Annotated in this window: 48 protein-coding genes (2 of these 48 cut by a window edge); 21 read left to right on the top strand and 27 right to left on the bottom strand. The window is 59.5% G+C overall.

Annotated elements, in window-relative coordinates:
- The 6 genes from mrdA to A3224_RS04255 all read right to left on the bottom strand — a co-directional run.
- Window positions 1-1,572 carry the 5' portion of a penicillin-binding protein 2 gene (gene mrdA, locus A3224_RS04280; protein ID WP_067151948.1) on the bottom strand. It extends 327 nt beyond the left edge of the window, so the window shows 1,572 of its 1,899 coding nt (coding positions 1-1,572); its start codon is at window positions 1,570-1,572; the stop codon falls past the left edge of the window.
- A 112-nt stretch (window positions 1,573-1,684) separates the two neighbouring features.
- A complete protein-coding gene (gene rlmH, locus A3224_RS04275) occupies window positions 1,685-2,161 on the bottom strand; it encodes a 23S rRNA (pseudouridine(1915)-N(3))-methyltransferase RlmH (RefSeq protein WP_067151945.1) in 477 nt (158 codons plus the stop codon).
- A 6-nt stretch (window positions 2,162-2,167) separates the two neighbouring features.
- Window positions 2,168-2,530, bottom strand: coding sequence for a ribosome silencing factor (gene rsfS / locus A3224_RS04270; protein ID WP_067151942.1), 363 nt, complete (start codon window positions 2,528-2,530; stop codon window positions 2,168-2,170).
- Between the two features lie 12 nt (window positions 2,531-2,542).
- A complete protein-coding gene (gene nadD, locus A3224_RS04265; RefSeq protein WP_067151939.1) occupies window positions 2,543-3,223 on the bottom strand; it encodes a nicotinate-nucleotide adenylyltransferase in 681 nt (226 codons plus the stop codon).
- Window positions 3,224-3,274: 51 nt separating this feature from the next.
- Window positions 3,275-4,555: a glutamate-5-semialdehyde dehydrogenase gene (locus tag A3224_RS04260; protein ID WP_067151936.1), complete on the bottom strand. Its 1,281-nt coding sequence runs from the start codon at window positions 4,553-4,555 to the stop codon at window positions 3,275-3,277.
- 142 nt (window positions 4,556-4,697) lie between these two features.
- On the bottom strand, window positions 4,698-5,273 hold the full coding sequence (locus A3224_RS04255) for an LON peptidase substrate-binding domain-containing protein (protein WP_067151932.1): 576 nt from the start codon (window positions 5,271-5,273) through the stop codon (window positions 4,698-4,700).
- A 616-nt stretch (window positions 5,274-5,889) separates the two neighbouring features.
- Here A3224_RS04255 and ypfJ point away from each other — a divergent pair.
- Window positions 5,890-6,762, top strand: a complete 873-nt coding sequence (ypfJ, locus tag A3224_RS04250; RefSeq protein ID WP_067151929.1) for a KPN_02809 family neutral zinc metallopeptidase — start codon at window positions 5,890-5,892, stop codon at window positions 6,760-6,762.
- On the opposite strand, the gene A3224_RS04245 is transcribed toward ypfJ, so the two are convergent.
- The 4 genes from A3224_RS04245 to mpl all read right to left on the bottom strand — a co-directional run bounded on the left by A3224_RS04245 (window position 6,759) and on the right by mpl (window position 11,771).
- Window positions 6,759-9,341: an efflux RND transporter permease subunit gene (locus tag A3224_RS04245; protein ID WP_082817377.1), complete on the bottom strand. Its 2,583-nt coding sequence runs from the start codon at window positions 9,339-9,341 to the stop codon at window positions 6,759-6,761. The two genes, ypfJ and A3224_RS04245, sit on opposite strands and share 4 nt — an antisense overlap.
- Before the next feature lie 116 nt (window positions 9,342-9,457).
- Window positions 9,458-9,736 (bottom strand): SelT/SelW/SelH family protein, encoded by a 279-nt coding sequence (locus tag A3224_RS04240; protein ID WP_067151923.1) that lies wholly within the window; start codon window positions 9,734-9,736, stop codon window positions 9,458-9,460.
- A gap of 8 nt (window positions 9,737-9,744) precedes the next feature.
- A complete protein-coding gene (locus tag A3224_RS04235) occupies window positions 9,745-10,323 on the bottom strand; it encodes a flavin prenyltransferase UbiX (protein WP_067157423.1) in 579 nt (192 codons plus the stop codon).
- Window positions 10,324-10,382: 59 nt separating this feature from the next.
- Window positions 10,383-11,771 carry a UDP-N-acetylmuramate:L-alanyl-gamma-D-glutamyl-meso-diaminopimelate ligase gene (mpl, locus tag A3224_RS04230; protein ID WP_067151921.1) on the bottom strand — a complete coding sequence of 463 codons (1,389 nt, stop codon included), beginning with the start codon at window positions 11,769-11,771 and terminating at the stop codon, window positions 10,383-10,385.
- Between the two features lie 155 nt (window positions 11,772-11,926).
- On the opposite strand from mpl, the gene A3224_RS04225 reads away from it, so the two are divergent.
- Window positions 11,927-13,189, top strand: a complete 1,263-nt coding sequence (locus tag A3224_RS04225; RefSeq protein ID WP_082817376.1) for a 6-phosphofructokinase — start codon at window positions 11,927-11,929, stop codon at window positions 13,187-13,189.
- A gap of 141 nt (window positions 13,190-13,330) precedes the next feature.
- On the opposite strand, the gene A3224_RS04220 is transcribed toward A3224_RS04225, so the two are convergent.
- Together A3224_RS04220 and msrA are read right to left on the bottom strand one after the other, a co-directional pair.
- Window positions 13,331-16,159, bottom strand: a complete 2,829-nt coding sequence (locus A3224_RS04220; RefSeq protein WP_067151916.1) for an ExeM/NucH family extracellular endonuclease — start codon at window positions 16,157-16,159, stop codon at window positions 13,331-13,333.
- A 217-nt stretch (window positions 16,160-16,376) separates the two neighbouring features.
- Window positions 16,377-16,970 (bottom strand): peptide-methionine (S)-S-oxide reductase MsrA, encoded by a 594-nt coding sequence (gene msrA, locus A3224_RS04215; RefSeq protein WP_067151913.1) that lies wholly within the window; start codon window positions 16,968-16,970, stop codon window positions 16,377-16,379.
- A gap of 142 nt (window positions 16,971-17,112) precedes the next feature.
- Between msrA and ppa the strand changes: the two genes are divergently transcribed.
- Window positions 17,113-17,649: an inorganic diphosphatase gene (gene ppa, locus A3224_RS04210; RefSeq protein ID WP_067151909.1), complete on the top strand. Its 537-nt coding sequence runs from the start codon at window positions 17,113-17,115 to the stop codon at window positions 17,647-17,649.
- A gap of 87 nt (window positions 17,650-17,736) precedes the next feature.
- Here ppa and A3224_RS04205 read toward each other — a convergent pair whose 3' ends face one another.
- From A3224_RS04205 to A3224_RS04195, 3 genes are all read right to left on the bottom strand, one after another.
- Window positions 17,737-18,240, bottom strand: coding sequence for a hypothetical protein (locus tag A3224_RS04205; protein WP_067151906.1), 504 nt, complete (start codon window positions 18,238-18,240; stop codon window positions 17,737-17,739).
- Between the two features lie 18 nt (window positions 18,241-18,258).
- Complete coding sequence (cysE, locus tag A3224_RS04200; RefSeq protein ID WP_067157420.1) at window positions 18,259-19,017, bottom strand: serine O-acetyltransferase; 759 nt, start codon at window positions 19,015-19,017, stop codon at window positions 18,259-18,261.
- 86 nt (window positions 19,018-19,103) lie between these two features.
- Window positions 19,104-19,811, bottom strand: coding sequence for a M15 family metallopeptidase (locus A3224_RS04195; protein WP_074900402.1), 708 nt, complete (start codon window positions 19,809-19,811; stop codon window positions 19,104-19,106).
- A 333-nt stretch (window positions 19,812-20,144) separates the two neighbouring features.
- On the opposite strand from A3224_RS04195, the gene A3224_RS04190 reads away from it, so the two are divergent.
- The 4 genes from A3224_RS04190 to A3224_RS04175 all read left to right on the top strand — a co-directional run bounded on the left by A3224_RS04190 (window position 20,145) and on the right by A3224_RS04175 (window position 22,933).
- Complete coding sequence (locus tag A3224_RS04190; RefSeq protein WP_067151899.1) at window positions 20,145-20,429, top strand: TfoX/Sxy family protein; 285 nt, start codon at window positions 20,145-20,147, stop codon at window positions 20,427-20,429.
- Window positions 20,430-20,526: 97 nt separating this feature from the next.
- Window positions 20,527-21,411, top strand: a complete 885-nt coding sequence (gene htpX / locus A3224_RS04185; protein ID WP_067157417.1) for a protease HtpX — start codon at window positions 20,527-20,529, stop codon at window positions 21,409-21,411.
- 75 nt (window positions 21,412-21,486) lie between these two features.
- Window positions 21,487-22,539 (top strand): S1C family serine protease, encoded by a 1,053-nt coding sequence (locus A3224_RS04180; protein WP_067151896.1) that lies wholly within the window; start codon window positions 21,487-21,489, stop codon window positions 22,537-22,539.
- Between the two features lie 49 nt (window positions 22,540-22,588).
- The gene (locus A3224_RS04175; RefSeq protein WP_067151893.1) at window positions 22,589-22,933 is read left to right on the top strand and encodes a Rieske (2Fe-2S) protein; all 345 of its coding nucleotides are present in this window, start codon (window positions 22,589-22,591) and stop codon (window positions 22,931-22,933) included.
- A 125-nt stretch (window positions 22,934-23,058) separates the two neighbouring features.
- Here the strand turns inward: A3224_RS04175 and sfsA are convergent, their stop codons facing one another.
- Complete coding sequence (gene sfsA / locus A3224_RS04170; RefSeq protein ID WP_067157414.1) at window positions 23,059-23,760, bottom strand: DNA/RNA nuclease SfsA; 702 nt, start codon at window positions 23,758-23,760, stop codon at window positions 23,059-23,061.
- A gap of 279 nt (window positions 23,761-24,039) precedes the next feature.
- Between sfsA and dksA the strand changes: the two genes are divergently transcribed.
- From dksA to panB, 9 genes are all read left to right on the top strand, one after another.
- Window positions 24,040-24,477, top strand: coding sequence for an RNA polymerase-binding protein DksA (dksA, locus tag A3224_RS04165; protein WP_067151890.1), 438 nt, complete (start codon window positions 24,040-24,042; stop codon window positions 24,475-24,477).
- Window positions 24,478-24,591: 114 nt separating this feature from the next.
- On the top strand, window positions 24,592-25,488 hold the full coding sequence (gluQRS, locus tag A3224_RS04160; protein WP_067151888.1) for a tRNA glutamyl-Q(34) synthetase GluQRS: 897 nt from the start codon (window positions 24,592-24,594) through the stop codon (window positions 25,486-25,488).
- Between the two features lie 199 nt (window positions 25,489-25,687).
- Window positions 25,688-25,864: a hypothetical protein gene (locus A3224_RS17075; protein WP_175487722.1), complete on the top strand. Its 177-nt coding sequence runs from the start codon at window positions 25,688-25,690 to the stop codon at window positions 25,862-25,864.
- Window positions 25,854-28,853, top strand: a complete 3,000-nt coding sequence (locus A3224_RS04155; protein ID WP_067151885.1) for an ATP-binding protein — start codon at window positions 25,854-25,856, stop codon at window positions 28,851-28,853. Before A3224_RS17075 ends, A3224_RS04155 begins: the two co-directional genes overlap by 11 nt.
- 123 nt (window positions 28,854-28,976) lie before the next feature.
- A complete protein-coding gene (locus A3224_RS04150; RefSeq protein ID WP_067151882.1) occupies window positions 28,977-30,371 on the top strand; it encodes a sigma-54-dependent transcriptional regulator in 1,395 nt (464 codons plus the stop codon).
- Between the two features lie 765 nt (window positions 30,372-31,136).
- Window positions 31,137-32,483 carry a polynucleotide adenylyltransferase PcnB gene (gene pcnB / locus A3224_RS04145; RefSeq protein WP_067157411.1) on the top strand — a complete coding sequence of 449 codons (1,347 nt, stop codon included), beginning with the start codon at window positions 31,137-31,139 and terminating at the stop codon, window positions 32,481-32,483.
- A complete protein-coding gene (gene folK, locus A3224_RS04140; protein WP_067151879.1) occupies window positions 32,484-32,960 on the top strand; it encodes a 2-amino-4-hydroxy-6-hydroxymethyldihydropteridine diphosphokinase in 477 nt (158 codons plus the stop codon). It begins immediately after the preceding gene.
- Between the two features lie 129 nt (window positions 32,961-33,089).
- Window positions 33,090-33,776, top strand: coding sequence for a deoxynucleoside kinase (locus A3224_RS04135; protein WP_067157408.1), 687 nt, complete (start codon window positions 33,090-33,092; stop codon window positions 33,774-33,776).
- Between the two features lies 1 nt (window position 33,777).
- Window positions 33,778-34,590: a 3-methyl-2-oxobutanoate hydroxymethyltransferase gene (gene panB / locus A3224_RS04130; protein ID WP_067151876.1), complete on the top strand. Its 813-nt coding sequence runs from the start codon at window positions 33,778-33,780 to the stop codon at window positions 34,588-34,590.
- A gap of 81 nt (window positions 34,591-34,671) precedes the next feature.
- Here panB and A3224_RS04125 read toward each other — a convergent pair whose 3' ends face one another.
- From A3224_RS04125 to A3224_RS04115, 3 genes are all read right to left on the bottom strand, one after another.
- Window positions 34,672-35,544, bottom strand: coding sequence for a D-hexose-6-phosphate mutarotase (locus tag A3224_RS04125; protein WP_067151874.1), 873 nt, complete (start codon window positions 35,542-35,544; stop codon window positions 34,672-34,674).
- Window positions 35,537-36,187: a hypothetical protein gene (locus A3224_RS16765; RefSeq protein ID WP_156481420.1), complete on the bottom strand. Its 651-nt coding sequence runs from the start codon at window positions 36,185-36,187 to the stop codon at window positions 35,537-35,539. Before A3224_RS16765 ends, A3224_RS04125 begins: the two co-directional genes overlap by 8 nt.
- Window positions 36,188-36,420: 233 nt before the next feature.
- Entirely contained in the window at window positions 36,421-37,266 is an 846-nt protein-coding gene (locus A3224_RS04115) for an SIS domain-containing protein (RefSeq protein WP_067157405.1), read from the bottom strand.
- Between the two features lie 190 nt (window positions 37,267-37,456).
- On the opposite strand from A3224_RS04115, the gene A3224_RS04110 reads away from it, so the two are divergent.
- The 3 genes from A3224_RS04110 to murQ all read left to right on the top strand — a co-directional run bounded on the left by A3224_RS04110 (window position 37,457) and on the right by murQ (window position 40,910).
- A complete protein-coding gene (locus tag A3224_RS04110; protein WP_067151868.1) occupies window positions 37,457-39,031 on the top strand; it encodes a sodium:solute symporter in 1,575 nt (524 codons plus the stop codon).
- A complete protein-coding gene (locus tag A3224_RS04105) occupies window positions 39,028-39,897 on the top strand; it encodes a BadF/BadG/BcrA/BcrD ATPase family protein (protein WP_067151864.1) in 870 nt (289 codons plus the stop codon). The genes A3224_RS04110 and A3224_RS04105 overlap by 4 nt, the downstream gene beginning before the upstream one ends.
- Before the next feature lie 68 nt (window positions 39,898-39,965).
- Window positions 39,966-40,910: an N-acetylmuramic acid 6-phosphate etherase gene (gene murQ / locus A3224_RS04100; RefSeq protein ID WP_067157402.1), complete on the top strand. Its 945-nt coding sequence runs from the start codon at window positions 39,966-39,968 to the stop codon at window positions 40,908-40,910.
- Between the two features lie 65 nt (window positions 40,911-40,975).
- On the opposite strand, the gene A3224_RS04095 is transcribed toward murQ, so the two are convergent.
- On the bottom strand, window positions 40,976-42,148 hold the full coding sequence (locus tag A3224_RS04095; protein ID WP_067151860.1) for an exo-beta-N-acetylmuramidase NamZ family protein: 1,173 nt from the start codon (window positions 42,146-42,148) through the stop codon (window positions 40,976-40,978).
- Window positions 42,149-42,438: 290 nt separating this feature from the next.
- Here A3224_RS04095 and A3224_RS04090 point away from each other — a divergent pair, with 290 nt between their 5' ends.
- Window positions 42,439-43,389: an N-acetylmuramoyl-L-alanine amidase gene (locus tag A3224_RS04090; RefSeq protein WP_067151857.1), complete on the top strand. Its 951-nt coding sequence runs from the start codon at window positions 42,439-42,441 to the stop codon at window positions 43,387-43,389.
- Window positions 43,390-43,461: 72 nt separating this feature from the next.
- Window positions 43,462-44,823 (top strand): penicillin binding protein PBP4B, encoded by a 1,362-nt coding sequence (pbp4b, locus tag A3224_RS04085; protein WP_067151854.1) that lies wholly within the window; start codon window positions 43,462-43,464, stop codon window positions 44,821-44,823.
- A 125-nt stretch (window positions 44,824-44,948) separates the two neighbouring features.
- Here the strand turns inward: pbp4b and A3224_RS04080 are convergent, their stop codons facing one another.
- From A3224_RS04080 to infB, 7 genes are all read right to left on the bottom strand, one after another.
- Window positions 44,949-46,847, bottom strand: a complete 1,899-nt coding sequence (locus tag A3224_RS04080) for a glycoside hydrolase family 3 protein (protein ID WP_175487721.1) — start codon at window positions 46,845-46,847, stop codon at window positions 44,949-44,951.
- A 186-nt stretch (window positions 46,848-47,033) separates the two neighbouring features.
- A complete protein-coding gene (locus A3224_RS04075) occupies window positions 47,034-50,018 on the bottom strand; it encodes a carboxypeptidase regulatory-like domain-containing protein (protein WP_067151848.1) in 2,985 nt (994 codons plus the stop codon).
- Between the two features lie 917 nt (window positions 50,019-50,935).
- Window positions 50,936-53,062 (bottom strand): polyribonucleotide nucleotidyltransferase, encoded by a 2,127-nt coding sequence (gene pnp / locus A3224_RS04070; protein WP_067151847.1) that lies wholly within the window; start codon window positions 53,060-53,062, stop codon window positions 50,936-50,938.
- A 188-nt stretch (window positions 53,063-53,250) separates the two neighbouring features.
- Complete coding sequence (rpsO, locus tag A3224_RS04065) at window positions 53,251-53,520, bottom strand: 30S ribosomal protein S15 (protein WP_067151846.1); 270 nt, start codon at window positions 53,518-53,520, stop codon at window positions 53,251-53,253.
- A 134-nt stretch (window positions 53,521-53,654) separates the two neighbouring features.
- Window positions 53,655-54,596: a tRNA pseudouridine(55) synthase TruB gene (gene truB, locus A3224_RS04060; RefSeq protein WP_067151844.1), complete on the bottom strand. Its 942-nt coding sequence runs from the start codon at window positions 54,594-54,596 to the stop codon at window positions 53,655-53,657.
- 3 nt (window positions 54,597-54,599) lie between these two features.
- A complete protein-coding gene (gene rbfA / locus A3224_RS04055) occupies window positions 54,600-55,034 on the bottom strand; it encodes a 30S ribosome-binding factor RbfA (protein ID WP_067151842.1) in 435 nt (144 codons plus the stop codon).
- A 148-nt stretch (window positions 55,035-55,182) separates the two neighbouring features.
- A protein-coding gene (gene infB, locus A3224_RS04050) for a translation initiation factor IF-2 (protein WP_067151840.1) crosses the window boundary here: on the bottom strand, window positions 55,183-57,671 show its 3' portion. Its footprint extends 340 nt past the window's final position; only the last 2,489 of its 2,829 coding nucleotides appear in the window; its start codon lies off the right edge, out of view; it ends in the stop codon at window positions 55,183-55,185.

The raw sequence follows: 57,671 nt of genomic DNA, 5'->3' as shown, positions 1-57,671 counted from the left end.
GGTACCTCTGACGCTGTATACCACCGCCTCCATACCTTTGAAGACCAGATCCCAATGCTCCGGGCGCGCCTCCACGTGGTGCAAGACTTCCGGCGGCAGTACAACACCATCCACCGCCTTCACCATCTGCGGCCGATAGTGGGTGCCGCGACTGGCGATGGTAGCGGTCATCACCGCCAGTTGCAGTGGAGTAGCCAACACAAACCCCTGCCCCAGTACCGCGTTGAGACTGTCGCCGGGGAACCAGGGCAGACCGCGGGCGCCGCGTTTCCATTCACGCGATGGAAAGAGACCGGCGCGCTCCACCGGCAAGTCGATCCCCGTCTTCTCACCCAGGCCGAAACGGGCGGCAATGTCATGCATGCCATCGATATTCCAGCGGTAGGCCATATCCCAAAAGTAGACGTCACAGCTTTCCGCCAGCGCCTGAACCAGATCCACCTTGTCACCGTGGCCCCAGCGTTTCCAGTCCCGGTAGATGCGCGGATCGTTAGGCAAACGGTAAAAGCCCGGGTCCTTGATGCGGGTCTCGGCATTGATTATGCCCGCCGCCAAGCCCCCCAATCCCATCATGGGTTTCAAGGTGGAACCCGGCGGATACTGGCCCTGTAAGGCGCGGTTGAACAAGGGTACGTCCAGGGAATCGGAAAGCGCCCGGTAGTCGTTGAAACTAATGCCGGTTACAAACAGGTTGGGGTCGAAGGAGGGCTTGCTGACAAAGGCCAGCACACCGCCGGTTTTGACATCTATGGCCACCACGGCGCCACGTCTGTCCCCCAGGGCGTCGGAGGCCACCTTTTGCAGGCGCGAGTCCAAGTGCAGCGTCAGGGCGGCGCCGGGCTTGGGATCCTGGCGCTCCAACACCCGCAATACACGACCGCGGGCATTGGTCTCCACATTTTCGTAACCCACTTCGCCCAGCAGCAGATCCTCGTAGGAACGTTCGAGGCCCACCTTACCGATACTTTGCGTGCCCCGATAGCGGCGCACATCCTCCTCTGAGAAGTTGGCCAGCTCCCGGTCGCTGATACGGCCCACGTAGCCAACGCTGTGGGCGAAAAGGTCGGTGCGCGGATAATAGCGCACCAATTCCGCCTCCACCGACACTCCGGGAAGGCGGAATTCATTGACACTGATACGCGCTATCTCATCCTCGCTGAGACGGAAGCGCAGTGGCACTGGCTCGAAGGGCCGACGCCGCTGCATGCGCTGGCGGAATTTTTCCACGTCACTGTCATCAAGGCGTACCAAGCGGCCGATCAGTTCCAGGGTGGCGTCCAGATCCCGCACCCGTTCGCGCACGATCGCCAGCGTGTAGCTGGGACGGTTGTCCGCCAGCAGCTCACCGTTGCGGTCATAGATAAGTCCGCGGGTCGGCGCAACTGGGCGCACCTGGATGCGGTTTTTGTCCGACTGGGTGCGGTAGCTGTCGTAGTTGACCACCTGCAGATGATAAAAACGCGCCACCAGTACCCCCAACATCAGCACCACTACAGCGATCGCCACCAACATGCGGTTGCGAAACAGCCGCTGCTCGGTCATTGGATCTTTTAGGTGGAGGTCGTGGGCCATGGGATTTATGTGAGACTGGCGCGTAAACTGGCCATCGAGTGTACAGGTTTAGCACTGAATGATGAATGCGCGATTTGGCATTTCACCATAGGTCAAAGCGCAGGTATTCCTTTTACTTGTGATATGGGTGTCCCACCAACAGTGTCCAGGCGCGGTAAATCTGTTCCGCCAGCAACACCCGAACCAAAGGGTGCGGCAGTGTCAGGGGGGACAGGGACCAGCGCTGCCGGGCCCGAGCCAGGCACTCGGGAGAGAGGCCGTCCGGTCCACCAATCAGCAAGCTGACACGCTCGCCCTGCATCTGCCAATCCGCCAGTTGCCGCGACAACTGCTCCGTGCTCCAGGGTTTGCCCCGGACATCCAAGGCGACAACATGGTCCCTGGGAGCGAGTGCCGCCAGCATGGCCTCCCCCTCCTGCCGGCGCGCTTTTTCAATCAGCGCCGGCGAGGCTTTCTGGCCGCGATTGCCCAACGGGATCTCCACTATTTCCAGCGCCAGCTCGCGCGGCAGCCGCTTCGCATACTCGCCGTAGCCGTCCTGCACCCAGGCGGGCATCTTCCCACCGGCGGCAATGATTCGGATCTTCACCGTGGCTCAGTCCCGCTGGGGATCGTTGCCATCGGCACTATCGCGGGTGTTCGGCGTCATGCTCCACAGCTTCTCCAAGTCGTAAAAGCTGCGCACTTCCGCCCGCATCACATGCACAACCAGATCGCCGTAGTCCACCAGCACCCAATCCCCCTGCTCCATTCCTTCGACACCGATCGGGCGCACACCGGCTTTCTTGCCCTCTTCCACCACATTGTCGGCGAGGGATTTCACTTGGCGGTTGGACGTGCCGGTACAGATTACCAGGCTATCCATGACATCGGAGAGCGCGGAGACATCCAGGGAAACAATGTCCTGCCCCTTGAGATCTTCCAGTGCCGCCAGGGCGATTTCTTTGATATTCGTCATAACACCTTTTTGTCAGTCATCGTTCGAGTCACCGCGCAGCGCGGCTTGTCGATAGAGTTGATGGTCGTCTATGTATTGCAGCACCGCAGCCGGCAGCAGGTAGCGCGGGGACTGACCGCTCGCAATCAACTGGCGGATATTGGTGGCGGAAATCGGCAACAGTGTCTGTTCGCGCACCACAAGACGGCCGCGTGACTCTGTGTGCAGATCCCGGATCTCGCCACTGTGGCGGCGCAGAATATCGGCCACCTCACCATCCGAGGGCAACTGCCAGCCGGGGCGGATCACCACCACCAGGTGCGCCAGTTGCAGCAGGCGGTCCCACCGGTGCCAGCTCGGCAGCGTCAGCAGTGAGTCGAGCCCCATGCAAAAGCTAATGGAGGCCTCCTCTCCCAATTCACCGCGCAATTCCTCCAGCGTATCCACCGTGTAAGTGGGACCGGAGCGTTTCAGCTCCCGCTCATCCAGCTGCAGCTCAGCGCAGCCCTCCAGTGCCAGCCCCAGCATATTGCGGCGGTGAACGGCGGAGACCCCCGGCCTGTTCCTGTGCCCGGGCTGATGGCTTGGTAGCAGGCGCATTTCATCAAACCCCAGCGCCTGGCGCAGTTCCAATGCCATGCGCAGATGGCCGAAGTGCACTGGATCGAAAGTGCCGCCGAATAGGGCGATGGCGCGCCTGTTACTATTCATCATATCGACCCTTAAACAGCGCGGTCTTCCTCTTTAAGCCGAGCGAGGCAGCGCCTAGCGGCGGATATGCCCGTCGCCGAGCACTATCCACTTCTGCGAGGTGAGGCCTTCCAGCCCAACTGGGCCGCGGGCATGAATCTTGTCAGTACTAATACCAATCTCCGCGCCCAGACCGTATTCGAAACCATCCGCAAACCGGGTGGAAGCGTTTACCATCACTGAACTCGAATCCACTTCCGCCAGGAAGCGACGCGCACGGCCGTAGTCCTCGGTGACAATGGATTCGGTGTGGCCGGAGCCGTAGCGGGCGATATGATCCATGGCGTCATCCAGGTGATCGACCACCCGAATCGCCAGTACCGGCGCCAGGTATTCCTCGCTCCAATCGCTCTCGCTGGCCGGAGTGCAATCAGTCAGAACCTTGCGCGTGCGCTCGCAACCGCGCAGCTCTACCCCCTTCTCCCGGTAGGCCTCCGCCAGGCGCGGCAGCAGGCGGGACGCCATGCCATCCGCCACCAGTAGTGTCTCCATGGCATTGCAGACACCGTAGCGGTGTGTCTTGGCATTGAGGGCGATATCGAAGGCTTTTTCCACATCGGCGCGGTCGTCGATATAGACGTGACATACGCCGTGCAGATGCTTGATCACTGGCACCCTGGCTTCGCGGCTGATCCGCTGTATCAGTCCGGTGCCTCCGCGGGGCACAATGACGTCCACATACTCCGGCATGGAAACCATGGCGCCAACGGCGGCGCGGTCCCGGGTATCCACCACTTGCACAGCCGTCTCCGGCAGCCCGGCTTCCCGCAGCCCGGCGGCAATACAGGCGGCGATGGCGCCGTTGCTGTGCAGCGCCTCGCTGCCGCCGCGCAGAATCGTTGCGTTGCCGGACTTCAGGCACAGGCTGGCAGCGTCAATCGTCACATTGGGACGGGATTCGTAGATAATCCCCACCACTCCCAGAGGCACGCGCATCCGCCCCACCTGAATCCCGCTGGGGCGGTATTTCAAATCCTCTATCTCTCCCACCGGATCCGGCAGCTTGGCAATCTGATGCAGCCCCTCGATCATCGCATCCACGCGCGCATCATTCAGCGCCAGGCGGTCCAACAGGGCCGCATCCAGGCCATTGTCGCGCCCGGCCTGCATGTCCACCTCATTGGCCCGCAGTATTTCGTCACGCTGCGCATCCAGGCGCGCCGCAATTGCGGCCAGTGCGCGGTTCTTGGCCGCCGTATCGGCGCGGGCCATCTGCCGCGCCGCCGCGCGCGCCGCGCGCCCCATCTCTTCCAGTTTGCTGTGGGTATTTTGCTGGTCGGCTGAAGAATTCGTCATTTTGGCTCTCCGTGCGGCGCTCGATGGGCCGCGCAGTATAACTCAGGGCGGTGCGGGATAAAGGCGCGATTTACCTTGGAGAACCTCTGATTAATTCGCGCAAGAGCTGTAGTCGGCTTCGGGGTACTCAGGCAATGGCGTTTTATTCCTTCGCCCACCGATCCAGGTTCGCGGCGATGTCCGCCAGGCGTGCCAGCGGATCATCTGTCGCCAGCAGCTCCACCCGCACCCGATCCTCCAGAGGCAACAGCTGCGCCAGCTGCCAGGAAAGCGCGTCGGCGGAGTCCACCGGGCCAAATCGCAACGGGAGCATGGCGGCATGCTGCTTCAGTTCATCTAACACGCTCAACAGGCCGTCGCACTCTTCCGGCACTGGTTTGGATTCCGCTTGCGGCAGCCATTCCACATTCCCCAACAGCAGCCCGTCCTCGGCCCAGTCAGTACTGCGGATACGGAAGCGCTGTTGACCGGCTACCTGGATATGCAGCAGCCCCTCTTCTCCCTGACTCCAATCAACGATCCTTACATAGAGACCGTAAGGCCACACGTCGGCGCGTCCCACCTCGCCTCCGGAACGGATCGGTACCACGCCAAAACCCCGATCCGATTTCAGGGTTTCACTGACCAGGCGCAAATAGCGTTGCTCAAAGATACGCAGCGGTAAGGCCACACCGGGAAACAGGGTCAAATGCAGTGGAAACAGCGGGATTTGAGGCACGGCTAACTCTCAGGTCTGGATTTCGGAAACCTCTGACTCTCGCGCCCCTGACTAAATAGGATTCCGCACCCGGAAACTATCACGGTGCAACTTTAAAGATACCATCCACACCGGCTGCCGGCAGAAACGATTTTCGTGCGGGCACAGGCAAGGCCCCCTGATTCATCCCCTTCCGGCGGTTAAGGCTCTTCGCTCCCCGGTGAATAGTGCATTGCGTGAGCACCGCGACTTTAACGGCAGCACTCGCGCGAATTCATCAGAGGTCACTAAGGGAACCCCTAATTAATTCGCTACCTGACGGTAAAGGTTCTTCTGTGTTGGATGAGAAGCTCAGGTGATGGAATGGATATTTCGAAACCGTCGGATACAGGGATGTATCCGACGGAGCTACAGGGACCTACTCGTGCGCTTTCGAAATGTCCACCCCATTGCCTGAGCGCCTCGAAACCAGCTACCGCGCTCAAGCGAATGAATCAGGGGTTTCCTTAGGCGAATTTATCAGAGGTTCCCTAAACTGCTTGAAAACAGAATCTTTTGCAAATGGTGCCGGGTTGCTGCTCGAAGCGGACCTCCCGCCAACCAACACGATGCCGAAATTGCTACGGGAGATGGTTCTATGCGGTGGCGCCACGGCCGCAGAAGCAGCAATATCGAGGACCACCGCCAGTCGCGCGCCACCGGCACAGGGAACCTCAGCAGCTTGCTGGCACTGGTACCCCTACTGGTGCGCAGTAAGACCGGCTGGCTGATTCTGGCTGCACTGGCAGCGCTCTACTTCTTTGGCGGCAACCGACTGTTCGAGGCACCGGGGACGCCACCGGACACGTCTCAGGCGCGGGAGCAATCGGCACCGGAGGATAGGGTGGCCGACTTCGTGTCCGTCGTTCTGGCGGATACCGAGGATACCTGGACACAGTTGTTCAGGGCTGCCGGTACCCGCTATGTACCGCCCAAACTGGTGCTATACAGGGACGTGGTGCGCTCCGCCTGCGGTCTGAGCTCCGCCGCAGTGGGACCCTTCTACTGCCCGATGGATAACAAGGTATACCTGGACCTCAGTTTCCTCGGCGAACTCCAGCGCCTCGGCGCGCCGGGGGACTTTGCCTTCGCCTATGTGATCGCCCATGAAGTGGGCCACCATGTGCAGAATCTTTTGGGAATCTCGCGAAAGGTGCAGGAGACACGCGCACAATCCAGCAGAGCCACCGCCAACCGACTGTCGGTTATGCTGGAGCTGCAGGCGGACTGTTTCGCCGGCGTCTGGGCCTTCTACGCCCACCGCGATCGACAGATGTTGGAACCCGGTGATCTGGAGGAAGGCTTGTCCGCCGCCGCCGCGGTGGGCGACGACCGCCTGCAAAGACGCGCCGGGCGCGCCGTTTCTCCAGACTCCTTCACCCACGGCAGCGCCAAACAGCGGGCCTACTGGTTCAATCGCGGATTTACCAGTGGCGATGTGAACCAGTGCAACACCTTTGCCGCCCCTTAACGGGCCGCCGGGTCAACCGCAAGGCTCTCCTCGGTCTCCGAAGACTCTTCCGGTTTCTCTGCAGACCGCAGCGGCTTGAACAACAACAGCAACAGTGGCAGCAAGGTCAGCGATCCCAGCAGCGCTGCGGACATGGCCAGCGCAGTGAGCAGGCCAAAGTAGATAGACGGCACAAACTTGGACAGCGCCAATATCGAGAAGCCGGCGATGATCGTGATGGCCGTATAGAACATGGCGCGGCCGATGGTGGCATGGCTGCGGTGCATGGTGGCCAGGTAGTCGCCGTCTTTCGCAAACTCATCGCGGAAGCGGTAGAGATAGTGAATAGCGTGGTCCACACCAATCCCCACGGTGATGGCAGCAATGGTGATGGTCATCATATCCAGCGGGATACCGACCAGACCCATTCCGCCCAGCACGATACTGGCGGCGAGCAGATTGGGAACCAGAGCGATAAGGGCCAGCCACAGGGAGCGGAAGAGCACCAGGAACATCAGCAGTATGCCCACAAACACCGCACCCAATGTCAGTATCTGCGACTTAAACAGGCTCTGCAGCATATTGTTGTAGAGCACCAGCAGCCCGGTCAGATGGATGTCTTCCTCCGCCATTCCCATTTCTGTGTAGGCGTAGTTGTAGACCCGCTGGATCAATTCGTCGCGGCGCAGATCCGGGTCCGTCTCCATTACCCTCAGAGTGATACGCGCCTGGTCGTGTTCGACCGAGAGATAGGGGGCAACCAACACATCATTGATTTCTTGCGGCAGGCTGTTTTGCGCCACCGCCAGCTCAAAATCATTGAGGGGGCCGCCGTTGAGATCCCTGGCCACTTTGTACAAGGTGGCGAGGGATTGCACCTTGCCAATTTCCGGCTGCCGCTCCAGGAAATCGTGCAGCTGCTCTATCTTCGCCAGGCCGGCCACGGTAAACCAGTAGCTCTGCTCTGCTTCCCCCTCGCCGCCGAAGGGGTCATCGGAAGCAAAGGGGTCATCCTCCGCGTAGGCATCGCCGCCCGCATCCGCCGCAAAGGGATCCTCCTCCCCCTCGAACGCCGGGGTCTCCTCCGCTGGTTTGTCGAGAATAATATCCAGGGTGATTGTGCCGCCGAGGCGGCGGTCGATCACCAGCATACCCTGGTAGATTTCGGTGGAATCGTCGAAATAGTCGATAAAGCGGTTTTCCACCTTCAACTGCGATATACCCACCGCGCCGGCAATTGCCGCCACCAGGGCCACACCCAGTACCAGACCGCGGTAGCGCTCGGTAAAGCGGGCAAAGCGCAGCGTAAAGGCGTGGGAGTTGTCCTCGCTCACGCCACCGGTGCGCTTCGGCAGGATCATCAGCAGCGCGGGAATCATCAGGAAGGACAACACCAGAGCCAAGGTCACACCGATGGTCATCATCCACCCGAAGTCGATCACCGGTCGTATGCCGCTCACAACCAGGGACACAAAGGCAACGATGGTCGTCAGCGCCGTGTACAGACAGGGCTTGGCCATAAAGCGCACTGTCGCCAGCGCCAGATGCTCACGATCCCACTCTGGGTGCTGGGCGATATACTCCCGATAACGTACCGCCAGGTGAATGGTTATGGCCAGGGTAATGATCAGCAGCAGAGCGACAAAATTGGCCGAGATCACCGTCAGGCGCCAATCCAGCCAGCTCAACAGCCCCAGCATGATCACCGCGGTAGTTACGCAGGTGGCCAGCGGTATCAAAACCCAGCGGGCCTGGCGGAAAATAATCAACAGGGTGGCGATGATAAACAGCAATATGCCCACACCGAACACCACCAGATCGCTCTTGATAAAGGCGATCATATCAGCGCTGATCATGGACACGCCGCCGAGAAACAGCTCCGCCTCACCCTTGTAACGGTCGATGATGCCGCGCACTTCTTCCACGCGGGCGCGGGAACGCTGCTCCTGTTCCGTGCGGTGCTTGAGGTAGATTTCGGACACCTCATCCAATCGCGCAGCCTCCGCTTCTGTCAGCCCCTCTGCATTGCGCTTGCGGCGCAGCGCATCCCGCTCCCGCACCAGCTCAATACCGCGCTCGTCCAGCGCGAGACTGGCCAGTAGCGCCGTGGTCTGGCCGTCCGGGCTCAGGATCAGATCGCGGTAGATGGGGCTGGACAGAAATTCCTGACGCGCGAGATCCTTGTCGGTACCGGGTGTGGAGAGCGTGCGCAGCCCGTCACTGATTTCAGATATGGACATCTTGGGGCTGTAGAGCAGCGGCACATCGAGAATAGTCTGCACACCGGTGACGCCATCCACCTGTGCCAGCTCGTCGCGCAGACGCCTCAGGGTGGTCAGGGAATCGGCATCAAACAAATCGCCGTTGCGGTAGCGGTAGGTGACGACCAGAAAATCCCCACTGGCGTAGCGTTTGGAAATCTCGCGAAAGTAATCCAGAGCCTGGTCGGTCTCCAGGGTCAGCGCGTCCGCCGAGGCGTCCAGTTTGAACCGCGGCAGGCCCAGGGCGGCAGCCACCACAAGAATGAGTACTGCCAGCAACACCGTTTTCGGCCGGCGGATTACCAGATTTTCATAGCAGTTTTTTAATGCTGACAGCATATAGTTTCACTTAATAAAAACAGTTAATCGTAAAGTGCGTGCCTGTACACACCAAAGTCAAAGCCGGGCAAGAACAGACACAACACCCGTCCGCGGACACAAATCCAGGATGATTTTCAGGGCTTGTCGATATGCCCCAGATCCCGCTCCGGGAACAACAGATCCCGGACTCTTTGCTTCAGTTCCCTGGGACCGGGAAAACCGCCATCGCGTTTGCGCTCCCAGACCAGCACATCCCCTGCGCGTATTTCAAACACGCCGCCGCTGCCCGGTTTAAGCGCCACCTGCTCTATGTCATCGGCAAAGGTGTAGAGCAGCTCCTGAGCCATCCAGGTGGCGCGCAGCATCCAGTTGCACTGCACGCAATAGTGGATGGTGATAATTGGTTTCGCCATAACCCCCGTTACCCGCCCCACTCGGGCAGCAAATTCTGCTCCACACCCAGGTGATCCAGCAGACGCGCGACAATGAAATCCACCAGATCCTCCACTGAGCGGGGTTGCTGATAAAAACCGGGACTCGCGGGCAGTATCACCGCCCCCATCCGGGTCAGCTTGAGCATGTTTTCCAGATGGATCTCCGAGTAAGGGGTCTCCCGCGGTACCAAAAGCAGCTGGCGGCGCTCCTTCAGAGCCACGTCCGCAGCGCGCTCGATCAGGTTGTTGGATGCACCGCAAGCAATGGCCGACAAGGTGCCTCCACTGGCGGGACAGATCACCATGCTCGCCGGCGCGCCACTTCCCGAGGCCACCGGTGAAAACCAGTCGCGTTTGCCGAACAGCTTCAATTGCCCCTCCCGGGCTCCGAAACGCGCGGCGAAAAAAGCCTCCTGTTCCGACTCGTCCTCGGGCAGGTGCAATTCGGTCTCGGTATTGATCACCACCCGCGCGGCGTCGGACAGCAACAGCCAGACGCGCACCCGCGCTGCCAGCAGACACTGCAGTAAGCGCAGGCCGTACTGGGCACCGGAAGCGCCAGTCATCGCCAGGGTGACAGTTTTGCTGAAAGCAGGTTGGCCCAATGCAGATTCCGTGTGATTGATTAAGACGCGTGCCCGCGCTTATTTTCCAGTTCGGCGATCAGGCGCTGATGGATTCCGCCGAAGCCACCGTTGCTCATGACCACGATATGGGTCCCGGGCCCCGCAAGGTTGACCGCGGATTCTACCCCAGCCTCGATATTGTCGAAAATCTTCGCCGGCACCGGAGAGTGCTGCACCACCTCGGCCAGAGACCAGTCCATGCCCTCGGGCTGATACCAGAGCACCAGATCGGCGCCGGCACAGGACTGGGCCAACTTGTTCCGGTGCACCCCCATACGCATGGTGTTGGAGCGGGGTTCAATCAAAGCGATGATTCTGTCCTCCCCCACCCGGGCACGCAGCCCCTTCAATGTGGATTCAATCGCCGTGGGGTGGTGGGCGAAGTCGTCGTAGACGTGGACCCCCCCCACCTCGGCGAGGCATTCCATGCGCCGCTTGACGCCTTTAAAACTGTTCAGGGCACGGGCGCTCAGCTCTGGAGTCACCCCCACGTGGCGCGCCGCGGCCATAGCGGCGAGACCGTTGCGCACATTGTGCAGTCCGGTCAGCGTCCACTCGACCCGCGCCACCTGGGCACCGCGGAAACTGATACCGAAGCTGCTGCCGTCAGCGGCGACATCCACCGCGCACCAATCTCCCAGGCGCACACCATTTTCGGACTCGGTGGCGAAACGCTGCACCTCGCTCCAACACCCCTGCCGCAACACTTCCTCCACCGTATCTTCGGTGGACGACACAATCAGGCCGTTGCCCGGCACAGTGCGCACCAAATGATGAAACTGGCGCTGTATGGCAGCGAGGTTGTCAAAAATATCCGCGTGATCGAACTCCAGGTTATTGATGATCAATGTGCGGGGACGATAGTGGACAAACTTGGAGCGCTTGTCGAAGAAGGCGGTATCGTATTCGTCCGCCTCCACGACAAAAAACGGGCTCTCTCCCAGGCGCGCGGACACACCAAAATTCGCCGGCACACCGCCGATCAAAAAGCCCGGCTGCATGCCCGCCTGTTCCAAAATCCAGGCCAGCATGCTCGATGTGGTGGTCTTGCCATGAGTGCCTGACACCGCCAGCACCCAGCGCCCGCCGAGAAAGTGGTCGCAAAGCCACTGGGCGCCGGATGTGTAGGGCAGCCCCTTCTCCAGCACGGCCTCCACCGCCGCATTGCCGCGGGACAGCGCATTGCCGATGATCACCAAATCCGGCGCCGGCTCCAACTGGGCCGGGTCATAGCCCTCGATAAGCTGGATGCCCGCCCGCTGCAACTGCGTGCTCATTGGTGGGTAGACATTGGCGTCACAGCCAGTTACCCGGTGCCCCTCGGCCACCGCCAGTTGGGCCAGGCTGCCCATAAAAGTGCCACAGATGCCTAAAATATGGATATGCATGGCGAAAATTTGTACTCAGAAAAACTGCGGCGCAAGCTTAACACGGCGTTTGGCTACCGCAATTGCCAAATCCCCCACATTCTGTGCAATTCCCCCGCGATTCCATTAGACTCCGCCCCCAAATTTGCCCATCTCAACCCCCCTGTAGGATGACCATGTCAAAAAAGAACGCTTTTTATGCGCAATCGGGTGGCGTTACCGCCGTGATTAATGCCTCGGCTTGTGGAGTGATTGAAGCTGCGCGTGAATACCAAGACCACATAGGTACTGTATACGCGGGGTTGAACGGCATCCTCGGCGCCCTGCGCGAAGAGCTGATCGATGTGAGTCTGGAGAGCGAAGAGGCCATCGCCGCCCTGCGCCACACGCCGTCCGGCGCATTCGGTTCCTGCCGCTACAAACTCAAAAGCCTCGAGGAGAACCGCGCGGAGTACGAGCGCCTGATCGAGGTGTTCAAGGCGCACGATATCGGTTATTTCTTCTACAATGGTGGCGGCGACTCCGCGGACACCTGCCTGAAAGTGTCCCAGCTGTCCGAAAAAATGGGGTATCCCATCCAAGCCATCCATATTCCCAAAACCGTCGACAACGACCTGCCTATCACCGACAACTGCCCCGGATTCGGCTCTGTGGCCAAGTATGTGGCCGTATCCACCAAAGAGGCATCCCTGGACGTAGCCTCCATGTGCGCCACCTCCACCAAGGTGTTTATCCTCGAAGTGATGGGGCGCCACGCAGGCTGGATTGCCGCCGCCGGAGCCCTGGCGCAGAAAAATGAAGGCGACGCCCCCCACATCATCCTCTTTCCCGAGGTGGCCTTCGACAAAGAAAAATTCCTGGCCAAGGTTCAAAAGACTGTGGAAGAGAAGGGCTACTGCGTTATCGTGGCCTCCGAAGGCGCTCAATATGAAGACGGCACCTTCCTCGCCGACGCCGGCACCACCGACGCTTTCGGCCACAAGCAACTGGGCGGCGTGGCGCCGACCCTGGCCCGCATGATCAAGGATGAACTGGGCCTCAAGTACCACTGGGCCCTGGCGGATTACCTGCAGCGCGCCGCGCGCCATATCGCCTCCGCCACAGACGTGGCCCAGGCCTACGCGGTGGGCCGCGCCGCGGTGGAAATGGCCGTGGCCGGCAAGAATGCGATTATGCCCACCATTGTTCGCGACGCCGGCCCCGAGTACGGGTGGTCCGTGGGCGAAGCCCCCCTGTCTGAGGTGGCCAATGTCGAAAAAATGATGCCGCGTGAGTACATCAGCGAAGACGGCTTCGGCATCACCCGGGCGGGCCGCGACTATCTGTTACCCCTGATCCAAGGCGAAGACTACCCGCCCTATGAAAACGGCATCCCCCAGTACGCGCAACTGAAAAAACAGCTGGTGGAGAAGAAACTGAAGGATAGTTTCAACGTTTAAACGACTGTCTGAGCCCGTGAAAACCCGCCCGTTAGCGCTCACTAACCGGCGGGTTTTCACTATCCCCATCCCATCGTGTAAGCACCCCGCACCAGGAATTAGAGCCACTCCCGAAGCGCCTTATCCGGGATGCCCGAGCTGTCAGAACGGCCACCACCATGGCCTGCGGATAAAAATTTTCCGGGTCGCACTACCTTTGCGACCCGCGCTGTCGCGGACCGTCAGCGTAATTTCGTAACTTCCACTCCGCTCGTAACGGTGCCAGACGTGCGTACCCCTCGCTGTCGAGCCATCGCCGAAGTCCCAGTGATAGTTGAAGTTACCTTCTCCGCCGCTGTGGTCCCGCACGCGGACCCAGTTGAGAAAGTGCCTCATGGTGAACTGTGCCTGGAGTTCGGCCGCGCTGCCCCATACCCGCACCCCCCGCTGGGCGCTCGCCCGCGCACCGCTGTTGTCCTCCACATTCAGAGTCACCGTATAGCTGCCCGGCTCGCGATAGCGGTGGCTGGGATTCTGCTCTGAGCTGGTTTCACCATCGCCGAAGTCCCAATGCCAGCCGACAATGTGACCGTCACTGTCGCTGCTGCGGTCGGTAAATTGAGCCTGTCGGCCTTCTACCTCGGCGCTAAAATCCGCACTGGGCGCCGCGTTGTCGGCGCGCAGATCCAGCTCTATTACCAGGGGATCGTGATCAGAGGCCCGGTAGGGATCGGCGCTGTAGAGGGAATCCCGTTGCGCCTCACTTTTTTGCTCGGTGTTGTAGTCCAGTGCGGACGGCTCGTCGGCATTGATATGCCAAACCTCCGCGCCAGTTACCAACGGCGTCAATTCGGTATCGGCCAGCGCGTAGTCCAGATAACCGGCCTGAGACTTGTATACATAGGAGTGAGCGGCGCCGCCGTGGAACGCCGCCAGCAGATCGGTGTAACCGGCATCCCGCAGCGCGGTAATAGGATGCTCCTGCGCATAGCTGTTGAGATCGCCGAGAATCAGCACTCCAGCAACATCTGCGCCGATGGGATCGCTCGCCAGCCAGTCGGCCAGCGCAGTGGCTGCCTCGGTACGAATCTGATTCCAGCATCCCTGCCCGTCGTTCTGGTCGTCGTTCAAACTGCCGTCGTCCGGGCAACTCCCCTTGGATTTGAAGTGATTGACGACCACCGCAACGGATTGATCGCTGGCCAGCTCGGTGAAGGCCTGCAGCAGCGGCTGGCGATTCAGGTTGTCGAAGGGATAGCTATCCAGGGTGAGGGCGGCACCGAGCGGCTGTACCCTGTCCGCCCGATAGACAATACCGACCGCAATTTCATCCGCTCCCAAACGCTCCAGTCCCGGGTCCACAAAGGCGTAGCGTTGCCCGCCGGAAGCGGTGTTGAGCCCGTCGACAAGGTCTTGTATCGCGCTCCGGGCACCATATCCGTCATTCTCGATTTCCATCAGACCAATGATGTCGGCACCAGTGCCGAGAATGGCGGAGATAATTTTGTCCCGCTGACGCTGGAATTCTTCTGGGGTATCGGCACCACGCGAAGTCGGGAAGCCACCGCCCATGCCGTCGCCATTGAAGTAATTGAGTACATTCATGCTGGCCACCCTCAGGCTGCCAGTCCCGGACAGCGCCGGGGCGGATGTGCGCGGATTGGCAGTGACAAATTGCGGGGCTTCCAGCGGTTGCAGCCGGTAGGCATCGAAACCGTAGCTGAGCACGCCTTTCAGGCCAGTGACAGTACTGCCCGCGCGCAAGCTGTTGTCGGCACTGAGCCCCGGGTCCGGATAGGGAACCGGTTCCGGGTTCTGTGTGGTGGAACCGTCGTCGAGTACGATGCGGTTGCGCGCGTTCGCCGCCTGCTGCGCCAGCGCCACGGCGCCCGGCTCTGCGCTGTGGGTGGGGATGTACAGGCGGCCGGCGGACAGCTCCAGTTCGCCGTAACGGGCCAGATTTTCGTTGCCGCTGACTGTCAGTGTCTGCTGGAACTCGACCAGCATGCCCTCATAGCGCTCCGGGTAGTCGACACTGGCAAACGGCAGACTGATCTGGGCGGCAGTGACGCTGTGGCCGCTGCCACAAACTCTGACGCCGTCGATCGTGTCCAGCTCGGTCAGACCGTAATACTCGCTTACCCGGCCGCCGACACGCACCAGATCGCCCACTTGCACATCGACGCCGAAGCCGCTGTCGTAGACAAACAAGCCCTCGGAGGTGGCATCCAGACCGTCCTGGTCTCCATCCTCTTCCTGCAGGAAAAAGCCGCGCAGGCCACTCGCGGTATCCTGGAAATCACCGACAACGACGGCCTCTACCTCGTGCCGTTCGCCAGCGAGCGGGCTGGCAGCAGCCGAGCCCTGAATCTGACTGATATACGTCGCGGGGTCGCCGCATTGCCCCAAATTCACTGCACCGGAGCCACCTGTGTGCTGCCCCAGGTTGACGAAGTTATCCAGGCCGGCACTGTCCCACTCCAGAGCCGGATCGAATGGCCCACTGCCATCACTGCGGCCAACCAGGCGGTCGGGCTTGCGCAACAGCGTTTGATTCTGAGTGCCGACGCCGCTGTCTCCCCACTGGCTGCCGGGGTCCTGCCCTATCTGGCCGATCACGTCGACAAAGCCGTCGGGACCGACGAGCGCCACAGCGTCATCGCCATTGAACAGGCCGCCACTGTAGGTCTGGTCCGCCTCGGCCAGCACCGCCGCATCCGCTTCCGAATGCGCGAGCACAAACACCTCTCCATCGGCGAGGCTGCCGCCCAGAGCAATACTCGCACCGGCTGATGTGGCGCCATTGAAGTAGACCCGAACGGAATAGTCCTCAAGCGCCACAGAGGTGCCAGTACCGTTGTAGATTTCCAGCGCCTTGTTGTTGCCGCTGCCCTCGATATATTCGGAAATAATCAGCCCGTTACCCTGGGCTCCGCCCGCCAGCAGCGACATCCACAGCGCCACCAGCAGCGAGATTTTGCATTTTTTCATTGTTCTTTCCCTGTCGGTGTCCAATACCGTAATTGGCGGGACGGATTCTGGACGGGGATTCCTAAGAAGATATGTCAGCGGGGTGAAAGATAGTGGTCTGTTTTGTTGCCGCGGCAACGGAGCGGCGATAGCGGCCACAGGTGCAAGCAGGTCACCCGCCACCGCTGTCCTCCTGCGGCCTGACACCGCCATTGCGGCCCTCTGGCGTCCCTCTCAATCAATCGGTCGCGGCCTTGTCCCAGAGCGCGCGCAGGCGCTGATCGCGCCCACAGCGAAAACGATAGTACTTATAGCGGACGGGATTGCGCTGATAGTAATTCTGGTGATAGCGCTCGGCGGGGTAGAAAGCAGCGGCACGAGTGATTTCGGTGACGACCGGCGCGCCCAACTGCGCTTCCACCTGTCGCTTGCTGGCCTCTGCCAGTTTTTTCTCCTCCTCGTTTGCGTAGAAGATGGCACTGCGGTACTGGTCGCCGCGGTCGCAGAATTGACCGCCAGCATCCAGCGGATCCACGTTGCGCCAGAAGACCCGCAGCAAGTCAGCATAACCGATCTTGTTTGCGTCGTATGTCACCTGCACCACCTCCGCGTGCCCTGTACCACCGGCGGAGACCTGGTCGTAGCTGGGATTTTTTACATTGCCGCCGCTGTATCCAGAGGTCGTCTCCAGCACGCCATCCAGCTGGTCATAAGGCGGCTCCATGCACCAAAAACAGCCGCCGGCAAATACAGCGGTGCGGATATCCGGCGATTCCTGGGCGCCACAGGATATCGCTACCAAAAGCAAAAATACGGTTATCAGTATGCGCACGTCCCTTCCTCATATCAGTTGATACTGCCTATCTGTCGGCCGGCGGGTCAATCTGTTACAAGGCGCCGCTTTCAGCCCGCAGGTTCAGGGGCTATAATCCGCGCTCCCCAAATTTCCGATCACATTTTAGTCAGGACCAGCAATGAGTTTCGACAAGATCCCCGCAGGCAAAGACCTGCCCAACGACATCAATGTAATCATCGAGATCCCCGCCAACCACGATCCGATCAAGTACGAGGTGGACAAGGACGCGGACGCGGTGTTTGTAGACCGTTTCGTGGCCACTCCGATGTTCTACCCGGCCAACTACGGCTATGTACCGCAAACTCTGTCCGAAGACGGTGATCCCCTGGACGTGCTGGTTGTGGCGCCCTACCCCGTTATGGTCGGTTCCGTTATCCGTTCCCGCGTGATCGGCGTACTGAAAATGACCGATGAATCCGGCGTGGACGCAAAGCTGCTGGCGGTGCCCCACACCAAGCTGACCAAGTTGTACGACCATGTTCAGGAGATCTCTGATCTTCCGGAACTACTGATCAAACAGATCGAACACTACTTCGAGAATTACAAGAAGCTGGAAGCCGGCAAATGGGTGAAAGTGGAAGGCTGGGCCGATGCCGAAGCCGCACGCGCCGAGGTGCTGGCCTCCCGCGAACGCTACCTGAAAGAGCAAGGCTGAACCTCCAGCCTTTCTGGAAAAGCCGGCCTTGGCCGGCTTTTTTTGTACCCGCTTCGCGACAACCCCAACCCGGGGATCACCGCCAGCTCATTGAGTATCGATCTGCCAGTCCGGAACATTCACGGCCACCGGCTGTTGGCGGCGGCGCTCGCTGTCCTCAATCAGATTGCCCTGCGCCGGTTTCAAACTCAGGTGATCCACGGAAACCTGCACCGCGGCTTTTTTCTCCCGCTCGTGCTCCTTAATCAAATTGCCTTCCATCGGCGCAATACTCCACTCCGGACCGGGCGCGGGTTGCGGCTGCGTCTCCTCCCGTGGTGCCGGCGCTGCCGGTGTCTCGCCGCCACCTTCCGCTTTGAGCGCGGTCTGAGCGCCCACCTTGGCCAGGGTGGCCTGCAATTGCTCTGCCTGCGCCTTGGACAACCCTTTCTTGATAGCGACCGGGCGGCCGCTGAAAAGTTTTTCCACTGCGCCCGGGCCCGCCTTGAACAGGCGCGCGAAGTTGGCTTTGACATCGGCAACGGTGAAGCCCGGCACCAGATCACCGCGGAAAATCAAGCTGAAAGTGGACTGTTCTGATTGTTGCGGCATGGGCTACCTCTTTTTCTGTTACTCGTCGGCGTCCAGCGTCTGGTCCATGGTATAGGCCGGTGCGGCCACTGTCCTGCCACCGACCCGGCGCGCGGGCACTCCCGCTACCGTGGTGTGTTCCGGCACATCGGCCAACACCAGACTGCCGGCGGCGATCTTCACGCCCTCGCCGATTCGGACTGGGCCGAGAATCTTGGCCCCCGCACCAATCATCACACCGCGGCCAATTTTCGGATGGCGGTCGCCGCCGCCACTGCCACTGCCGCCCAGCGTCACGGAGTGCAATATGGAGACATCGTCTTCAACCACACTGGTTTCCCCAACCACCAGGCCGGTGGCGTGGTCGATCATAATGCCGCAGCCGAATCTGGCCGCCGGGTGTATATCCACCGCGAATTGCTCCGACACCCGGCTCTGGAAGTAGAGCGCCAGCGTGTGGCGCCCCTGCCCCCACAACCAATGTGCCACCCGGTGGGATTGTAAGGCGTGAAAGCCCTTGAAGTAGAGGAACGGGGTCAAGTATTGGTCGCAAGCCGGGTCGCGCTCGTACCAAGCACTGATATCCGCGCGCATACAGCGGGAAATCCCGGGGTCCGCTTGCAGCGCCGCGGCGATCACTTCCTGTAGCGCAGTGGCGGTCAGCGCATTGTGGTCCAACACGGAAGCCAGCTGATAAGCGAGCGCGTCATCGAGAGATTTATGGCGCAGCACTGTGTTGTGGAAATAACTCGCCAGCACCGGCTCATCGGCTGCGGCCTCAGAAGCCTCGGTGCGCATCTGCGCCCAGATATCCCGGTTTTCCGATAAATTTTTGATTTCGCTGTCCTCTGTCTGTTTCCGCCGCGGCCAGTGGCCGCAAAAGATCAAAAGCCCGGATAGCAGCTGTCCGGAACCAGCACGAAGCGCGCAAAAATGTCTTCCAGCAAAGCGCACACACTGTCGCACAACTCCAGCTCATCGCTTCGCACCAGTTCACTCAACCGCTCCACCGTCAGTAACTGCTGCAACTCGCGCGCGCGGGGCGCGTAGCTGAGGTGCCAAGGCTCCGGCGCCACGCCACCGCGATCCTCCGCGTAGGGCCGGAACAGACCGTGGCTGCGCCCCTCGGCAATACGTTCACTGAGCCAGTGGTGAAAGGGCCCAAAAAGCCCGTCGTGAGCGAATTCCTGCGGTGTCAATTGAGGTCGGTAGCCCGCCGGCATGGCAGCGGCGTCCACCACGTCAAAATCAGTCCCCCAGTGATGGCGCGAGGCCCCCGGTAACGCCGACCAGCGCAATATAGCGAATACCGTCTGCGGCGGCGATAACTGTGTTACGTCGAGAGGGCGACCGCGACTGTCGAGCACCGGGCGCTCTCCTCTGGCCTTGGCATTCCAGATAGTGCGCTGGCGTTCGAAGCTGCGAAAGCCCGAAACAACCAACGGATCGAAACCGGCAGCGCGGGCATCGGCACAAAGCCGTTCGAAAGCGAGCAGCGCCTCGGGATGCATCAGCTGCCCGGATCGCGGCTCGCATATAACGTGCTCGTCGCCTAGGCCGAAAAGCACGCTCCTCAGAGCATCGCTCAACATTCAAAAATCACCGACATGCAAAATATTTAAAACAAGCTGTACGCGACTAACCGTACGCATCACTTTATCAAATACGGTGGGAGCACAGGACTGAAAACAAATTCACAGTAGAATTTTATTGGTTCGCGTTTACGTCTCGGTAAAACACGGATTTGTTGGTCCTAAATTTAAAAACAACCGCCGGGCGGCTATGTTCACGGAAATTTATCTAAAACCTCTCAACACCTTTACTCCTGACGGTTTGGCCCACTTTCGATTTATGCTATGTTCACTTGCGCGGCTGCAAGATATGTCGCCGGAACAAGGATGTACAACTAGTCAGGGAAAACTTGCATGCACCCGAGTCAATCAGAGCTATTGAAACTGAAAAACCTGGGCCTCGCCTCTGTTAATATACTCCACTCCATCGGTATACGCTCCTACGATGATCTGCGCCGGGTAGGCCCGGTGGAAGCCTTTATCAGCATTCGCAATCGAGGTATCAACGCCTCCCGGGTAATGCTCTATGCGCTTCAGGGCGCGCTGCTGGACGTGCACTGGAACGACCTGGACCCGGACCTGAAGCAGCGCCTGGCGAATGAAGCCGACCGCCTGCTCTCCGCGCAAAATTCCGACTGACCCCAGAATCACACCACGCGGCGCCAACCCAACTTGAAAACGGCGCCGCCACCCCTATCTAGACTTCTCCATAGAAATCACAAGTTGGAGAATGCCGATGTTACGCATTGGTCTCTTTTTGTTGACCAACCTAGCTGTTTTGGTTCTGGTTGGCATCGTATTTAATTTGCTGGGCATTGGGGGCATCCTCGAAGCCAACGGTGTCGACCTGAATATGGGGGCGCTCCTGACCATGTGCGCCATCTTCGGCTTCGGCGGCGCCTTTATCTCACTGCTGATGTCAAAGACCATGGCCCGCATCAGCACTCGCACCCAGGTCATCGACCAACCCCGCACCGCCGACGAACAATGGCTGGTGGAAACCGTGCGCGAGCTGTCGCAGAAAGCCGGTATCGGTATGCCTGACGTGGGAATATTCCCTATGCCCCAGGCCAACGCATTCGCCACTGGCTGGAACCGCAACGACGCCTTGGTGGCAGTCAGTTCCGGCCTGTTAGAGCGATTCAACCGGGACGAGGCGCGGGCAGTGATCGGCCACGAGATAGGCCACGTCGCCAACGGCGATATGGTTACCCTGGCGCTGATCCAGGGCGTGGTAAACACCTTTGTGATGTTCTTCGCCCGGCTGGTGGGTTTCTTCGTCGACCGGGTACTGATGAAGAATGAAGAGGGTCTTGGCATCGGCTACTATGTCACTTCGATTATCATGGACATCATCTTCGGTGCCCTGGCAATGATCGTTGTGGCCTGGTTCAGCCGCCGTCGCGAATACCGCGCAGATGCCGCCGGGGCCACCCTCGCCAGCCCACATTCCATGATTGCGGCTTTGCAAAGGCTCAAGGCGGAATCCGATACGGGGCGCGAAGAACCCCTGCCCAGCAACATGAAAGCCTTCGGGATCTACGGCAATATGGGCCGCCTGTTGGCCAGTCACCCGCCGCTGGAAGACCGTATACTGGCTCTGCAGAACCGTCTGCGCTAAGCGCTGCCAAACCGACCTCATTAGCCCGGCGCCCGCGCCGGGTTAATCTTTGAACTCCCAACAGCACCCGCAATCATGAACAAGCTCAAAACTTGGCTGCTGACCCTACCGCTACTGCTACTTCCCCCCCTCGCCAGCGCGCTTTCCGTGCCGGACTTCGCCACCGATGACGAGCGCAATACCATGCAGGTATTCAATTTCGCCAGCCCGTCGGTGGTCTATGTGACCAACGAAACACTGGTGCGGGATCGCTGGACCCTGCGCCTGCACACAGTGCCCAAAGGCGCCGGCAGCGGTTTTATCTGGGACGAGCAGGGGCACGTGGTGACCAACTTCCACGTGATCGAGGGCGCGCGCAAAGTGACCATCACACTGCAGGACCGCAGTGAATGGGCGGCGGAACTGGTGGGCTCCGCACCGGAAAAGGATTTGGCGGTACTCAAAATCGACGCCCCGCCAGAACAGCTCAAACCCCTGATACCCGGCTCATCAAAAGACCTGGCTGTAGGGCGCAAGGTACTCGCGATCGGCAATCCTTTCGGCCTCGACACCACCCTCACCACCGGCGTGGTGAGCGCCCTGGGACGCGAGATACAGGCCGCCAACAACCGCACCATCCGCAATGTGATCCAGACAGACGCCGCCATCAACCCGGGCAATTCCGGCGGCCCACTGCTGGATTCCAGCGGACGCCTGATCGGCGTCAACACGGCGATATACAGCCCCAGCGGCGCCAGTGTGGGCATTGGCTTCGCGATTCCCGTAGACACGGTGAAAAAGATAGTGCCGGAGCTGATCGCCCACGGCCGCCTGGTGCGCCCCGTTCTGGGCATCGAGTCGCTTCCGGACCAGTGGGCCAGCCGCTACGGTATCGAGGGCGTAGCGGTATTGCGCACCCTTCCGGGAATGCCCGCGGAGCGGGCCGGCCTGCGCGGTATCTACCGCACCCCGCGGGGCGGTTGGCAACTGGGGGATGTCATCGTGGAAGTGGACCGTCAGCCGGTCCGCAACTACGACGATCTGCTGAACCTGCTTGAAAATCACCGCGCGGGCGACAAGATCACCCTCGGCCTGATACGCGAGGGGAAAAAACGCCGCGCATCCGTTACACTGGCCGCTCCCGGTTAACCTCTCCCTCCGCTGTCAACGGCAGAGGGGAAGCACGCAGTAACAACCTATGCAGAAATACCTCCTTTGCCGCCACGGCGAGCTGACCGAGGGCCAATCCAAGGGGTTCTCCCTCGGCGACAGTGCCGCCGGCACTGCCAACGTGTTCGCGGTAATGAAAAATGGCGAAGTTTTTGCCTATAAGAACAACTGCCCACACCGCGGGATTAATCTGGAGTGGCAGGAAGATCAATTCCTCGACCCGGACGGCGCCCTGATCCAGTGTGCCTCGCACGGCGCCCTCTTCCAGATTGAAACCGGCGAGTGTGTTGCCGGCCCCTGTGCCGGCGATGCTTTGACACCAGTGCCAATAGAGTACGGTCGCGACGGCATCTATGTACTGATGGCGGACTGACCGTCCCTGGGGCCAAAGGCTCCCCAGGGGCACGAAACGAAAAAATACGTTTCACTCAGACCTACCTTTCCGTTGTCTGACTGCCACTCAACCGGCTACGCCTCTCAAACGAGAGTATCAACGCCCTAACACAAAAAAGGGATGGCGTCGGTCAGGACAATTTCCTCCGCGCTGATCGCTGCCCGGTAAGCGAGCACTTCCACCCCCGCGGCCACCGCTCCCTTCAGGGCCTCGGCATAGACAGGGTCTATCTCCGCCGCGGCCTCCACGGATTCGATACCTGTGTGCTGTACGCAGTAGAAGAGCACAGACCGCACCCCTTTTCCGGCCAGGAGTTGCAACTCCCGCAGATGCTTGGCACCGCGACTGCTGACCGCGTCGGGGAAAAGACCGCGGCCGCCCTCGGCCAGGGTCACATTCTTCACCTCCACATAGCACTCCCCTTCCGGCCCGGACAACAGCAGGTCGATACGGCTGTTTTCATCGCCATAGCGCACCTCCCGGCGCAACTTGTCGTACCCCGCCAGCTCAACGACAGTGCCGCCGACAATGGCCTCCTCCACCAGCGCATTGGCGCGCCCCGTATTCACTCCGGCCAGGGCGCCCTCCGGCGTGGTGGTGACCTCCAGAGTGTGGCGATACTTGCGCTTGGGGTTGCCGGAATCCGAATACCAGCAGGGGCTGTTTTCCACCCAGCAGTTCTTCATCGAGCCGGTATTGGGACAGTGAATGGTGAAAATCTCGCCGGACGGGGTCTCGATATCGGCGAGAAAACGTTTATAGCGGCGCAGCAAAGTCGCCTGCTGTAGCGGGGGATCAAGCTTCACGGTACGACCTAAAATGACTATTTGAACGCCACAAAATACCCGGGAAGCCGGATACAAGTCCACGGCCAACATTTTGTGGCGCCGGCTGAAGAGATTTGGTAGCTTCTTCGCCCTCGGTCGCCAGGGCCACTGGCACCAGAAAAGGAATAGCCTGCCATCGTGCTCCGGTTGAAGGGGTTAAAAAGTACACACCCCGGACGATTGCGGACTAGGCTAGATTGAATATGCTGGTAGAGCCCCCATAAACGAGGGCCCGAATAGTAAAGAGAGGCAACGACTATGCCCAGAACTGCTGCGAACCCCGATTCTCTGCACGGCTTGGAGCCTTATAAAGAGACTAAAGGCGAAGAGTATATGAACGAGAAGCAGCAGGAGCATTTCCGCAATTTGCTCTTGGCCTGGAAAGCAGAATTGATGGCGGAAGTGGACCGCACCGTTTCCCACATGAAAGACGAGGCTGCCAACTTCCCGGACCCGGCCGACCGTGCCAGCCAGGAAGAAGAGTTCAGCCTGGAACTCCGCACCCGCGACCGCGAGCGCAAGCTGATCAAAAAGATCGACGCCACGCTCGAACTGATCGATCAGGACGAGTACGGTTTCTGCGAGGCCTGCGGCGTGGAGATCGGCATCCGCCGCCTGGAAGCGCGTCCCACAGCTACCCTGTGCGTGGACTGCAAGACCCTGGCGGAAATAAAGGAGAAGCAGATTTCCGGGTAATCCCGGAGGATAGGCCCGGCCCCGGGGCTGGACATAGCCCCGGGAGGCCTGCAATCCAATCCCTTCACCGAGGACCACACTCCCACCCTTAGTCAACTCATCACTGCGCCACACTTGAACGCCCCCACCTACATCGGCCGTTTCGCACCCTCTCCAACCGGACCGCTGCACTTCGGCTCTCTGGTCTGCGCCCTGGGCAGCTACCTGGATGCCATTGCCCACGGCGGTCGGTGGCTGGTGCGAATGGAAGACCTGGACCCACCGCGGGAAGAACCCGGCGCGGCGGAGCGTATTCTGCACTCCCTGGAAGCCCATGGACTGCACTGGCACGGCCCACTCCAATGGCAGAGCCGCCGCCACGCACTCTACGAAGAGATACTGACGGAGCTCAGGACGCGGAAGCTCCTCTACCCCTGCCACTGCTCTCGCAGTCAGATACGCCGCAATGGCGGTCACGACAACAGTGGCTGCCGCGCGCGCTGCGGCGGTTCCAGTCCAGCCGCCCTGCGCCTTGTGTGCGCCGGCGGCGAGGAACAGTTTCACGATATCTGGCGCGGTCAATTGCGCCAACAGATACGCGAAGACACCATTCTCAAGCGCCGCGACGGCCTCTACGCCTACCAACTGGCAGTGGTAGCGGACGATATCGATCAGGGGGTGACTCACGTGGTGCGCGGTGCAGACCTGCTGGACACCACTGGCGCCCAGCAGCGCTTGTTCCGCCTACTCGGCGCCACACCACCCCAATTCGGCCACCTGCCCCTGGTGATGGGCCCCGGAGGTCTCCAGAAGCTCAGCAAACAAAACCATGCTCCGCCAATAGACGACCACAAGGCAGCGGACAACCTGAGCGCGGCGCTGGCATTTCTCGGCTTCCACCTCCCCCGAGGCATAGAAGGCGAAAGCCCGGAGCACATCCTCCACTGGGCCGCGGCCCGCTGGCAGCGCCATCAGGTGGATTTGCGGAACCGCCAAATCACGCCCCCTGATTCCATCGCTTTCCGGCGATAAAGGCCCTGGCGCAGTGAAGAGAAGCCCAACACAGGTTTACTCCGACACCTGGCGCCCATTAACATCTTCTGCCCTCAACAGACAGAAGGAAGCAGCGCCCTATGGCAACGATTGGCATTGCCATCCCATTCGCCAAATCGCGTCCGCTTTGGACCAGCGCCGAGGCCCCGTGTCTGTGTATCCAGTTCCGGTGCATCCCATGACCAACCGCACTCTGTTAATCCTATTGGTGCTGGTGGGCTATGTGTTTTCGCCAACCGTTTTCACCTGGATGATCAACCCCTCCGGCGCCTGGTACCGCCCCTTTATTTTGTGGTTCATTTTGATTCTTCTGGCGGTGGTCGTGCAGATGAGGCGCAAGTCCGATGAGCTTTGAGATCGCGCACATCGCCCTGATCGGTGTGGTCTATATAGCCACCTTGTTTTTCGTTGCCTTTGCTTCCTCCAAGGGCTGGCTGCCCTCGCACTGGATGCGCCACCCGCTGGTGTATGTACTCTCCCTCGGCGTATCCCTGTCCGCCTGGACCTACTACGGTATCGTCGACCTGGCCCGACAGTATGGCTACGGTGTTCTGGCCTACTACCTGGGCACCGGAGGGATGTTCCTCTTTGCACCGGTGGCCCTGGAACCCCTTGCGCGACTTTGCCAGCGCTATCAACTGACCTCTCCTGCGGACCTACTCGTATTCCGTTACCACAGCCGCTTGGCGGGCACCCTCTCCACCCTGTTTATGCTGCTGGCACTCCTGCCCCTGATCGCACTGCAAATACAGGCGGTGTCAGAGACACTGGCACTGCTGTCGCAAGACAGTGTCGCCGCCCTGGCGTTGCCGGAAAGCGGCGTTACCAGCAAAAACCTAATCGCCTTTCTCTACTGTGTGTTGCTGACCGTTTTCACCAGCATGTACGGCACCACCCGTGACCGCCACGCGGGACTGGTGAGCGCCATGGCGCTGGAATCGGTGGTCAAGGTGGTGGCACTGCTGGCGGTAGGGGCCTACGCGATTTACGGAGTATTCGGCGGCTTCGGCGAGCTGGACAAGTGGCTGGCGCACAACAGCGACATGCAGCAACTGCTGTACACTCCAATTCAACAGGGGTCCTCCCACACGCTTTTGCTGGTATTTATCGCCACTGCCGTGGCCATGCCGCACATCTTTTATCTGAGCGTGGCGGAGCGGCCAACAGCACAGACTCTCCGCCACGCCAGCTGGGGTTTCCCGCTCTTCCTGCTGTTGATGGCACTGCCGATCTTTCCCATTATGTGGGCCGGATTCGCACTCGGTGTCTCCGAGCCGGTGCAGTACTTCGCGCTCGCGGTGCCGCGCACCAGCGACTCTGCGCTGCTGACGATTCTGGCGTTTATCGGCGGCCTTTCCGCCGCCACCGGCGCCCTGGTAATGATGACCCTGGCGCTGTCCACCATGGTGATGAACCAGTGGCTCCTGCCGGGCACCCGCTGGCACTCGGAAGACAATATGTACCGCCAACTGGTGTGGTTGCGGCGTTCACTGGTGGGAGCGCTTTTCCTGGCAGGGTTCGGCTTCTATCTGCTGCTGGGCAATCGCCTGTCGCTTTCCGATCTGGCACTGCTGGCATTTATCGCCTCCCTGCAGTTCCTGCCCGGGATATTCGCCGTGATTCACTGGCCACGCGGCAACCGGCGCGGCTTTATCGGCGGCCTGGTGGCCGGCATGCTGATCTGGGCCGGCGGTCTGCTACTGCCCTCCATCTTCGGTATCAACAGTATTACCCTACCCGGCACCGAACTGCGCCTGCCCCTGGGGATGTCTATCTGGACCCAGGTCACCACCTTGTCTCTGGCGCTGAATGTGCTGCTGTTTGTCGGCCTGTCCCTGCTCACCCGCAGCAGCAGTCTTGAGCAATACGCGGCGGACCTGTGCAGCGACGACACCCTGGCCCAGGCACTGCGACTGGAACTGGACGTGGAGTCCGCGGCGGACTTCCGCTTGCGCCTGGCGGAGAGCCTCGGTGCCGCCACCGCCACACAGGAGGTCAACCGCGCCCTGCGCCAGCTCAACCTGCCCGATGACGAGCGCCGCCCCTACGCACTGCGCCAATTGCGCAACAAACTGGAAGCCAATCTTTCCGGTCTGCTGGGGCGAGTGCTGGCGGGACAAATCATCGACCGCCACTTCCCCTTCAAGGACAGCGGCCAGCCCGCCAATAAAGACATCCACCTGATAGAGACCCGCCTATCCCGCTACAAAAATCAGCTCACCGGCCTGGCCGCGGAACTGAACAATCTGCGCCTCTACCACCGACAGATGCTGGAAGAACTGCCGCTCGCTGCCTGTTCCCTGGGCCGCGACGGCGAAATACTGCTGTGGAATTACGCCATGGCCGACCTGACCGGCATCGCCGCCGGCGAGGTGCTCGGCTCCAAGCTGGAATACCTCGCCGAGCCCTGGCGCACGCTTTTGACCGAATTCGCCAAATCCACCGATGCGAGCCGCTTCAAACAACAGGTGAGCATCGACGGCAACAGCCATTGGCTGAACCTGCACAAAACACGCCGTAAGAAGCGCGGCCGGGGCGGGCGGGCGCGCAGCGAACGCGGAGACGCACAAATGCTGCTGCTCGAAGACATCACCGAGACACAAATTCTCGAACAGGAGCTGATCCACAGCGAAAGGCTGGCCTCGGTGGGCCGTCTCGCCGCCGGTGTGGCGCACGAAGTGGGCAACCCGGTGACCGGCATTGCCTGCCTGGCACAAAACCTCCAGTTCGAATCCGACAGCCCCGCGGTGCGCGACACCGCGGATCAGATACTGAGCCAAACTCAGCGTATCAGCCGCATTGTCCACTCACTGGTGAACTTCTCCCACAGCGGCAGCCACGACAGTGTCGGCGAGCGCGCGCCTGTGGATCTCCACGCCTGCGTGCAAGAGGCGGTGCAACTGCTGTCCCTGCAGCGGGACAAGGCCCAGGTGACTTTCGACAACGCAGTGCCCGAGGACCTGATGGCGCCCGGTGACAATCAGCGCCTGATCCAGGTGTTCATCAACCTGCTCAGCAATGCCCGCGACGTCAGCGCCGATGGAGGCCACATTCGTATCGACGGGTGCGTTGAGGGCGGCGCTGTCAAGATCTCGGTGACCGACGACGGCCCCGGCATTCCCCCTGAGCACAGGGACCGCATCCTGGAGCCCTTCTTCACCACCAAGGAACCCGGCGAGGGCACCGGCCTGGGCCTGGCGATGGTCTACAGCATCGTAGAGGAACACGGCGGCCAGCTGGAGCTGGTGAGTCCCGCAAACCCAGAGACGGGGCGCGGGGCGAAATTCGTGGTGCATTTGCCTATGCAAGAGCGGGCACAAGAGGAGACACCAGAGCCCGGCTAAACCGGGCTCAGCCAGCCTCTTCCCGGAATCGATTTTCCCGTGCCCACTCCTAATGGGTTGCATAGAAACGCCCCACGGGTAAAACTAGAACCCCCCTGAGCGTTTTGTAACCAGGCGTAACACATGAGCCACATCCTGATCGTCGAAGATGAAGCCATTATTCGAACGGCGCTGCGCAAACTGCTGGAGCGGCACCGCTACAAGGTCAGCGAAGCCGGTTCTGTACGCGAGGCGACCACCAAATACCGCCTCAGTGAAATCGACCTGATTATCTCCGACCTCCGCCTGCCCGGCGCCCCGGGCACCGACCTGCTGAAGGTGGCAGGCGACGTGCCGGTGCTGATTATGACCAGTTACGCCAGCCTGAGATCCGCCGTGGACTCCATGCGTATGGGCGCGACGGACTACATCGCCAAGCCCTTTGACCACGACGAGATGATCGCCACCGTGCGCCGTGTAATCGGCAAGGCCGAGCAGAACCGTGCCCAGGCTTCGGAAAACAAAACGTCTGGCCGCACTGTCTCCGGCATGATCGGCGACAGCGCGGTAATGCGCGGTCTCTACGACCGCATCCACAAAGTCGCACCGACCGATGCCACCGTTTTGGTGCACGGCGAAACCGGCACCGGCAAGGAGCTGGTGGCCCGCGCTATCCACGCGGAGAGCCGGCGTGCCGACAAGCCACTCATCTCCGTCAACTGTGCGGCGATTCCGGAGACACTGATCGAGGCGGAGCTGTTCGGCCACGAAAAAGGGGCCTTCACCGGCGCCCAGACCGCCCGCGAGGGACTGGTGGCCGCCGCCGACGGCGGCACCCTGTTCCTTGACGAAATCGGCGAGCTGCCCCTGGAAGCCCAGGCCCGCCTGCTGCGGGTACTGCAGGAAGGCGAGGTGCGCCCCATCGGCGCGGTGGAATCCCGCAAGGTGGATGTGCGGTTGGTTGCGGCCACCCACCGCAACCTGCGCCAGCTGGCCGCCGAGCGCAAATTCCGCGAAGACCTCTACTACCGCATCAATGTGGTGCAAGTAACACTGGCCCCACTGCGAGAAAGGGGCAAAGATGTACTGGCGATCGCAGAGCACCTGCTAGAGAAGTATTGTGCCCGCCTGGACCGCCCTGCCCTGAAATTGTCACCGGAAGCGGTACAGGCAGTAACCACTTACACCTGGCCGGGCAATGTGCGCGAACTGGAGAATGCGATACAGCGCGCGGTGATCCTGACCGACGCCAAGAGTACAGAAATTGACCACCGCACCCTGGATATCGACCTCGACCTCGTGCCGATAGAAGAAGCAGACCCGGAGCGGCGCCCGCGCAGCCTGCACACAGACCCCCGTGAAGACCTGTCCCTGGAAGACTATTTCGCCCGCTTTGTGATAGAGCACCAGGACACCATGAGCGAGACGGAGCTGGCAAAGAAATTGGGTATCAGCCGCAAGTGCCTGTGGGAACGCCGCCAGAAGCTGGGCATACCGCGCAAGAAAACCCGCCGGGCCGCTACCGCTGAAGCCTCCTAACAACCTACCACCATTTTTCCCCTGCGCCCCTGTGGGCGCATCGCACACACCAAGGTCCCTTCCCCGGCGCATCGGCACCAAAGTCCTGACGGATAAGTCTGCCCTGCACTGAGAGTGTTACCCCACCCCTACCCAAGTAACACCTTCGGCGACATCCGTAACGCAAAATCTATCCGCTGCGGCGTGAAAAAATATGTAAATTTTGTAACTCATTGATTTATAAAGACTTTTTAAAGTTGGCACACTAAATGCTTTCTACTTAGTAAAAATAAGAAAAGCAGCCAAGAATAAAAATAAATAACCTGTTAAGCCTTAATAATTACTTACAATAAGCGGGCGAATCACAATAAAAATAACGGGGCGGTCGACAATAAAAGCAAACAGGGACCAAAACCGAAAGGAAAACAACAATAAATAATAAAAATAAGCAGAAGACAACAAAAATAACGACAAGCGCGTTACAAACTGACTGATTGTACCTGGGAGAGGGTGTTCGCTAGACAGCGAATTGAGAGCGCAAGGAAGCCGCTGCCTTCATAACCAATAAGAATAATTCCCACCCTTCCTTTCTCTTTTCCTTATGTATGGCACGAGCTATTGCCACTCCCTGCCTTTGCGGGCGTCCTGTCGTGCCTGAGCTTCCATCAGTCCCTGTGATAGAATGCGACCCGCCTGGGCCTGCCGCACCCACACCACAAAGTCATCGGATTGCGCCAGGGCCTTTCCAGCCAAACGCCTTTGGCAGAAGTCAAGACAGACAGCCGTATGCTCAATACCCTGATCAGAAGTATCAAGCGCTGGCGCAAGCCGGCCAATCCGGGCCCGAGGGTTATCGCCCGCAATGACCATAATATCTCCCGCCGCGATATCAGTCGTGCCGCCCTCACGGTGATGAAGCGCCTACAGGAGGCCGGCTTCCAGGCCTATATTGTGGGCGGCGGCGTGCGCGACCTGCTGCTGGGCAAGCATCCCAAAGATTTCGACGTCGCCACCGATGCCACCCCGGAAGAGGCCAAGGCGCTGTTCCGTGGCTCGCGCATTGTCGGCCGCCGTTTCCGTATACTGCACGCCCGCATCGGCCGCGAAGTCATCGAAGTCACCACCTTCCGCGGTCACCACAAAGATGGCGAGGAACACGAGGCACTGCAGTCTGAGCAGGGCATGTTGCTGCGCGACAATGTCTACGGCGACCTGGAAAGCGACGCCATGCGCCGCGATTTCACCATCAACGCCCTCTACTACACCACCGACGGTTTCGCGATCCACGACTACACCGGCGGTGTACAAGACATCAAAGAACGGCTAATTCGCACCATCGGCGATCCCGCCACCCGTTACAAAGAAGACCCTGTGCGAATGCTGCGCGCGGTGCGTTTCGCCGCCAAGCTGGAATTTAAGATCGAAGATAAAACAGCCGCACCACTGGCAAATCTGGCACCACTACTGCGCAATATCGCGCCCGCACGGCTGTTCGACGAAGTCCTCAAACTACTGATGAGTGGCCATGGGGAGCGCACCTTCGAACTGCTCCACCACTACCAGTTGTGGCACCACCTGTTTCCGAACAACGCAGCTCTGCTGGAAGACCCGGTGGCGCTGGCGCTGACCCGTCTGGCACTGCGCAACACTGACCAGCGTATCCGCGATGACCTGCGCGTTACCCCCGCCTTTTTGTACGCGGCACTACTGTGGCCCGCAGTTATAGCGGAACAGCAGCACCTGGAAAGCCAGGGTACGCCGCCAGTGCCGGCCCTGGCCCAGGCCGCACAAAAAGTTACCAGCTCGCAACTGGCACACACCGCCATCCCCAAGCGCTTCTCTATACCGATGCGAGAAATCTGGGATTTGCAGCTGCGCCTGCCGCAGCGCAACGGCAACCGCGCCCAGCGCCTGAGTGAACATCCGCGTTTCCGCGCCGCCTATGACTTCCTGCTGTTGCGGGAGGAATCCGGAGAACTGGCCCCCGGCCTCGGCCAATGGTGGGCTGCGTTTCAGCAGGCCGACGAAGAAGGGCGCCAGGAAATGACACGCAAATTGCAACGCGGCAACGGTAGCCGACGCAGGCGCGGCTCCCGGGGCGGACGCCGCCGGCGCCCCAGGACGGCAGAGTAAATGGAACGCGTATTTATCGGGCTCGGCAGCAATCTCGCCGAGCCCATACAGCAGTTGCGCCATGCACTGGCATCCATCGCCAAAATCCCACAAACAGAACTGTTGCGCTGTTCCAGTTTTTACCGCAGTGCGCCAGTGGGGCCCGGCGACCAGCCTGACTATATCAACGCCGTGGCAGAGCTCGAAACCGAACTGGCGGCATTGCAACTGCTCGAGCAATTGCAGCGTATCGAAAATGCCCAGGGCCGCGAGCGCACTGTGCGCTGGGGTGCCCGGACTCTCGATTTGGATATACTACTCTTCGGCCCGCAGCGGATAGACGAGCCGCGTCTGCAGGTCCCGCACCCGCGCATGGCCGAGCGCAATTTCGTGCTGCTACCTTTAGCGGAACTGGAGCCGGATCTGCAACTGCCGTCGGGAGAATCCATACAGACATTGTTACAACGGTGTCCGCCTAACCGCCTGGAGAAAATCTGACACCCGGGATTTGTGAAGATTGCAGAGGCGGCCGCCGCCGGCGAGCCATTGCTCTGGCAGTTCAAGCGCCCATCGCGGCCACCGGCCCCGCGAAACAGCGGCGGCGAAAAAAATAAAGGAGTTTACCCAGTGGTCATCGACAGCGGCGAAAGCCACCCTCACGAGCCGGTCATTACCGGCAAAACCCTACCCAGGTTTATTGCCGTGGAAGGCAATATCGGCGTGGGTAAAACCACCCTGGCAAAAAAGCTGGCCGCGACCTTTAACTACGACACACTGCTCGAACAGCCCCAAGACAATCCCTTTCTCGAACGCTTCTACCAGGACCCGAAAAGCTTCGCCCTGCCCACCCAGCTTCACTTTCTGTTGCAGCGCTCGCAACAAATACAGGCACTGCGCCAGGACGACCTTTTCAAACCGGTACGCGTTTCTGATTTCCTGATCGACAAAGACCAGCTGTTTGCCGAAGTCACCCTGGATGCCGATGAGCTGGCGCTCTACGAACAGGTCTACCAGCATCTGACACTGCAGGCGCCCAAACCGGATCTCGTGGTTTATCTGCAGGCGCCGCTCGATGTTCTGCAAGAGCGCATCCGCAATCGGGGCATCGCCGCAGAGCGCGCGATCAGCAACGAATACCTGGCCTCTCTCAATGAAGCTTACACAAACTTTTTCCACTACTATGACCAGGCGCCGCTACTGATCGTCAACAGCGCGGATATCGATATCGTCGATCGCCCTGAAGACTACCGCCAGCTAGTGGAATATATGCTCACCATCACCAGCGGCCGCCACTATTACAACCCGGGATACTGAAATGTACGCAGCAACAGAACTGGAAAAACCGATTACCGTACAAACGCTCCGCAAGATGAAAGCGGACGGAGAAAAATTTATTACGGTCTCTCTCTACGATGCGCCCATGGCCGCCATGGCGCAGCGCACGGGTGTGGAAGCTCTGTTGGTGGGCGACTCACTCGGCATGACAGTGCTCGGCTATGACAGCACTATTCCGGTCACCATGGAGCAGATGATCTATCACGTGGAAGCGGTGGCGCGCGGCAACAAAAAATCCCTAATCATGGGGGATATGCCGTTTATGACTTACGCCACGCCAGAGCAGGCGCTGGTCAACGCTACCCGCATTATGCAGGCGGGCGCACACATGGTGAAAATCGAGGGTGGAGCCTGGCTGGCGGAAACCGTGAAAATGCTCACCGACCGCGGTATCCCGGTGTGCGGACACCTGGGTCTAACACCCCAGTCGGTACACAAACTGGGCGGCTACCGCGTACAGGGGCGCGACGAAGACACGGCCGGACAGCTCCTCGATGACGCCGCGCAGCTAGACGAGGCGGGTGCGGATCTGCTGGTACTGGAGTGTGTGCCGGCGGCGCTGGCCAAGCGTATTACCGAATCGGTTTCCATGCCCACTATCGGCATAGGTGCTGGCAGGGATACCGACGCCCAGGTTCTGGTGATTAATGACATTCTTGGCCTTACCGAGCAACCGCCCAAGTTTTCCAAGAATTTCCTCAAGGAAGCGGGCGATATTCCCAGCGCATTGCGCAAATACGCCGAAGACGTCAAGAGCGGCGTCTTTCCCGATGACAGCCACACTTTTTTCTGATTTTCCAAACGCCGCGGATACAGGGATGTATCCATGCATTTGCGGAATCCACCACAGCGTCCGCGCGCATTTATCGATGCCCTAACGCTGCAGGTGCAGCGACGCCCGCGCCATGGCCCCGGGTTCCAACTGCCAGCTGTGGGAAAAGGCATTGCCGTGTTCCACACAGACATATTCCCGGTAATGCTCGCCCACATCCTCCAGGGTCTCGGCCATCTCCGCCCCCGGATTCCAACAGATCACACTGTGGCAATTTTCACTGCGCGCCTCGATCGGGGCACGGGTGAGAATCTGCTGCCGTTCCGGCGCTTGTTCGTAAATACGGTCCACTTCGCCGGAGAAAGTGAGTGCTCCCTCCTGAGTAAACCGCTGTAGATCGCGGGTGTTATCCAGATATTCGCAACCCTCCAGCCCGCGGACTTCTACTTTGCACAACTCTTCAACCGGAAAATAAGTGTGCCAGGCCCAGCTGAATTCCGTGCGCTCGGCACCTCGGTTCTGCAACGCCAGCTGCAATCGCAGCCCACGCCCCAGGGCCATGGTAACCTCACAGAAAAAGGGCGTACTGAACAGTACGTTACCAGCGTGATCGTAAGTGAACACCAACTCAACTTCGCCATCCGGCAGCGCCCGCGCTCCCGACAGCTGCCAGGGGGCGTTGCGCACCAGCCCGTGCTTGGGCTTGGCTGGATCCCGCCGGTTGACACCAAACCACGGCATACACAGGGGGATACCGCCGCGCACCGGCTTGCCCTCCCGAAACTGCGCCCGGGGGCTGAGCCACAGCAGCGGCTCGCGGCCCTGAGCCTGGAATTCCAGCAGCTGCGCACCCTGTACTGCGATTACCGCCCGGCACAGGCGCGTCTGCACCTTTAGCAATTCCAGGCCCGGCTCGCCATAGAGCGCACCGCTGTCGGTGCGGCTGAGCCAGTCCGCTTGCAATCGTTCACTCACTTTCACTTCTCCCACAGATAAAGATTGGGCGGGCACAGAGTAACGCCAACGCACCCGCAGCCAGACAGAGATGGAACCAGTTCATGCGGGCAACCCCCAGGACGCGTGTCGCATCGGTTCCAACTACTGCCCCGGCCAGAATGACCAGCAACGCACCCGAGATAAGAATCAAAGCCAGTGGCCGCCGCAAGCTGCGCGGGAAAATCAGCTCCCATACCGCCACCAGCAGCCAGAAGGTCAGGCCAAGCGCGGAAAACAGGCTGCCCACCAGCCGCGGCGGCAGTGACCCGGCTTCCGCCACAATCAGCGCGGATCCCACCACAAGTACCAAAACCCCATAGGCCGGCGCACGCTTACCGCGGGCCTTCGGCAGCCCCAGGCGCCCCCACAGAAGTCCGAGGCCAATCAGCGGAAAGGTGACATAAGCGGACAATTGCGATAGGACGCGGTGCAATTGTGTGATTCCGGGATCTATGCCGTAGCGGTAAGCGCCGACGCCAGCGGCCAGAGACAGGCAAACCAAAGCGGCAACAATCAGCAGTGCCGGGGGCCGGCTGTGCTCGCGGTCGATGACCCAGTATTGATTGGCGACCAGCGCGGCGGCCAGGGCGAGCAGGATTTCTGCGAGCCAGAAGTTGTGCAAGTCGGGCCCCCTTTTCTTTTCATTCAGGCGCAACGGGCAAGTTTCAAAGGCTACTTATGGTATAGGAAAGCCCTGAGAAATTCGCATGACCCTGCACGAGGGTCGCCACTGGTTTGGGGCGCACCAGCCGGGGGGGGGGCGATCGCGGTTTCGCGCAGGGTTTACCCGTGCCTCCACAGCTCAGGGAAGCAGCAAGTGCACGGGCACCGCCGGGGAAAGAGAATAGCGGCGTATCAGCGCCTCAGTACCTCCACGGCTTCTCGGCTGCGCTCGAACAGATCTTTCGCCCGCTCATCCCGCTGCGATACGAGGATAAACAGCAGATCCGTCACCATATGCTGGGCGGTTCGCGCCAATATCGAGGAACTGCGCGCTCCCGCCTCATCGGCCACGCAATACAGATTGACCCGGGCGATATCCACCAGAGGATTGCGTGAAAAGCGGGTGAGAGAAACCACCTCCGCCCCCCGCTTTAATCCGGTTTCCGCCACCCGGATCACCTCCCGGGTCAAGCCGGATTCGGAAATCGCGAAGACGAGGTCGCCCTTCCCCAAAGTCGCGGCATTCGCAACCTGTACATGTGTATCGCTTTCGGCCAGGACTGACTTGCCCAGTTTCATCAGTTTGAAGGCGAAATCCTTGGCCACCAGAGACGAGGCACCGACGCCCGCCAGAACGATTCTGTCCGCCTCGGCGAGCAGATTGACGCTCTCCAGCAACAGCGCCTCCCGATTGACAGCCAGGGTCTCATTCAGGGATACCGTTTTGCGGGCAATCAGCTTCTGCGCCACCGTTCCGAGCTGATCGTCCACAGCGATGTCGCCGTGGATGGCTTTGGGCAGCAGCGATGTCCGCGCCAGTGCTTCGGTGAGCGACAATTTGAGATCCGTATAACCGCGAAAGCCGAGTTTCTGGCTGAACTTAACCACACTGGACTGCGAGACCCCGACTTGGTCAGCCAGATTTTTCGAAGATAAGCTGCGCACCCCTTCGATATTGGCCAGAATGTAGTCCGCTATGCGCCGCTCGTGATTTGACATAGAGCCGCGCATCGCCCGAATCTGAGCAATCGCTCCCATAATCCCCTCCCCAAAAACAGTTCCCGTGGTCAGCAAAGCTGTTGCGGGCCAGAGGTGACCGAGCGCAAACTCTTTGACCTGCCGAGGAATAAATGATAACAATAGCAAGAATTTTTAGGAATAAATCAGTAAAATAATCCGTGGCCGATTCCGAATCACCACAGGAAAGCGCACTCAGGACCTCCCTTTAATGGAATTGCAACTCACCACTCTCGACTGGGTGATTTTCGCCCTCTACGCCGGATTACTGGCCGCCAGTGGCTACTATTTCAGCCGCAAGAAAACGTCCGACAGCCGCGACTATTTTCTTGCACATAATTCCATGCCGGTATGGATGGTAGCCGTTTCCACCCTTGCCACCACCCAGTCAGCGGCCACCTTTCTCGGCGGCCCCGACCTCGGCTACAGCGGAGATCTGAGTTATCTGTTTACCAACCTGGGCGCGGTACTCGCGGCCTTTGCCGCGGCCCGCTTACTAATCCCCCGCTTTTATGCCCTGCGGGTAACAACGGTGTACGAATTGCTGCAATTCCGTTTTGGCGAAAGTGCCAAGCAGCAAGCCGGAGCTATGTACTTGATCGGGCGTGTTTTCGCCAGTGGCGCCCGACTCTATATGGCTGCCATCGCCGTGTCGATGATCCTGTTCAACGATATTGATGCCGGTCACGTAGTGCTCGCGGTGCTGATCCTGAGCTTGGCGGGGCTGTTGCAGACTTTTCTCGGCGGTGTGCGGTCAGTGATCCAGAGCGATGCGCTGCAGTGCGCGATTTACGTGGGTGCGGCCATTGTGGTGATGGCCGTGCTACTCTGGCAAATCCCCGCGGATTTGCCGCAAATACTCTCGGCATTGCAGAGCCCCGCGCAGGGCCAGGCCTCCAAGCTGGAACTGGTCGACTGGCACTGGGATTTCAGCGATCCCTTCAACGTCTGGTCCATTCTGACCGGCTTTGTCTTACTGCACTTCGCCACACTGGGACTGGATCAAGATGCCAGCCAGCGCCTACTTACCTGCAAGACCCCCGGAGAAGGCGCCAGAGCCATGCTTCTTTCGGTGGTAATGGTTATTCCGGTGATGGCTGTTTTTATGGCTATCGGTATGCTGCTCTTTATCTTCTACCAGCGCCCGGACCTGATGGGCGGTGTATCAGCGACGCCCCCCAGCGGCAGCGACGTCACTGTTTTTATGCACTATGTGCTCAACGAAATGCCCCAAGGGTTGCGCGGATTAGTCACCATCGGCGTTGTGGCCGCGGCCCTCTCCACACTAAATTCCAGCCTCAATTCCATGGCCAGCGTACTGACCGAGGATCTCTACCGCGGCTGGTTGAAAAAACGCGGCATCAAAAAAAGTGAGCGCCACTTTGTTTTTGCCGGGCGTATGTCCATGGCCTTACTGGCGCTCGCCCTCGGCGGTATGGCTGTGCTGTGCTATTACTGGCAACAATACAGTGACCTGCCTTTGATCACTTTTGCCCTGTCGGTGATGGTGTTTGCCTACTCCGGCCTGCTGGGTGTGTTCTTCACTGTGCTCTTTACCAAACGCGGCAACAGCACCAGCGTCACCTTCGCGCTGGCAGCGGGATTCCTTGTCACCCTGGTACAACAGCCCTGGATAATCAGCGCGCTCACCGGTGCGGAACCCCCTGCCGCTATGGCGTTCACATGGCAACTGTGCCTAGGTGCGGCCATTTCCTTCGCCGTCTGCTGCCTGGGCTCTCCTGAGCCCGAGATGGCCGGCGAGCCGCAGGAGGAGGCCGGCGCATGACCGGATACTTTATCGGGATAGATGGCGGCGCCACCAAAACCCTGGCCCGCTTCGGCGGCGGCGATGCCATGCCCCTGGAAATCCGCTCCGGTGCCAGCTCTCTGAGTCAAGATCTGCCCGGTGCCATTGCCAATATTCTCGACCTGTGCCGGGAGCTGTTGACCCGGCGCGGCGCCGCGCCCGAGCAGGTATCCATTGCCTGCGGGGTGGCCGGTGCAGGCAATCCGGCCGCCGCCGCGCAACTCAAAGGCCGGCTAGAATCCCTGGGATTCGCCAGTGTCATCGTTACTTCCGATGCGCAGACTTCCCTGCTCGGTGCGGGCGCAGGTGAGCCCATTGTCATGGTCGCCATCGGCACCGGTTCTGTGGCCATGCGCCTGAACAAAGACGGCGGCATCCGCCAGTTCGGCGGCTGGGGCCTGGCTGTCGGGGACGAGGGCAGCGGCGCGGCCATTGGGAAAAGCGCAGTGCGCAGCCTATTGTGGGAATTGGATTTGCACGGCGATGCGAAAAGTGACCTGTGCCGCCATATCATGCAACAGGTCGGCAGCCAGCGCGCCTCGATCCTGCCCTGGCTGCAGCGCGCCGGCTCACGGGAGTACGCCGCCCTGGCTCCGGTGGTGTTCGAACACCTGCCCCACTGCCAACTGGCGCAGAAAATCGTCCGCAAGACCGCCGTTGACCTAGAGCGCCTCATTCGCGCCGCCAGCGACGACGACGAACTCCCGATCACGCTGCTCGGAGGCCTGGCTGACAAGATGCGCCCGTTTCTGTCCGATGACCTGAGAGCGCGACTGGTACCGCCAAAGGGAACTTCCCTCGATGGGGCCTGTGCCCTTGCGCAGCGGCATATGGAATACGCCTGACAAAGCGTCCGGCGAAAAGTAGCCAACCGAAACCACTGTTCGGTTTTCTTATTTTGGATCAATCAAATATGTACCGAGATCTTATTCAGGAATTGAGCCGTCTTACCAGCGAGGCGAGCAACCCGGATACCCGGGATATCGACCTGCTGCCCACCGAGGCAATTCTGGAAAAAATCAATACCGCCGACCGGGAGGTGCCGCTGGCAGTGCACCGGGTTCTGCCACAGATTGCACAGGCAGTAGACGCCATTGTCGACGCCTTTAAGAAGGGCGGCCGCCTCGTCTATATGGGCGCGGGCACCAGTGGCCGCCTCGGCATACTGGACGCCGCCGAGTGCCCGCCGACGTACGGTGTAGAGGAAGGGATGGTTGTCGCGCTTATCGCTGGCGGCGAACAGGCTGTTTACCGCGCCCAGGAAGGAGCGGAGGACAACCCCGCCCTCGGCGAGCGCGATCTCAAGGGCATCGACCTCAGCAGTAAAGATGTGGTGGTGGGCATTGCGGCAAGCGGGCGGACTCCCTATGTGATTGGCGGCCTGCGCTACGCGCGCGAAACCGGTTGCACCACCGTAGCCCTCTCCTGCAATGCCACCGCTGCCATTGCCGAGGAAGCGGACATCAAAATACTGCCGCAAGTGGGCCCCGAAATTCTCACTGGCTCCACACGGATGAAAGCGGGCACCGCACAAAAATTGGTGCTCAATATGCTGACCACCGCCAGCATGATCCGGCTCGGCAAGAGCTTCTACAACCTGATGGTGGATGTAAAAGCCACCAACGCCAAGTTGCGCGGTCGCACCCGGCGTATTGTCATGGAAGCGACCGGGGTCTCTCTGGAAGAGGCCGACCGGGTTCTCAACCAGTGCGATCACAACGCCAAACTGGCCATTATGGTGATTCTCAGTGGTCTGGACAGCAGCGCAGCTGAAGCAGCGCTGGCGCAGGCCAACGGATTTCTGCGCCTCGCTTTACAGCAAGTGGAGGGTTCCAAACGGAGCGTGGCAAAACGCTGAGGAACCTCTGATTTACTTGCATGAGCGCAATCGTTGGCTTCGGGGCGCTCATGCAATGGGATTGGCTATTCCGGATAAAGCAGATAGGGGCTGCGCCGCTTTAAGTACTGCTGCAATTCCGCTTGCCAGCTGCGGCGAATCGCCTCTTCCGATTTCCCCTCAAGCAGCGCGATCCTGAGCGCATCGGTGCCCGCCAGCTTGTCGAAGAAAGCGGCACGGGAGAAAAACGCCTCGCCGGATTCCCCGCTGCGCCGCTGCCAGTCGATCAGATAGGCGAGCGTAAAGCGATCCCCGCCACCGCTGTTACGCAGATCATCCCCGCGCAACAAGCGCCCCCGGTGCTTGGGATTCTCGCTGGCCCCGGGTACCGGTACCGGAGTAAAGGAAAATTCTCCGCTGCGGTCAGCCGGGTGTCCGATCACCTGGAATGGATATGGGGTTCCGCGACCGATACTGACCGCCGTACCCTCGAACAATGCCAGCGATGGGTAGAGACGGATGGCGCGGTCATTGGGCAGATTCGGGGAGGGCCTGACCGGCAGTGAATAGCGCATTTGTTTGTGGTAACCGGCCACGGGAATCACCGTCAGATCACAGCGGGCACCGCCGTCGAGCCAGCCTTCACCATTGATCATACGCGCCAGCTCTCCCACCGTGAGGCCGTGTACCAGAGGTATTGGGTGCATACCGACAAAGCTGCGAAACTCCTTCCGCAGCACGGGGCCATCCACATAATCCCCGTTAGGATTGGGGCGGTCGAGCACCATCAGCGGCACACCATAGTCGGCGCAGGCCTGCATCAAGTAGTGCAGAGAGCTGATATAGGTGTAGAAGCGCACCCCCACATCCTGGATATCAAACAGCAGCCAGTCGAGGTCCCGCACCGCTTCGGGCGCAGGTTTGTGATTGCCACCGTACAGCGACACGATCGGCACCCCAGTGGCAGTGTCCACGCCGTCATCCACCTGCCCGCCGTTCTCGACATCGCCGCGGATACCGTGTTCCAGGGCGAATATGCGCGCAATATCGACCTCCCGTTGACGCAGGTAGTCAATCAGATGCTGCCCCCCCACACGGGACGTCTGATTGACAATCAGCCCCACACGGCTGTCTTGAAGCAACGGGAGATACTTCTGCGGCTGTTCCGCACCGACCCGCAAGGCGCTGTCCGCCAGGAGCGCCGCGGCGGGCAGAAGCCACAGTGAGACCAGAGAAAAAAGTTTCCGAATAAAAACCATCAGCGCACCTTTATCGGTATCGGGATTTCAATGTGCGGACACAAGCTCACGCCGCAAAAGAATAAATTATTTTACCAGATATAGACCAAATAGAATTATTTATGTTTAACTAGGAAACCGCTGACGATTTCGCCACGACACTTCAGCGTCAAAAAACGAAATTATCAGAGGTTCCCCAGCGGCGAATACAAGATGGGGCGCGGAGGAATTCACAATCGCCAGTCCCCCTGGCCGCGCCGGGCACCAAGGTGCACCCCATTCCCGATCAAACAACCAGAGGAGTCTCCAAAATGCCAACCGCCAGCACACCCGGGAAAAGATGGAAAACACTGCTCGCAGCGCTCTGTCCTCTGGCCCTCACCGCTTGTGCCGGCAGTGGCTTTCAGAACACTACTCAGGGGGATTTTCCCGTGGAGACAGTGCGGTCACAAAATGCCAGCGAGCGCGTGCGTTTTCTGGTCATGCATTACACCAGCTCGGATTTCGGCAGGTCGCTGGAACTGCTCACTGAACCCAGCCCCTACCCGGTCAGCGCCCACTATCTCATCCCGGAGCACGGCGACCCCAGCTACGCCAACTCGGATCTGCGCGTCTATCAGCTCGTCGACGAGAGCCGGCGCGCCTGGCATGCGGGCGCGGGAACATGGGAGGACCGCATCCAGGTAAACGACCAGTCTATCGGCATTGAAATTGTCAACCGGGCCCACTGCCATCCGCCGGTGGAAACCGTTCCGCAAAAAGCCGGAGAGGAGGTGTGCTTTTTCCCGGAGTTCGACGATGAACAGATCGCACTGGTGATCGCGCTTGCCAAGGACATTCTCGCGCGCTACCCGGAAATCACCCCGACCCGGGTTATAGGCCACTCCGACATCCGCCCCTACAACAAGGTCGACCCGGGCCCCCGCTTCCCCTGGGCGCAACTGGCCGCGGCGGGGATCGGCGCCTGGTATGACGACGATACCGTTGTCCGCTATCTGGAAAAGCTGCGCGGAGACAGCGATGCCTCCCCCGAAAACATCCGCCGCCACTTTGCCCAGGGGCTCGCCGACTACGGCTACGGCATTGATCCGGAAACGGCCACCGATGAAGATATCTCGATCTATACCCGCGCCTTCCAGTACCATTTCCGCCCCTGGAAGGTCGACGGCAAAATTGACGACCAGACACGCGCCATTCTGCTCGCACTGCTGGAAAAATATTTCCCGGAAAAGCTGAACCAGAATAGAGGCCCCTCGGAGTAATTCGTTCCCGGCCGATTCTGGGGCCGTGGCGGGCACTGCAGAGCACCGCGGCCCCAATACAGAGGAACCACCATGCACTACCTCGCCACCCGTGCACTTGGCCTGCTGGCGGCAGTGACACTGCTCATATCCACCGCCAGTTGCAGCACCCTACCCTCATCACCAAAAACCCCCTTCCTGTTACTTCAGGAAGCACACAGGCCGGAGGACGCCGGTTTTTCACGGCAAGGGCTGGCGCGGGTCGATGCACTGATCGAACGGGATATCGCGGCGGGCTTTCCCGGCGCAGTACTGCTCGTGATTAAGGATGGAAAAATTGTCAAAAATACCAGTTATGGCTACCGGCAAAAATTCTCCGGGCAGGTACCGCTGAAACACTTCCAGCCCATGACGACAGACACCCTGTTCGATCTGGCTTCAAATACAAAAATGTACGCGACCAATTTCGCTCTGCAGAAACTGGTAAGTGAGGGCAAACTCGACCTGCAGGCCCAAGTACAGCACTACCTGCCGGAGTTCCGCGACACCGACAGCGACCCTATCAAGGGCAAGGACACGCTGCGGGTTATCGACCTTTTGCACCACAGCGCCGGTTTTATGGCCGACCCCAAATTTCACGATCCTCAAGCCGGCGGAGCGCTTTACTCCCAAGACAGAAACAAAACCCTGGCTCTTTTGAGCAAAACGCCACTCGCCTATGAACCCGGCAGCAAAAATGTTTACAGCGATATGGACTATATGCTGCTGGGTCTAATCGTAGAGCGAATCACCGGGCAGAGACTCGACGATTATGTAGAAAACACGCTGTACAAACCCCTGGGGCTAAAAAACACTCTTTTTACCCCGCTGCAGAAAGGGTTCCAAGCGAGTGATTTCGCCGCAACCGAACTTATGGGCAACACCCGTGGCGGCACGATAGCATTCCCCAACATCCGCACTTATACCCTGCGCGGCGAGGTACACGACGAAAAAGCGTTTTACGCCATGGGCGGCGTCTCCGGGCATGCGGGCCTCTTCTCCACCACCGGCGACCTGGCCGTTTTGTTACAAGTGATGCTCAATGGCGGTGGCTACGGTGCACAGCAGCTGTTCGACCGGGACACCATCGCACGGTTCACCAAGCCATCCGAGAAAAACCCCACCTTTGCCCTCGGCTGGCGGACAAACGGCGATGCGAGTATGCAGTGGATGTTCGGCGCTTACGCCAGCCGACACGCCTACGGCCACACTGGCTGGACGGGGACACTGACGGTTATAGACCCCACCTACAATCTCGGTATCGTTCTACTGACCAACAAGAAGCACTCGCCAGTGATCCTGAGCGGCCAAAACGCCGGCCGCTTTATCGGCGACTTTTTTGCCGTCGGCCGCTATGGCGAAGTGGTGTCCGCGGTTTACCAGGCATTGCTGGAACCGGCTGCGACACCCCACTGAATTGCGGCCCCGACCGGGGCCACATTGAGATCATTCCGCTGACACACTCCGGTCCGATACCAGCGCATCGGGCGGGGCACCACGTATCTTTCAAGTATCTTTCAAGTCGGGGCGCGCATTCAGGGTCACGGCAAACTCGCCTGTCGCGTATTGTCCGGCACAGTGACTGGCAACACCCCCGGCGGCAGTTGACGGCTGGTCAGCGCGCGGGCGAGCGCGGTGTAAACAGGACCGTGCAGCTCGCCGTTTTTATCGATATAGCCTTTGTAGTCATAACTGGCGATCTGCAGATCAGCCACATCCTGGAACCGCGCTGCCTCGTAAGGGGAACGCATACTGATAAACACGGTTTTGCTGCCCCTTTGTCGGGCCAGGCGCAGGCTGTCATGGTAAATTCGATAGCGCTCGCCAATAGCCAGTGGCGGCTGGCGCAGCCGCCCCAGATCATCCACACCGCCGCGCTCTACGGCATTTTCCTGGGGTGCGATACTGGCCACCAGTAATACGTCCGCGGGATCATTCTGCAGTACGGATAGCGCATTGCGCGGCGTGAGCACTTCCACATCGGACTCACTCACTTTCGCCAATGCCAGCTTGAACGCCTCGCCCACCTCTTGCGAAGGCGCGATCACCTGGATGCGCGCGGTGGAGGTATCCACGATCGGCAACGCCTCCGGGGCCGCGGGATAAATTGGGCTCAGTGCCGCTGCCGCCAGGGTCTCTGCGAGCTCCACGTCGGTTGGATCCGACACGCCCTGCACAGCCAAGTGGATGTTCTCCCGCGGGCTGCGGGCGATCCACTCGGGGTCCACATAGCGCTCCTTCAGTGCGTAGATCCGCTCAACAGAGAGATCCATTTCTTCTGACGAGAGGGCTCCCCGCTCCACCGCCGCGGCTACCCGGTCGATCAGTGCGGACAGATCCTTCAGTTGCTGTGGATTGCGGATCTTGATCGGCATCAATGCGATATCGGCACCCGCGGCAAAGGTGTGTACTACCGCATCTTCCGGGGAAAAGTAGTTGCTGATCCCTCCCATATCCAGAGCGTCGGTTACCACCACGCCCCGGTAACCGAACTCACCGCGCAAAAGATCGGTGAGAATCGCGCGGGAAAGGGTCGCGGGTACGGGAATTGTTTCACCGCTGAGGGTCTGCAGCTGCGAATTGTCCAGAGCCGGATACTGGATATGCGCGGTCATCACCAGCGCTGGCGCCGCGCGTTTGATGACTTGCGCAAAAGGTAACAGATCCAATGCTCGGGCCTGCGCTTCGGTGCGTTCCACGGTCGGCAAACCGGTGTGGCTGTCCACCGCCGTGTCACCGTGGCCGGGAAAATGCTTGACTGCCGCGGCGATTTTTTCCCCCTGGAAAGCACTGACACTCGCCGCGCCCAAGTCCGCCACCACCTGGGGGTTTTCGGAATAAGAGCGCACATTGATAACCGGATTATCCGGATTGCTGTTGACGTCCAGCGCGGGCGCAAAATTGACATTAAAGCCCAACAATTTCAGCTGCCGCCCCATGGCCGCCGCGGTAGTGCGCGCGTAAGTATCTCCGTGCTGCGCGTAAGTGGCACCGATCGCCATATTGCCGGCGAAAGCCGGAAACTCCGCGCGAGGCAGGCGATTGACCCGTCCACCTTCCTGATCGACGGCAATCAGCAGTGGTATACCGGGGCGGGACTTGGCCGCCGCTTCCTGCAGACTGTGGTTGAGCCGGACAATCTGCGCGCTGCGCTCCAGGTTGTCCGCAAACAAAATAACGCCGCCAAGTCCAGTGTCCGCAATCAGGCGGCGCAGTTCTTTCGGCAACTCGGTCACCGGCTCGCGACATTCACCATCTTCTTCCGTCCTTTTGTCAGCACAGAAGTAGCGGATATCCAACATGATTTTCTGTGCAATTTTTTCCCGCAGGGTTAATTCCTGGGGAGGCAAAGGCGCTTTTTCTGAGCAGGCGGAAAGCAGGCTCAGAACGGCCAGCAATACCATTGAGCAGAAGATGTGGCGCGAACGGTGATCATTCATAACAAACATAATCCATTATTTAAATAAATATTTTTAGGAATATTTTATTCTATTTCATACCCTGGCCACTCACAAGCAAGCGGCGAGCGCTTTTTTTTCACTGCTCGGTTGTCCTGCGTATAAAAAAAAGCCCCGGCATTGCCGGGGCATCCTGTGGACAGTTTAAAAGGCCGACTCAGCCGCCGATCAGAAGTCTACAGCCAGAGACAGCTGCACGCGACGCGGCGCATAGTAGCTACGTGGATCACCGTAAGTGTCTGAATCGTAGTACGGATCGATGTTATAACCGGTCTGCTTGTCAAACACATTGAAAATGTCCGCGCGGAACTTAACCAGGTAATCACCATAGAAATTGAAGTTCTGCGTATAGCTCAGATCCATCTGCCAGTGGCTCGGCGAGCGGTGGCTACCGGCTTTTTCCGCGTAGCGGTTGGTGCTGCTGGTAAAGCCGTAGATGGAACCGTTCCAGGTCTCCCAGGGCTGACCGGACTGGTACACCAGATAGGCGCCGATATTGGCATTCCAATCCAGGGTGTACTGGCCGAACAGTTTCAACAGATGTGGCCGGTCACCGCTCAGGGTGCCGTCCTTGTAATCCCACACCTGGCGACCAATACCATCGCCAATATTGGAAGAACCAATAAAGGTGTTTAGGTCGTTGGAAGCAGCCGTGTTGTCCTGGTCAAAGTTACCGGTGTAGCGGCTGTGAGTGTAAGACGCATTCAGGTAAGTGCGCTCACCCATCCAAGACGCTTCCAAGCTGAACTCCAGGTACTTGGTATAGGCGTCGTCCAGTTCGGCGATCACATAGGTGGAACCGCTGCCGATCTGTGCCAGCATCTCGTCCAGGTTGTCGATATAGAGGCCCTTGGCCGCGATATCCGACGGCACGCACATGTCATTGTTTTCACCGTAACAGCCGTACAGGCGGGCGGTGTTCGGCGTATCCTCCCAGAAATGTGAGCCCTCGCGGTAGCGGATGTGCGAGCGCAGACTGATACCGTTGTCGAACTCCTTGGTGGTACCGATGGTCAGCTCATCCACGCGACGCGGATCCAGGTCGTCGGCAAACAGCTTGCCCGAGGAGCTAGCGCGGGGTGAGGAGCTGATGTAGTTACCTTCATCATCGAAGTAGACTTCGATAAGCGCTGCACTATTGCGATCCCAGGAGGCGGCACGAGCCAGGGAGGTGGCCGCCGGGTTGTACTGGGCGAAGCTGGCAAAAATGGTGTCGACGCCATTGTAGGCCCAGGAAACGCCGAGGCGGGGCTGGATCATATCCTCCCAGTCGACCTGGTACATCTCGTACTTGTGGCCCGGTGCGGCCACATAGCCGGATACCGTGCTGCCGTCTTCCTTCAGCCCCTGACCGTAGAGGGTGTCCTGGCTGATCAGGAAGCCCACATCAAAGATAAAGTCCCCCCAGGCGATGGAGTCATTGATCTCAAAGTTGTGGGTTTCGGTATAGGACTTGATCGACGGCACAGTGGAACCATCCGCGCCCACAAAGCTCATCTGCTGAGTTTTGGCCAGGAACAAGGCGTTGTCCGGAGCGTCCGCGTCGTTGGCACCGTCTACCAGGCTGATCAGACCCCAGCCATTGGACAGGCGCGCCAGCTCCTCCTCGCCCTCGGACCACTGGTAACCCACGTGCAGCTCGTGGGAAGTGGAGCCAATCTCAAAGTTGTAGTCCACTGCCAGTTCAAAACTTTCACGGTAGAAATTTTGCACATTGAACTGATAGTAGGCACCGACACCGCCGCCACCGGTCAGCGTTCCGGAATCGTCCAGATAACCGTACTGGTCGATCAGCTGCTGCGCCAGGGTGTTGTAGGCGGAGGAGTATGCGGAATTGACCGTGGGTACAGTCAGATAGCCCATCTGATCCAGGTTGTCGAGATCCAGGGAATCACCGATCACCGGCTGCACGCCAAGGGTGGTATCCGGTACCCCGGCGGTTTCCAGGCTGTAATCGCTGTACTGGAAGCTCACGGTAAGGTCGTCGTTAACGAGCCAGGAACCGTCCAGTGTCAGGATATCCTGATTGGCCTCTTCACCCACAGAAACAGAGTCCGCCTCATACTCACCGATGGAAGCGCCCTCGTTGACGCGCTCCGAAGTCCGGTAAGCGGCATTCAGCAACACGCTGTCGATGGGTGCATAGGTCAGCTTGCCGTAGTACTCATCGCGCTCACTGGAATAGTCCTTGGTGGAACCGTAAGCGGTCTCTTTATTGTCGCCGTCTTCGCGCGGGCCATAGTAAGAACCGTAGAAAAACAGTTGGTCTTCGATCAGCGGGCCACCGACATTGGCAGTCATCCAGGTTTGGGTGACATCGGAATCGACACCATCCTTGGGTTCTTCACGCAGGCCAGAGGGCTGCACCCGATACTCTACGCTGCCCTTAAATTCATTGGTACCGGACTTGCTGATAGTGTTGACGGTCATACCGCCGGAACGGTTGAAGCCGATGGCGCGCGCGCCGCCACGCTCCACGGAAAACTGTTCCACATCCTGGGTGGACGGCTCAGCCGAGAGGGTGCCGAACATGGGCAGGGTGACGTTGACGCCGTCGAACTTGTATACGTTATCCTGACCACTGCCGCCGGCATTGGGGCCACGAATACTGTTCTGGCTGTACTGAACCCCGGGAGCCAGTTTCATCAGATCGCGGTAATCCTGCCCAACCGGCAGAGACTCGAGAATTTCAGCACCGATGGCATCGGACAGCGAGGAGTTACCTCCCACAGTCACCATTTCCCCCGTCACCACCAGCTCTTCCAGCGTTTCGGCAACCGGGGCCAACAAATTGACGTCCAGCACAGTCACTTGATCCAGCAACACCTCCGCCTTCACAGTCCGGGTGGCGCCATCCTCAGAGGTGAAGGTCACGGTGTAGATGCCCGGAATCAGCATCGGCAGTTTGAACTCGCCGTCGTCATCCGTCACCACTGTGCGGGGACGAGGCATTACATTACTGGTCGCAGTAACAGTGACTCCGGTCGCATCGATGTCGTCACCGAGGGAAACCTGGCCCTCGATAGTCCCCACCTGCTGCGCCATCACCGTAGCGGAAAACAAAGTGCCTACGGCCAGGAAGGCTGCGCGCCCCCAAGCAGCAGAGCCTTTGCTCTCCGCCATTGAATTACTGAGCTTGTTTTTTTGGAACATGAGAAAGTCTCCCGATCGTTCGTTGTATTTATTTCTTGGGCAGGTCCCTCTCGCCCCTGAAGCCTCAACCGGCACCCGGTCTCGTTGCACTCTTTTGGAGCTTTTTATTCGGCCCGACTCTGAAAATCTTGAACTCGCTCTCAATGCCAGGACTGCAGACCAAATAATTTATTAAATTTAATATTTTTTCAAGGAATATCTTATTATTTGGTCGCAATGAAGGGATACAGCGGGTATGGGAAAGATTTGGCGCAAATAGACCACGTATAAATAATCACTTAACGCATGAAAGTCAGGTTAAGCGTTCAAAAAATAAGCGGCCTAATAACCTTATCGTGGAATTCTCTATTCGCCTTTGAGCACCAGGTATACAAGCAAGAGTCATACCGACTCATCTTGGCATTGGAGGACAATTAAAAAAGACAACCGTAACCACTGGTCGACAAGATAGTGAACCGAACAAAGGTCCGCTCGCCGGGCAAGTCAACATCACTCACCATAATTCCCCCTTCCGTGCTCAAAACAATCCCGTACGCACTGCTCCCCCAATAAAAAAGCTTTCGCTCTTATCGCCGCGGTCTGTGGAAGAGGAAACCGGGGCGCAAACACCATTTGACGCAGTGCAGTGGGGATAATGGATTAACGCCAAGCGGCAGTATTGCGTGAACGGACCGCCCCAGCCCCAAGCGGAATATAAAAATCCTGGATCGCAGCCGCGCCAGATATCGCTAGTGTCCCCCTTTCTCCATATTGCACAAGCGTGCCAGTCGCGCCCTCTTGGCGTCAATGCTTTTTACCTAACTGTGCCGTCAATAAACCGCAGAATCACTCGTTTCCAGGCGGGAAAGATACTGCGCGCTCATAGGTAGCGCGAAAAAAAACCCGGCAATTGCCGGGTTTTTTCAGGTTCAACGGGATCAGTCTTCACCGGAGGCCTGATCCGGTGCTTCAGCCTGTTCGGCCCGATCCTGTTTGGCCTCTTTAATGGACAACTTAATGCGACCGCGCTGGTCAACATCCAATACCTTAACCAACACCTTCTGGCCTTCGCTCAGGTAATCGGTCACCGCGTTGACGCGCTCTTCTGCGATCTGGGAAATATGCACCAGACCATCCTTGCCCGGGAGGAAGTTCACAAAAGCGCCGAAGTCCACAATGCGTACTACGGTGCCCTCATAAATAGCGCCGATCTCGGCTTCCGCAGTAATCTCCTCAATACGGGTAACCGCCGCCTCCAGGCTCTCACCGTCCTCACCGAACACCTTCACAGTGCCGTCGTCCTCGATATCAATGGACGCCCCGGTTTCCTCGGTAATTGAGCGGATGGTGGCACCGCCCTTGCCGATCACATCGCGGATCTTATCCGGATGTATCTTCAGCGTGGCGTAGCGGGGCGCATTCTCATTCACTGTCGAGCGGGATTCGCCAATCACCTTGTTCATTTCCGCGAGTATATGCAGACGCGCCTGCAATGCCTGCTCGAGCGCGGTCTCCATAATCTCTTCGGTGATACCCTCGATCTTGATATCCATCTGCAGAGCGGTCACACCACTCGCCGTACCGGCCACCTTAAAGTCCATATCCCCGAGGTGGTCCTCATCGCCGAGGATATCGGTTAGTACGGCATAGCCGTCCTCTTCCTTCACCAGCCCCATTGCGATACCGGCCACTGGTGCCTTCAAAGGCACACCGGCGTCCATCAGCGCCAGGCTGGAACCGCACACGGAAGCCATGGAGCTGGAACCGTTGGACTCGGTGATCTCGGATACCACGCGCAGGGTATAAGGGAAGTCCGCCGGGTTCGGCAATACCGCCGCGATACCGCGGCGGGCCAGGCGGCCGTGACCGATTTCGCGACGACCAGTGGCGCCCACACGACCCGCTTCTCCCACGGAATACGGAGGGAAGTTGTAGTGCAGCATGAAGTAGTCTTTGCGCTCGCCTTCCAGGGCGTCGATGATCTGTGCATCACCGGTGGAACCGAGAGTCGCCACCACCAGCGCCTGGGTTTCACCGCGGGTGAACAGAGCGGAACCGTGCGCCTTGGGCAGCACGCCGACTTCGACGCTGATGGGGCGTACGGTTTTGTTGTCGCGGCCGTCGATTCGGGGTTCACCACGCACCACGGCACCGCGCACAATTTTTTTCTCCAGTTTGCCGAAGTAGGTTTTCACCAGTTCCTCGGTAACTTCTTCACTGGAGAGAGCTTCAACAGCGGCAGTGCGCAGCTCACCCAGGCGGGTGACGCGCTGCTGCTTGTTGGTGATTTTGTAGGCTTCAGCCACCTGCTCGGAAAACTGGCTTTCCAGCGCAGCTTTGAGCGCTTCGTTAACCGGCTCAGGCTGCCAGTCCCAGGCGGGCTTGCCGGCCTCTGCCTTCAGTTCTTCACAAACCCGGATAACCGCCTGCATTTCCTGGTGGGCAAAAAGCACCGCACCCAACATGATATCTTCCGGTAGTTCCTGGGCCTCGGACTCCACCATCAGCACGGCATCTTTGGTGCCGGCCACCACCATATCCAACTCGGAGGTCTTTAGCGCCTGATAGCCGGGATTCAGCAGATAGCCGTCTTCCGGGGTGTAACCTACGCGCGCGGCGCCAATCGGACCGGCGAAAGGAATGCCGGAGACTGCCAACGCCGCGGAAGTGCCGATCATGGAGGCGATATCCGGGTCCATGTCCTTCTCTGCGGACAGAACAGTGGCCATCACCTGTACTTCGTTCATAAAGCCGTCGGGGAAGAGCGGGCGGATGGGGCGGTCGATCAGGCGTGAGGTCAGAGTTTCTTTTTCGGACGGGCGGCCTTCACGTTTGAAGAAACCACCGGGAATCTTACCGGCCGCGTAGGCCTTTTCCTGATAGTGCACGGACAGGGGGAAGAAGTCCTGGCCGGCTTTCACTTCTTTTGCGCCGACAACGGTACACAGGACTACGGTTTCGCCCATGGTAACCAGGGCCGCACCAGTTGCCTGACGCGCGATGCGGCCGGTCTCGATGGTGACCTGGTGCTGTCCGTACTGGAAGGTTTTGCTTACTGGATTCACTCGTTTTTTCCTATTTCCTTACGGTTGCTGGCCCATTCCAGCAACCCCTACAGTTTTCGCACTCACGGCGAAATATTAACGGGCCTGCAGCCCGTGTGCCTAGCCGAAACCAGGCGCTCCCGGCGGCCAAAACTCCAGACGCGGGGACAGATAAAAGAATGCCCGCCAGTGGCGGGCATTCCAGGGTCTTAGCGACGCAGGCCGAGTTTGGCAATCAGCTGTGCGTAGCGGTTAAGATCCTTGCGCTTCAGGTAATCCAGCAACTTGCGGCGCTGGTTTACCATGCGGATCAGACCACGGCGAGAGTGATGATCCTGTTTGTGCTCGGAGAAGTGATTCTGCAGCTTGTTGATGTTGGCGGTCAGAAGAGCCACCTGAACTTCCGGAGAGCCGGTATCGCCTTCGGATTGACCGTGTTCTTTCAAGATAGCTGCTTTCTCAGCGGCAGTCAGTGCCATAACGAATTACCTCGTCGTAATATGCTTTGATGATTCGGCTGGCCCGTGCATATTTACAGACCAGCTAGTCGCTTTGCGGCGCTAAGGCCGCCTCTGCAGAAGAGATCCACAACCGAGACCGGTCCCAGCCCTCTCTACAAATTGCTAACTAGGCGCCGCGGGGCCACGCGACCGTCGTCGGTGATTTCCCCCACGCCCAGAAATTCGCCACTTTCGAGGAAGAGGCGCACCATATCACCTTCTTCGCCGATACGATAGACCTGCAAGTCCATTACCGGCTGCCCCTGGCGCAGATAATAACCAGAGTCATCCGGCAGGATCAGTTTGGGCAGCGCGGCGGCGGGCGCATCCACCGGTAGCAGGTGATGATCCAACTGCTCCGCTCTGCCCTCGCCGCGCTCTTCCGTGAGCGCTTCCAGAGTCACGGCGTCGGCATCGCTGAAGGGGCCCGCAGCACTTCTGTGTAGCTGGTCCACATAGGCCCCCACTCCCAGGGCCCGGCCCAGGTCTTCCGCCAGGCTGCGCACATAGGTGCCCTTGGAGCAGTGAATTTCCACCTCGGCCCGTGGCTGGGCGCCCGGGGTAAAGCTCAACAGCTCGTATTCGTAGATTTCCACATCGCGCGCCTCGCGCTTCACCTCCACGCCCTGGCGCGCCAGTTTGTACAGCGGCTGCCCCTTGTGTTTGAGCGCCGAGTACATGGACGGAACCTGCTTGATACACCCGCGGAAGGATGCCATGGCCTTGCGCACAGCCTTTTCGGTTAACCCGGAAGCGTCCCGGGTTTCGATCACATCCCCGTCGGCGTCGCCACTGGCGGTGGACATGCCGAAACAGAAAGTACTTCGGTAACGCTTGTCCGCATCCAGTAGGTACTGGGAAAACTTGGTCGCTTCGCCGAAACAAACCGGCAGTACGCCGGTGGCAAGCGGGTCCAGCGCCCCGGTGTGGCCGGCGCGATTGGCAAAGAACAGTCGTTTGGCTTTTTGCAGGGCTTCGTTGGCGGTGATACCGGCGGGCTTGTTCAGCAACAGCACACCGTGGACCTGCCGGCCCCACTTAGGTCTGCGGCCCATCGGTCAGTGACTCCCGCTATCCCCGGTATCGGAATCCGCTCCCGTGGATTTGTCTTCTTCGTCATCCTGGCGGTGTTTTTGGTCGGCTTTAACAGCCTTATCGATCAGCGCCGACAGCTGCTGACCCCGCACAGATGTTTCATCATAGATAAATTGCAGGCGTGGGATGGTGCGCATCTGAATGGTGCGCGCCAGTTGGCTGCGCAGAAAACCGGCAGCCTTGTTCAGGACATCCGTGGCCGTATTAATCTTGGCACGGTCATCCTCACCGACGAAGGTGACATATACCTTGGCCACGGAAAGATCACGACTTACTTCTACATCGTTGACATTGACCATGCCCAGACGCGGGTCGCGCACTTCCATCTGGATCAGTTGCGCCAGTTCGCGGCGCATGGCGTCTGCGACACGATCGGTACGGTGGAATTCTCTTGCCATCTGCTACCTATTTCAATGGCGGTTGGCCGGCGGGCCCGCACTGAGGCGATCGGCCACGCCGCACTTGCCTGAGGATGGATCCAAAGCGGCGGGACAGTCAGCTTCGGGGCCTGCACGCGGCCCCTAAGTTGTCCTCCCCGCCCGGGGATTACAATTCGCGGGCGACCTTGACGATATCGTAGACTTCTATCTGGTCGCCGGGCTTGACGTCGTTGTAGTCCTTCACGCCAATACCACACTCCATGCCGTTGCGCACCTCTTGCACATCGTCCTTAAAACGGCGCAGGGATTCCAGTTCGCCCTGGAAGATCACAACATTATCGCGCAGTACGCGAATCGGCTTGTTGCGGTAGACGGTACCCTCGGTCACCATACAACCGGCGATGGCGCCGAACTTGGGTGAACGGAAAACATCGCGCACTTCGGCAATACCGACAATCTCCTCGCGCACTTCCGGCTCCAGCATACCCGACAGGGCCTGCTTCACTTCATCCAGCAGGTTGTAAATCACACTGTAATAGCGGATTTCCACGCTTTCCTGTTCAGCCAGTTTGCGCGCCGCCGAGTCCGCCCGGGTATTAAATCCGATAACGATTGCGCCGGCGGTCAACGCCAGGTTGATGTCGTTCTCGGCGATGCCGCCGACACCGCTGGATACCACATTGACAGAGACTTCCTCGTTGCCGATATCCGCCAACGCGCCCAGGATTGCCTCCAGGGATCCGCGCACGTCGGCCTTGATCACTACCGGCAGCACTTTTTTCTCGCCGGCTTCCATATCGGCAAACATATTCTCTAGCTTGGCAGCCTGCTGGCGTTGCATGCGCTCGCGGCGCTCGCGCTCGGCGCGCTGCTCAGCCACTTCACGGGCCTTACGTTCATCCGCCACCACGAGGAAGTCGTCACCAGCATTGGGCGTGGTATCCAGGCCCAGCAGCTCCACAGGCGTGGACGGGCCAGCCTCCTTGACCTTCTGGCCAAGCTCATTGGTCATAGCGCGCACGCGGCCGTAGCTCTGGCCTGCCAGCACGATATCGCCGCGTCTCAGCTCACCGTTTTGCACCAGCAGAGTCGCGACCACGCCGCGGCCCTTCTCCAGGCGGGATTCGATCACCACGCCGGTGGCGGGAACGCCCACCTTGGCCTTCAACTCCAGTATCTCCGCCTGCAGGGACACCGCTTCCAGCAGCTCGTCGATACCCTGACCGGTGTGCGCGGATACATTGACGAACTGAATATCGCCGCCCCAATCCTCGGGGATCACGTCTTTTGCCGCCAGCTCGTTCTTAACTCGATCTGGGTCCGCGGCTTCCTTGTCGCATTTGTTGATGGCGACCACCAGTGGCACGCCGGCCGCGCGGGCGTGATTGATCGCCTCTTCGGTCTGCGGCATAACGCCGTCATCGGCGGCCACCACCAGGATCACCACGTCGGTGGCCTGAGCGCCACGGGCGCGCATAGCGGTAAAGGCGGCGTGCCCAGGCGTATCCAGGAAGGTGATCTCGCCGTGGCTGGTTTTCACCCGGTAGGCACCGATGTGCTGGGTAATGCCACCGGCTTCACCAGAGGCCACTTTGGTCTTGCGGATATAGTCCAGCAGCGAAGTCTTGCCGTGGTCCACATGGCCCATCACGGTTACTACCGGCGCGCGGGAAACCTCTTTGCCCTCGACCGCCTGGGCCTCCTCGATCAGGCTCTCTTCCAACTGGGTCTCGGACACCAGAACCACCTTGTGGCCCATTTCCTCGACGATCAGCTGTGCCGTATCGCGATCCAAACTTTGATTGATGGTGACCATCTCGCCCATTTTCATCAGGCGCTTGATCAGCTCTCCGGCCTTGATATTCATCTGCTTGGCCAGCTCACCGACGGTGATGGTTTCACCCAACTGTACTTCGTACACCTGCTTTCCTGTCGGCTTCTTGAAGCCGTGTGTGGGTTTAATCTTGATTGCCGGGCGCGACAGCGAGCGAGTGCTGCGCTTTTCCGCCTCGTCTTCTTCAAAGGCTTCCAGCGCCTGCTCGTAGAGTGCCGTGCGGCTGGTTTTCTTCGGGCCGGATTTTGCGCGGCGACCGCGGCGTTTGCGCGGCTCTCCACCATCGCGCTCGTCCTCCGTCACTTCCTGCTTGCGGCGCAGGGAGGGCTTGGCGGTTTCCTCGGCCCTAGCTTTTTCCTTTTCTTTTTCCTTTTCCTTCTTCTCTTGCTCGGCGCGCGCACGCTCCGCTTCCAGGCGGGCTTTTTTCTCTTCCAGCTCGCGCTGTTCCTGCTCCGCCTGCTGCCGGCGCCTTTCCATGGCCGCAATACGCATTGCCTCTATGTCGTCCACATAACTAGTGCGGACCGGAGCCGCGGGCTTTTTGGGGGGCTTGTCGGCCTTTTCCTCTTTCTCTTCACCCTTTTCTTCCGCCGGCGCTTCGGGCTCAGCTTTTTTCTCTTCGGGCTCCTCCGCTGGCTTCTCTTCAGGCTCTTCTACGACCTTTTCCGCAGCTTTCTTTTCTTCCTCTGCCGCAGCGGCTTCCTCCGCCTCGCGGGCCGCCTTGGCCTCGGCTTCAGCGCGAGCGCGCTCCGCCGCTGCCTGCTCGGCGCGCGCCTTCTCTAAAGCGGCCTGCTCGGCCAGGGCCTTCTCCAGCTCCGCCT

The sequence above is a fragment of the Microbulbifer thermotolerans genome (assembly GCF_001617625.1).
GTDB classification, from domain to species: Bacteria; Pseudomonadota; Gammaproteobacteria; order Pseudomonadales; family Cellvibrionaceae; genus Microbulbifer; species Microbulbifer thermotolerans.
This window is presented reverse-complemented; position numbering and strand designations above follow the sequence as displayed.

Coding starts and splice junctions, on each gene's coding strand:
- truB (WP_067151844.1), bottom strand. CDS start 54,596: ATGGGCCGCAGACCTAAGTGGGGCCGGCAGGTCCACGGTGTGCTGTTG.
- rbfA (WP_067151842.1), bottom strand. CDS start 55,034: ATGGCAAGAGAATTCCACCGTACCGATCGTGTCGCAGACGCCATGCGC.
- panB (WP_067151876.1), top strand. CDS start 33,778: ATGTACGCAGCAACAGAACTGGAAAAACCGATTACCGTACAAACGCTC.
- murQ (WP_067157402.1), top strand. CDS start 39,966: ATGTACCGAGATCTTATTCAGGAATTGAGCCGTCTTACCAGCGAGGCG.
- rsfS (WP_067151942.1), bottom strand. CDS start 2,530: ATGACGAATATCAAAGAAATCGCCCTGGCGGCACTGGAAGATCTCAAG.
- A3224_RS04195 (WP_074900402.1), bottom strand. CDS start 19,811: ATGTTGAGCGATGCTCTGAGGAGCGTGCTTTTCGGCCTAGGCGACGAG.
- A3224_RS04115 (WP_067157405.1), bottom strand. CDS start 37,266: ATGGGAGCGATTGCTCAGATTCGGGCGATGCGCGGCTCTATGTCAAAT.
- A3224_RS04190 (WP_067151899.1), top strand. CDS start 20,145: ATGCACCCGAGTCAATCAGAGCTATTGAAACTGAAAAACCTGGGCCTC.
- ppa (WP_067151909.1), top strand. CDS start 17,113: ATGAGTTTCGACAAGATCCCCGCAGGCAAAGACCTGCCCAACGACATC.
- A3224_RS04150 (WP_067151882.1), top strand. CDS start 28,977: ATGAGCCACATCCTGATCGTCGAAGATGAAGCCATTATTCGAACGGCG.
- A3224_RS04155 (WP_067151885.1), top strand. CDS start 25,854: ATGAGCTTTGAGATCGCGCACATCGCCCTGATCGGTGTGGTCTATATA.
- A3224_RS04080 (WP_175487721.1), bottom strand. CDS start 46,847: ATGAATGATCACCGTTCGCGCCACATCTTCTGCTCAATGGTATTGCTG.
- A3224_RS04225 (WP_082817376.1), top strand. CDS start 11,927: ATGTCAAAAAAGAACGCTTTTTATGCGCAATCGGGTGGCGTTACCGCC.
- A3224_RS04090 (WP_067151857.1), top strand. CDS start 42,439: ATGCCAACCGCCAGCACACCCGGGAAAAGATGGAAAACACTGCTCGCA.
- A3224_RS04260 (WP_067151936.1), bottom strand. CDS start 4,555: ATGACGAATTCTTCAGCCGACCAGCAAAATACCCACAGCAAACTGGAA.
- A3224_RS04075 (WP_067151848.1), bottom strand. CDS start 50,018: ATGTTCCAAAAAAACAAGCTCAGTAATTCAATGGCGGAGAGCAAAGGC.
- A3224_RS04105 (WP_067151864.1), top strand. CDS start 39,028: ATGACCGGATACTTTATCGGGATAGATGGCGGCGCCACCAAAACCCTG.
- rpsO (WP_067151846.1), bottom strand. CDS start 53,520: ATGGCACTGACTGCCGCTGAGAAAGCAGCTATCTTGAAAGAACACGGT.
- A3224_RS04180 (WP_067151896.1), top strand. CDS start 21,487: ATGAACAAGCTCAAAACTTGGCTGCTGACCCTACCGCTACTGCTACTT.
- A3224_RS04220 (WP_067151916.1), bottom strand. CDS start 16,159: ATGAAAAAATGCAAAATCTCGCTGCTGGTGGCGCTGTGGATGTCGCTG.
- A3224_RS04205 (WP_067151906.1), bottom strand. CDS start 18,240: ATGCCGCAACAATCAGAACAGTCCACTTTCAGCTTGATTTTCCGCGGT.
- A3224_RS04245 (WP_082817377.1), bottom strand. CDS start 9,341: ATGCTGTCAGCATTAAAAAACTGCTATGAAAATCTGGTAATCCGCCGG.
- cysE (WP_067157420.1), bottom strand. CDS start 19,017: ATGCGCACCGAGGCTTCTGAGGCCGCAGCCGATGAGCCGGTGCTGGCG.
- A3224_RS04240 (WP_067151923.1), bottom strand. CDS start 9,736: ATGGCGAAACCAATTATCACCATCCACTATTGCGTGCAGTGCAACTGG.
- htpX (WP_067157417.1), top strand. CDS start 20,527: ATGTTACGCATTGGTCTCTTTTTGTTGACCAACCTAGCTGTTTTGGTT.
- mpl (WP_067151921.1), bottom strand. CDS start 11,771: ATGCATATCCATATTTTAGGCATCTGTGGCACTTTTATGGGCAGCCTG.
- A3224_RS04110 (WP_067151868.1), top strand. CDS start 37,457: ATGGAATTGCAACTCACCACTCTCGACTGGGTGATTTTCGCCCTCTAC.
- ypfJ (WP_067151929.1), top strand. CDS start 5,890: ATGCGGTGGCGCCACGGCCGCAGAAGCAGCAATATCGAGGACCACCGC.
- pbp4b (WP_067151854.1), top strand. CDS start 43,462: ATGCACTACCTCGCCACCCGTGCACTTGGCCTGCTGGCGGCAGTGACA.
- dksA (WP_067151890.1), top strand. CDS start 24,040: ATGCCCAGAACTGCTGCGAACCCCGATTCTCTGCACGGCTTGGAGCCT.
- nadD (WP_067151939.1), bottom strand. CDS start 3,223: ATGATGAATAGTAACAGGCGCGCCATCGCCCTATTCGGCGGCACTTTC.
- A3224_RS04095 (WP_067151860.1), bottom strand. CDS start 42,148: ATGGTTTTTATTCGGAAACTTTTTTCTCTGGTCTCACTGTGGCTTCTG.
- A3224_RS04235 (WP_067157423.1), bottom strand. CDS start 10,323: ATGACTGGCGCTTCCGGTGCCCAGTACGGCCTGCGCTTACTGCAGTGT.
- pcnB (WP_067157411.1), top strand. CDS start 31,137: ATGCTCAATACCCTGATCAGAAGTATCAAGCGCTGGCGCAAGCCGGCC.
- A3224_RS17075 (WP_175487722.1), top strand. CDS start 25,688: ATGACCAACCGCACTCTGTTAATCCTATTGGTGCTGGTGGGCTATGTG.
- A3224_RS04175 (WP_067151893.1), top strand. CDS start 22,589: ATGCAGAAATACCTCCTTTGCCGCCACGGCGAGCTGACCGAGGGCCAA.
- folK (WP_067151879.1), top strand. CDS start 32,484: ATGGAACGCGTATTTATCGGGCTCGGCAGCAATCTCGCCGAGCCCATA.